Raw genomic sequence first — 40,524 nt, 5'->3', positions numbered from 1 at the left:
TATTACTTTTCACTCACTATAATAAGGAAATACTCACAAACAAAAAGAAGCCAGCAAATAAGCTGGCTCCTTTTATTTATGGCGTTCAGTTTATAGCAGTAAGCTATATTAGAACTGTTTTACAAAGGCAACGCCATATACCCAAGGGCTGATATCTACTTCACCAAGTTCATACTTAGTTCCGTCAATATTTAAGCTCGCATCGGTTTTGATGTCCATATAACGCGCATCGATACGCAATGACTCAGTTGGGGCAAATGGGATATCTAGACCGATATGACCTGCAACACCAACGCTATCATCAAGATCTAGGTCCGCGCCGTTAGAAATTTTTTCTTTAAAGAAAGTCGTGTAGTTCACACCAACACCAACGAATGGCTTCACATTCATAGGTAGGTTATAGCCATCGAAGTGGTATTGTAGTGAAAGAGTAGGTGGTAAATGCTGAGTTTTGCCTGTAAGCAATTCGTTACCAGTAGCATCATTTAGAGTGAAATCATGATGAAATGGAATAGCAGCTAATAGCTCCACACCAACGTTATCAGCGATAAAGTACTCGCCACTGATGGTTGGGCGCACATCGCCATCAACATCGACATTCGCAACTAAACTAAGATCAGTGTTTGCTAGAGTACCGTTATCACTTTTGGGGTCAACATAATGGGCGCCAGCAGCGATAGACCAAGTACCCGCAGGTACGGCGAAAGCAGTGGTCATAGTAAGGGCAGTTGCAGCAGCTAAAACTAGGGATTGTAGTTTCATCGTTAATTTCCTCAACATAATAGATAATTATTGGTCAGTTTCTAATGAGGGATGGCATCAGTGACCGTTACATAATGTAAGAGTTAGGGATTAACTCGTAACATTATCTCTCTATTATAATACAAAAACCTTGCTAGAAGTAAGGTTTTGCATAGGAAGTTGTCATAATTGAGCGTTATGTTGCAGTTATAGTGAGTTTAAATAGCTAGTTTAATAGGTTAAATTAGGCTGTATTTTTAAATTGCTTCGCTATGCTAAATTTACATTTTCCGCTATTATTTATTAAAGGAATGGAACTAATAAAAGGATTGATTATCTATTATGCTCGGCTATTGTAGTAACTCCCCCCTTCGCTGTGAAAACGCCCGTTCAATAAAACTGTTAAACCAAATGGACGACTGTTGTCCCAAATGTGGCTTGTTTTTATTACCTGCGCAAAACTTAGGCAGTCAGTTACGAGCCAGTGAGCGATTTCTACGTTTGGTGTTTTTTGTCACTGCGATGATATTGCTCGCAGCAACCTACATTTATTATATAAATTTTGTATAATCATAACGTCTGAAGAAAAATTGGCATACCTTGTTTAAAACAGCTCATCAGTAAATCTGCAAGCGCAACCACCTTTTTATTGATGTCTCCTGCCTGAATTTTATTGCTATAGAACCGGTGTTACACCGCATAGGGACGGCATGCTATTTCAATCTATACGGCGCTTGCGTCTTTTTGTTTATAATATTCTGCAAAACGATGAGCACGACACGCTCTTTAGTCGTTATGTTGACTACTTTCTCATCTTTTTGATCATGGCAAACGTCACGGCGGTCATCGCTGAGTCGGTTGACAATTGGTATTATCCGTATCAAGCCTATTTTACGTGGTTTGAAAACTTCTCTATTGTGGTATTTTCTATCGAGTATTTGCTGAGGTTATGGAGCGTCGCTGAAGCTAAGCCCGACAATACCACGTGGCGTCAGCGCTGGGAATGGCTAAAAAGTCCATCGGCATTGATTGATATCATCGCGATTGCACCGGCGTTTTTAAATTTCTTTGTCAGTATCGATTTGCGTTTCTTACGTATTTTGCGTTTGTTTCGCATTCTTAAGCTCACCCGTTATTTCGCTTCCTTACGTATTTTATTGGTGGTTATTAGTAAGGAGAAAGGCTCATTCCAAGCGGTCATTTTTATCTTAATTATTATGATTGTGACTGCATCAAGCGGTATTTATCTGGTAGAAAATCACGCACAGCCCGAGGAGTTTGAATCGATACCCAAGGCCATGTGGTGGGCCGTGGTCACCCTGACGACGGTCGGCTACGGCGATGTCACGCCTGTTACCAATGCGGGCAGGATTTTGGGCGCGATTATTACGATATTGGGTGTCGGTCTTGCGGCATTGCCCGCTGGTATTTTGGCGACAGGTTTGGCCAATGAGCTGAGCCAGCGCCGCGAAGAGCTTGAACAAGATTTTCGCGAGCAACTGGTCGATAGTGATTTTGATTTGGTGCAAAATCAGATGATGATTGAAAAAATCCGCCGCGAGCTTGGATTGGATAAGGAGCAAGCACAAGAGATTGTGCTGCAAGTGCTGCGCGAAAAAGAGCTTGAGCGCCGCGAAAAAGAAGTACGGCAAAAGAATTTTTGTCCGCACTGCGGCGAGCCGTTAGAGTAAAAGGATGGCAAAAAACTATCCCCGTTCCGCTGTATTTTTTATATTTGTGTCTTTTTATATTTGTGCTTTTTTATATTGAACGGGCGAGGCCTTGGGTGATCGGTAGCACGCGTGCCAATTCATGCGCCACTTGTTGTGCGGCGGTTGCTAAATCTTCTGCAGGCAGTGGTAGATTTTGTAGGGTCAAGTGCCAATCATCTACTTCTCGGCGTAGGTGCGCAGCCCAAAGCGTCACGCAGTCGGGTGGTAGCTGTTTTAAATTCACTTCAAAAACGCGGTTGCCTTCATCATCGCTCAAATGAATCTCGCCTTTTTTTACTCTGATAAAAGGCTGTCCGTGGTAAGAATTGGCGATTAAAGCAATGTGGCGAATGTGGGCAGGAATTTCATCCAAATAAATTCTGATTTGCTCTTGGTCAAGGGGCGCAAGATACATCGCCTGCTCACCGCGGTCTTTACCGTTTAAACTGTCGCCTTGATGTTTGACGGATTCGGCTTTATCACGCAGCTGCTTAAACCAGACAATGTCGCTGATGGTGCAATTATCGTCGTACAATACGCAGGCCAAATCGATATCAATCGCGCTTTCATTTTTTTTAAGGCGCTTTAGTATGCCTTTGTGCTCAATCCTGGTAAATTCGTAGTTTAGCGCAAAAAATAAGGTGCCCGTATCTAAACCCAGCCCTCTTAAACTGTCTGAAAGTAATGGTGATGGGACAGTGGTCGACATAATATTCCTTTTATATTTTTATAATATGAGAGATGTTGCTTAGTTTAAGTATCATTGCCCATGAAGTCGAACGATTCCTTTATTCGTCTGTTACTGCTTTGTCTAAGACAGCCTGATACAGTAGCGCGGGTTTGGCATCTAGCAGCCCACTGCCAAAGCCGCGTAACCACCAGACCAGCTGCGAGGTTAGGTTTACCGTTGCTCGAATGGTTAGGGTTTCATCCTCATTGACGGTGACGGTTTGGTCGTCACTGAGCTTGCTTTCCGTTAAGCTTTTGCCCGCTTGTTTGGTAAATTGTAGCTCAACCGCGGTATGTTTGCCATGATCGGGTAGTTGACTAAATAGGGGGTGGCTAAAGCCCATGCTACCGGCATCCAGATAGTTATCCAAATGGAAATTGTCTGGGGTTTGAGCCGCACTTTCAAGTATCTCAACGCTGACAAAGCGGTGGAGGGCAAAGGTGCGGATAATCGCGTCTGGGTCATCGGTACGCGTTGCTAACAGGTAAATAATCACCCCGCGCTGAATAATAGCGATGGGATTTAAAATATATTCGCTGGCTTGTGACTTACCACTGCGAGTATAACTGGCTTTTATTTGTAATTGATAAAATAACGCGTGATAAATATTGTCTTTGCTTTCTAAGTCGATATGCGGTGCAATCAAGGGCTGAGAGGCAGGCTCGATACGTACTCTGTCAATCCATGAATGGGTGACTTTGCTGTTTTTAAGTTGCCTGCGTGCCAAATCAAACCAAGGAAATAGCTCATCTAAAATAACCGGCGGTAGCAATTGGCTGAGATTGGCTTCAACCATATTAAAGGCAACCGCTTGTGATAAATTCATATGCGGTAAGCTTTGTAGTGGCGCGTCATCCTTCCAGCGCCAACCTTGCGGATTGGCATTGTTTTTTTCGATAGGAAAGCGTTTGGCAAGGGCGTTTAAGTCGCGTTGCACCGTGCGCAAACTGATATCAAAACCTGCCAAGATAAGCTGCTCATAGATATGCGTCGTACCTACCCAGCGATTGCGCTGCAATTGCGACAATACTTGCCATTGCCGCGCCGTCGTTGCGGCGCCATGACGGTTATCCGCTGAGTCGGCAGAAGCTTTATTTTCATTCTCATTCTCTGTTGTCGTCAGCTCTGTAGTTACTAGGGCAGTTGCTGGCTCATCAGCAGCTGCTTGCGCTTGGAGATTATCGGCGTTAGTAGAAGGTACAGTCATTAAGAGATAACCTTTATTCAGTCACAAGTTTGGTGGTTTGCTTTTTATAAGTGCCTTATTCATTAACGTAGCAATCACATAAAGTTAATCATCGCAGAAAAGCATGCCAACGTCTAGGGATGCGCTTCTGTATGTTCATGCCCTGCATCTTTTTCTCTCTGTGCTTTTTTACGCTTATCTTGCTTTTTTTGGCGTTTGGCTTTGCGCTTTTTCTTATCTTCTTTCTTTGATTTTTTATCATCCACGTCGTCAGCAGCGTCTTGATTTTCATCCCAAAGCATCAATCGACTTAACACTTTGCCAAACAAGGTTTCTTTACGGTAGCGACCTTTTTTGTTCATGGTATCGACAGGTAGGCCGGTCATTAAGGTCAAGGCTTCACTGAGCGTCTGCACGCCATAAATGTGAAACTGGCCGGCTTTGACGGCGGCAATGATGTCGTCACGCAGCATCAATTGTTTGACGTTGGCCATGGGGATGACCACGCCTTGTTGTCCGGTCAGCTCTTGCTCGCGGCAAGCGTCAAAAAACCCAGCGATTTTAGAATTGATACCGCCAACCGCTTGGACTTCGCCTAACTGATTCATCGAGCCGGTAATCGCAAAAGATTGATTGATAGGGACATCTGCTAAAGCGGACAGCAGCGCGCAGCCTTCACTGACCGTGGCACTATCGCCATCGATATGGGCGTAGCTTTGTTCAAATGCAAGCGAGGCGCTAAAGTTCAGCGCATGATGCTGACTAAATAAGGCGCGCAAATAGCTGGTCATAATCAGCATGCCTTTGGCGTGTAAGCTACCACCCAAATCGACGTCGCGCTCGATATCTAGGATTTCACCCGCGCCAATATTTGGCTGAATAACCGCTGTCAGACGAGCGGGCATACCAAATTCGCTGTCCGCGTAACTGACGACGGTTAGCGCATTGACTTGGCCGACGGCATTACCTTGGGTCTGAATCAGCTGCTGGCCATTTTTTAACTCATCCCAATACAAGTCGCGCAAATATCCTGAGCGCTCGTCCATATCGTCGATAGCATGGGTAACGTGATTAGCGCTGACGATATTTTGTCCATCAAGGCGCGCATGGCGGTTGGATTCATGCAACAGCTTAATCAATAAATCACTATGTAGGCTTAGACGGTCTTGGTCTTCTGCTTGTAAGCTTAAGTGCTCAAGTAGAGCGGCTTGGGCGCTGCTATCAAAAGGATAAAGGTTGGCATAATCAATGATGTCAGCCATTTTTGCTACCAGTGCCAATTCGTGCTCAGGGCTGCGCGTCACGTCATCGTGAAAATCGGCGCGAACTTTAAATACCGCATCAAACTCCGGCTCAAGCTCTAATAATTCGTAATACAAATCTGCCTCGCCAAGCAAAATTACCTTGATATCAAGGTCAATCGGCGCAGGAGCAAGCGATAGGCTACCTGTTAAGGTCAGCATCTGCTCAAGGCTTGAGAGTTTAATTTTGCGCGATTGCAGGGCACGCTTAAGCCCTTGCCAGGCATAAGGATGCTCAAGCAGGTGACTGGCTTCTAATAGCAAGTAACCGCCATTCGCTCGGTGCAAAGCTCCTGCTCGAATCATACTGACATCGGTTGTGACGGTGCCCAATTGGGTGATTTGCTCGACATGACCCAACAGGTTTAAATGCGTCGGCAAATCTTCAAAGATAACCGGCGCGCCACTATCTGGTGCATGACTGACAATAACATTTACCGCATAGCGGCTCGGCGTTGTGGCAAGTACGGCCGTCACAAACTCTTCATCATCGCCATTGACGATACGCTCGACATGGGTAACCATATCGGCAAACACGGTTTTCAAATACTCGACAACCAATGGATGGGCAGCGAACTGCTCATAAATAGGCGCAAATAAAGGCTGGAGCGCTCGGCGTGCAATACTGCGATGCAATACTTCAATGGCATCATTGGCTTCGTCTTCTAATTGCTCTAAGGCAATGGTTAGCTGACTTAAGCGCTTTTGCATATGGTTTTTTTGCGCAAAATTATTCAGCTCGGCTGCATATTCGCTATTGCTGTATTCGTTATTGTCGTATTCGCTATTCTCTTGTTCATTGTCATCATCTTTTTTACTTTCATCTTTTATGGTCTTGTTTTTCGAATTATGAAAGGTTTTATCGTCTTTAAGCTCACTATCACTAGCATCGCTATCTTCTTTTGGTAGCTGGCTAGGGTGTACAAATACCGCTTTATTATCAAATGCGCGGAATGTGAGCGCCAAATCGTACTGCTTGCCTTCGGTGTTTAGGTCATCGTAGGCTTGACTTTCTTTTTGATGGGTAGCATTTTTAATCGCTTCGATTTTGCTTTGATATTGGTCACTACGAAAGCGTTGGCTAAGCCGTTTTTTGGCCTGCTGCCATAGTTGATTGACCTGCTGCTGCAATATTTGCCCTTGTCCGGCAGGTAAGCGCAGTGCTTGCGGTGTGCGAGGATCGGTAAAATTGTGCACATAAACCCAATCATCAGGCGTTGGGGCATCGGCAGCAATCCGCTGTAGCAAGCGACTGATTACCGTGCGTTTGCCCAAGCCATTTTCACCAGCGGCAAACACATGATAACCGCTGGCATGAATATCCAGTGCTGTTTGCAAGGCTTTAAGGGCGCGCTGCTGTCCAAAGCCGATATCTAGATCGGGAGCAGTGCGGGTATCGGTCGGTAATTTATTTGGATCAGTATAGCGCTTAAGCTGTTCGGTACTGACAAGGCAGCGCTTAGTGACGTCAATGAATGCCGGATGCGGCGTGCTAGGCGCATCTAAGGTGCTATCTGGCTGAGTAATGTCTGACGACTCTTTGCGTGCTGGTAATTTTGCTTCTGCTGCTTTATTGACAGGTGTTACCATAGGATTGGTATCTTTTAAGTCTTGATTCATAGAGGTATTTTGCGGTTCGGTCATAGTTGTATAATAAGTCGTTTTAAGAAGGTAGAAAGACGGTGATGTTTAACTGATTATTAAGCTTTTAGAGTTTAAGCATTAAGTTTAGGAACGCATTTTTAATGATGAGGCATTTATAGTAGGAAATAAGAGCATCTTACAAGATATAGCCGCGTTTTAGACAAGACATTCAGCGCAGTTTTGTATCTTAGACAGATGCCGACAAATGAGGATTTTAGCAAATTAAGGTGAAATGATAGGCATTTTGCTAAGATAAACTGATGACTATTTAGAAAGATAAGCCTTTAATACAGATATGGATAGTATAAGATGGCGGACATTGGCGCAATCTGCAACTATTCAATGGGCAGAGCGCATGATAAAATAGACGGTTCACATGTCAAAACTGGAAATCCCGTATGTCAGCTTCTACTAAAACCTCTTCATCGTCTGCTAGCACGGGTAACAGTCATATTGACCCGACAGGTTTTGTAAAGCTTGGCGCGCAACTGCCCACACTGGCAAATATTTTGGCGCAAGCAATAGATGAGCTGGGTCTTACTTTAAGCGCATCGCAGCAGCGCACGTTATTATTGTATTTAGACCAGCTTTTATTATGGAATAAGGCGTATAATCTGACCGCGATTACTGATCCAATCGAAGCGCTTATCAAACATATCATCGATTGCTTGGCTATTATAACCCATTTACCATCAGGCTCGCTGCTTGATATTGGGACGGGCGCGGGCTTGCCAGCGGTAATTATTGCTATTTGTCAGCCTGAGCGCCAGTGTACCGCCCTTGATAGTAATCAGAAAAAAATTCGGTTTATTAAGCAAATCAGTAGCGAGCTTGGTTTGAGCAATATGCATCCAGTCGCCTCGCGTATTGAGGCGCATGAAGCCAGCTATGAGGTGGTAACGTCGAGAGCGTTTGCCAGCTTGATTGATTTTGTCGATGTTGCTCAGCCGCGTTTGGCAGATAATGGCTATTTATGCGCGATGAAGGGCAAAGCGCCAAGCAATGAAGAGCTCCAAGCGCTAGATGAGAATTGGCAGATTAAGACGATTCCGTTAAAAGTGCCGCGTTTACAAGATAGTCGTCATTTAATTGAATTATCTTATAAAAATGTCTAAGCTATGAACACGCAAATGACGATAGAACAACATTTGTTCTATTGTGAAAATAATTTTTCTATTTATTTGTACGCTCGCGATGAAATAAGCGATAGGTAAAAGTGTGCCGTGTGCGTAAAATAATGAGCACTAATAGCAAAAATGCTTGAGTAAAAATCAGTAACAGATCCTAATTAAATTGAGTGAGTGTATGGAAATCATAGCAATTGCGAATCAAAAAGGCGGCGTGGGTAAAACCACGACGGCAGTGAATTTGACCGCCAGCTTAGCGGCCAAGCGCAAGCATGTACTGCTGATTGACTTAGACCCACAGGGTAACGCCACCAGTGGCACGGGCGTCGATAAGAACGCCTTGGACTTGACCATCGCTGATGTGCTGCTTGATGGGGTGTCATTATCTGAGGCGATTGTGAGGAGTCCGGCTGGGTTTGATGTCATCGGTGCCAATCGTGATTTGGCGGGTATGGACATCACCTTAATGAGCAAAACCAATAGCCATGAGCTGTTTAAAACGGCGATGATAGAGCTGATCAACGATCAAATGGCGGCAAACAAACCAGCTTATGATTATGTGATTATTGACTGTGCCCCAAGCTTAAATTTGCTGACGATTAATGCTTTGGTTGCCACCGACGGCGTGATTATCCCGATGCAGTGCGAGTATTATGCGCTAGAAGGGTTGGCGGATTTGTCGCAAACGATTGAGCGTCTGACCGAACTCAACCCTAAGCTCTATATTCGCGGCGTGGTAAGAACGTTATTTGATACGCGCAATACCTTGGCGCGTGATGTGTCTGCTGAATTAGAAGCGCACTTTGGCGATATCATGTATAACACCCATATACCAAGAAACATTCGCTTGGCAGAAGCGCCGGCGCATGGTTTGCCGGTTATCGCGTACGAGAGATGGTCAAAAGGCTCGCGCGCTTATCAAAAACTGGCGGCTGAAGTGATGAAACAAAGCCGTTAATTGTCAGTGGCTTGTTCAGTGAACATATTAAGAACAGCAAAAAAACAGCAAAGTGTATTTATTAGTAAGCTTGTATTTATCATTATTTGGCTTTTTATTTTAGCGTTAGAGGATAGGTAATCATGGCAAAGAAAAGAGGGTTGGCTGCCAATCGGGGCTTAGATGCCTTACTAGGGTCAATCAAAAAAGAAAAGCAAATTGCCGCCTCTGCCTTACAAGATGACGCGGTGGTGCGCGAGGCTACTGTGTCAGCGGAAATATCAGACGCTAAAAAGCAGGAACAGGATGCCAGCGCGGTAGACAAAGCTGCTGATGCAAAAACTGCTCACAAACCTTCTGCTTTGCCAGTATCTGAGCAAGCTACTGACAATAATAATCGTAAAGCGCGGACGATTAAAAAATCCCCTGCTAATAAAGTTCGTGGTAACGCCACAGAAAACAGCGCCTCTGAAGACCAGATCAGCTTGGTACAAATTGATGTCACGCGCTTGCAGGCAGGTAAATACCAGCCGCGCCGTGATATGAGTGAAACGGCGCTAGCAGAATTGGCCTCTTCTATTGAGCAACATGGCGTGATGCAGCCGATCGTTATTCGTCCTTTACTGGCGAATGAAGACAAAAGTGAAGCCTTGGTGACGCACGAAATTATCGCCGGTGAGCGCCGTTGGCGTGCGGCAAAAATGGCTGGTAAATCGGTTATACCAGCGATTGAGCGTGCGTTATCCGATGAGCTAGCCATTGCACTGGCATTGATTGAGAATATTCAGCGCGAAGATTTATCGGTGATTGAGCAGGCCGCTGCCCTGCAGCGTTTTCATACAGAGTTCGGTATGAGTCATGCGATGATTGCCGAGGTGGTGGGTAAAGCGCGTACTACGGTTTCAAACCTTTTGCGCTTGAATCAGCTGCATGACACGGTCAAAGACCATTTGGCAAACAGCGCGTTAGATATGGGGCATGCGCGTACATTGTTGGCATTATCCTCAGAACAGCAGCCCATCATTGCGCAAAAGATTATCGATGGGGGCATGACGGTGCGCGAAGCTGAAAAGCTGGTCAAATCCATCTTGCAACCTGCGCCGAAAGTCAATCGCCCTGGGCAAACCCAATCGCGTGATGCTGAGCGCTTAACCCAGCGTTTAACTGACATGCTAGGCGCAGAAGTAAAGCTTAAGCATAAAAAAGACGGGCAGGGTAGTGTCGAGATATTCTTCCACAGTCATGAGCAACTAGCGGCTTTGATTAAACATATGGAAGCGCAGGCTTAAAATGAGGACACGCCCTAGTATTTTTTGCTGACTATATAAACGTAAAACCATCTTTTAATAACTTTATAAAAATATAGAAGAGAATGCGTATGTGGGAGCTGGTAAAAGCAGGTGGTTGGCTGATGACGCCTATTGTGTTGTGCTCAATATTGGCGTTGGTGATTATTATCGAGCGTAGCCATACGTTGCAATTTAATAAAATTGTACCTAATAGATTGCGCGAGCAGCTGATAACGCGCCTACGTGAGAACGGTGATATTGGTCGTACGCAGCTGATGAATGTGAAAGAAAAAACCCCGTTGGGTGACATTCTCGCGACCGGTCTGCTTTATCGCCAATACGGCTTAGATTCGATGACCATGCATATGCAAAACCGTGCCAGCGTACAAGTGCATCAGTTAGAAAAAAATATCAATATGCTCGGTACCATTGGTGCGATTGCACCCTTGCTTGGTTTGCTAGGTACGGTATTAGGTATTATCTCGTCTTTTCTAGCGATTACTGATGGCGCGATGCAAGATCCAACGATGCTTGCTGCGGGCGTATCACAAGCCTTGATTACCACTGCTGCTGGTATGATTGTCGCTATCCCAGCTCTGGTTGCTTATCGCTATTTTCAGCGCCGTATTATCGATATCAATGCGCAGTTTGAAACGCAAGCGGGACTGATGATTCAAGAGTTGTATGATTATCAATTGCTAGAGAATATGCACGCCTCTACCATGTCTCTCCCTGCTAGTAGTGTAGAAGTGAATAAGCGTATGGATTATGAGCTTTCAATGAACACCTCAGATTTAGAAACATTAGAAGCAACGACGGCGGCGACTTAATGCTAGTGTTGGTATTATCCTAATGGATTATAAAGATAATAGTATGAGCCACTGTTTATTGAATCTATATATTTAAGCCCATTAAAGAGAGCGATATGCGCTTTAGAAAACCGACCGTTGAGCCGCTTGAAATCAATCTGACGCCAATGATTGATTGCTTATTATTTTTAATTGTATTTTTACTCCTTGCTACCTCGTTTAACCACTTTAGCCGTCTAAATATCATTCTTCCTGAAGCGGAAGGGGTGGCAATGACAGAAGAGAAAAACAGTATCGAAGTGGCCGTGCAAGAAGATGGCAGTTATCTGGTCAACGGTATTACGCTTGCCAGTAGCGATGAAGCGGAACTAACCAATATGTTACAGCAAGAGGCGGGAAGTAATCGTGATATGCTATTCGTTATTGCCGCTGACGCCAATGCCACGCATCAATCGGTGGTTCGCGTTATGGATATCGCTGGTAAATTGGGTTTTTTAAATCTAAATATCAGCACAGTTGTGCCACTTGGGCAGCCTTTACCAGAATCTGTGCCACAGTAAATTTTAGGGCTTTAATAAAGCGAGAAAGGTTATTAAGCACTATTATCATTACCCTTAACGCTCTTACTGCTCTACTTTATGCTCACACGCCACTGCTATATTTGTGTCATTTATTCCTTTTTTATACCTAAACTGAGGCTTTTATGAGCCAAGCTTATCAACCTGACTCTAAAAAAAATCCTGCTAAAAAGTTATCAGCAGTGCCATCAAATACGCCCAAACATAGGACTTTATTACGTCTATTAAGCTACCTTAAACCTTATTGGTGGGCGCTAATTTTGGTCATAATAGGATTTGCGATTAATGCGGCGACAGAGATTTGGATTGCCAAATTGTTGCAATATATCACTGACGCCATCAATCAAAACGATCAAAGTAAGCAGGACTTGTTTCCCTTTATTATTGTCGTGCTGTTTTTTGTCCGCGGTGTGGGCAGTTTTTTAGGCAATTACTATACGGCATTGGTCTCGCGTAATCTTGTTTATGAATTACGCGTTCAAGTGTTTAATAAGCTTTTGCGCTTGCCAAGCTCGTTCTATCTGGCGAATCCAGCAGGGACCATTTCCTCCAAGCTTATTTTTGATGTTGAGCAGGTGACTGCCGCTAGCACCGATTCGATGAAAACTTTGTTGCGCGATGGTTTGACGGTGGTGGCCTTGATAGGATTTTTACTTTATAGCAACTGGCGCTTAACCTTGATTTTATTCGTCGTGCTGCCACCAATTTTATGGCTGATACGTGTGGCCTCAAAGCGCTACCTAAAGCTGTCGAAAGGTATTCAAGAAACCATGGGCAATGTCAGCCATATCACCAATGAGGTCATCGGTGGCTATCAGGTGGTGAAAAATTACGGCGGGCAAGCGTATGAAGCCGAACGTTTTGATATGACGTCGAAGAAAAACTTGCGCCAAGGGATGAAGGTCGTTGTCACCAATAGTATTAATACTCCAGCGGTGCAGTTATTGATGGCGACGGCAATGGCTGTCGTCGTATGGCTCGCGCTGCGGCCAGCGGTGATAGATAATATTTCGGCGGGTGAGTTTATTTCCTACATCGCTGCCGCAGGCTTATTAAGTAAGCCGGTGCGCTCGCTCACTGATGTCAATCAAAAATTACAAAAAGGCATTGCCGCAGGCGAGTCGATTTTTACTTTACTGGATGAGCCAGAAGAAGAAGATACAGGGGTGCTTAGCCCAACTCTAGTAGGTGACATTAAGTTAGATAACGTCAGTTTGGTTTATCCTGATTCAACCGTGGCGCTGCAAGACTTTACTTTAGACGTGCGCGCAGGTGAAACAGTCGCATTGGTCGGGCGTAGCGGCGCTGGTAAATCCTCTTTAGTCAATTTACTCACGCGTACCTTATCGACCTCTTCTGGGCAAATTACCCTCGATGGTATGCCAATTGAAGATATTAAGCTTGAAAGCTTGCGCGCGCAGATTGCCATGGTCAATCAGCAGGTGGTGCTCTTTAACACCACGGTGTTTAATAATATTGCCTATGGTAGTTTGGCAGATAAAACCCAAGCTGAAGTTGAGCAAGCGGCAAAAGACGCTTTTGCCCATGATTTTATTATGAAAATGCCAAATGGCTATCAAAGTGAGATTGGCGCTGAAGGCTTGCAGCTATCAGGCGGTCAACGTCAGCGTATCTCGATTGCGCGTGCGCTGTTAAAGGACGCGCCGATTTTAATCTTAGATGAAGCCACCAGTGCCTTAGATAATGAGTCAGAATACTACATTCAAAAGGCGCTCGATAATGTCATGAAAGATCGCACGACGCTGGTGATCGCCCATCGTTTAACGACAATTGAATCCGCTGACCGTATTGCTGTTATGGATAGCGGCCGAATTGTCGAGCTAGGTACCCATGAAGAGCTGATGCAATTGCAGGGGCATTATGCGCAAATGTACGCCCGCGATTTTGAGTAAAGGTACTGTTTGAGTAAAGCTGCTGTTTAAGTAAAGCTAATGGAAGCAGTGATTATACTTTGTAGTATAAATATGGCTGAATATATAGGATAAGTAATAAACCATCATGAGTATTGAGACGACAATGACGCGTGCATGGCAACGTCAGGCCGCATGGCTCTGGCTGCTATTGCCTGTCAGCTGGTTGTACGGTCTCATTACCGTGCTGCGCCGTCAAGCTTATAAAGCGGGATTGTTTTCAAGTTATCGCGCGCCTATTGCTGTGATGGTTATTGGTAATATTACGGTCGGCGGCAGCGGTAAAACACCGTTAATTATTGCCTTGGTCAACCACTTACAAAGGCAAGGCATCAAGGTAGGCGTTATCAGCCGCGGTTATGGCGGGGATAGCAGTCAGATGCCCGCTTTGGTGCATGCTGATAGTTTGCCAAGTATCGTAGGGGATGAGCCCTGCTTAATTGTCAATACGACGGGCGCGGCTATGGCAGTTTGTCCCAATCGCAAGCAGGCGATTACTACCTTGCTAAGCGCTCATCCCGACTTACAACTGATTATTGCTGATGATGGTTTGCAGCATTATGCGCTACAACGCGATATTGAGTGGATTGTGGTCGACGCGGCTCGCGGTTTTGGTAATCAGCAATTGCTGCCAACCGGTTTTTTACGCGAACCGATGTCGCGCCTACAGGGCGCAAACGTGGTTTACCATGAAAAATCCGATAGGACGACCACGGATAATAATGAAGAACAATCTAATCGGTTAACCATGCATCTACAAGCGGATACATTGCAGCTTTTATGGCCTGCTAATGATTTATCCGCAGCAGCAAAAACGGCTATGTCACTTATGCCGCCCACGCCAAGTAGCCGGGTACATGCGGTAAGCGGTATCGGCTATCCGCAGCGTTTTTTTGATACTTTACTATCGCTTGGCTTTGATGTCGTTGGACATGCTTATCCCGATCATTATGATTTTAGCTTGGATGAGCTGCTACAGTATGGCGAGCTGCCTATTGTTGTGACCAGTAAAGACGCGGTGAAAATAAGAGCCTTGCTATTGGCGGCAACTCGCCAGCAAACACTGAGCGAGCAGTATCAAGAAATCGTTAGCCGATTATGGGTATTGCCAGTGACTGCGGTGTTGTCGGATAGTTGTTATGACAGTTTACAGCAGCAATTAAAAGCTTTAAATGTCGATATTACTAATGGCTAAATGCCTAAAAATGTAGATGATTTTTATAGGAATAAACCATGTCGTCAGACCTTACGCTCGCCAAAACTCACATCGTTATCCCTGCGCGCTTTAAAAGCACGCGCTTACCGGGTAAGCCATTATTAAAAATTCATGATAAGCCAATGATACTTTGGGTGGCTGAAAAAGCGCAATTGGCTGATTTTGCGGATGATATGTGTATTGCGACAGATGACGAAGCGATTGCCAAAGTTTGCACAGACGCAGGTTTTGATGTAGTAATGACCAGTAGCGAGCATGCGTCAGGAACTGACCGCTTGGCTGAAGTTGCGGCCATTAAAGGCTGGGCTGAGCATGATATTGTGGTCAATATGCAAGGGGATGAGCCGCTAGTACCGCCGTTATTATTGGAGCAAGTTAAAGCACTGTTGGTGCAAGACAGCAAGAGCGTGATGGCGACCTTATGTGAGCCTATCGAAGACTACGAGACTTTTATACGTCCATCGGTGGTTAAAGTCGTCAGTCAGACTTCTAACGATTTACAGCGCGCATTGTATTTTAGCCGGGCACCGATACCGTGCGATCGTGATGTGGCGTTAGCAAATGATAGTGAGACACCTAAACAATCGCCGAAAAATGCTTATCGCCACTTGGGGTTATATGCTTATCGCGTCAGCTTATTGCAGCAGTTTGTACACTGGCCGCAAACGCCACTTGAAACTCTAGAAAGCCTAGAGCAGTTACGCGTACTAGAAAATGGCGGGCATATTGCTATTGCCACGGCAAGCTGTCATCTACCAGCAGGCGTCGATACCCAAGAAGATTTGGATCGCCTAAATGCCATGAGTCTTGTAGATTTTCAAGACTACTAATATCAAGTTATTTAAAATAGCCTAAGCAGGCTTTTATAAAACACTTGATCAAACACAGTAGCATTAATCGCTATTCAAAGGTTTTAAGCACATTAATGTGCCAAACGTATTAACGTATTAAAGGTATTGAGCGCTGACCATGAGTGAGGTAACTGAAATGACAAGCACACTGCCTTTGACGGATGATATGTATTTTGCGCCGCTGTTACCGTGGCAAAGTGAGCTATGGTCACAGCTGACCAAGCGGGTATTAACGCCGCAGCAATCCTTACCGCATGCGCTTTTAGCAGCGGGTATGCAAGGCATGGGCAAGCGTGCCTTTGTCTGGCGTTTGATCGCATGGCTGTTATGCCGAGAGCGCGAGAGTCAACCGCTCGGCGCTTGCGGGATGTGCGAGAGTTGTCAATGGCTCAGAGCAGGAACGCATCCAAGTTTACAAGTTTTGCCACTTATTAGTATGCCGGTCAGTACCGATAATGCTGATAATAAAGAAGCGGCAAGTAGCACGGCAAAAGACAAAAAAGCTGCCAAAACTGCCAGTAATACTGCGTTAAAAATAAAGGTCGATGATATCCGTGCCTTGCAGCCATTTATTTATCAAGGCGGTCAGGGCATGCGGATATGTGTGCTCGATTATGCCGAGCAAATGACGCTTGCTGCTGCCAATGCGCTACTAAAAACCTTGGAAGAGCCGCAAGCGCAAGTGCATTTATTTCTCATCAGTGACAGCCCTGCGCAGCTATTACCAACCATTAAAAGCCGCGTTCAGCAGTTGGCATTACAGACCATTGACCCTGCCGTTGCAGTCGATTATGTCTCACAAGCACTTGGCGGTACGGTCAATCGTGAAGCGGTCGGCACGGCTGCTATTGAGCAGCTGATACAATTAGCAAATGGCGCGCCTCTAGCAGCGATCGCCCTTGCGCAAGCGTCTTGGTATAGCAAACGCGCGCTGTGGCTGACGACGTGGCAAGCGCTGCGTAGCGGCAAACGTAGTAGCGTAGCGGCAAGCGATTATTGGCAAACTCAATTAAATATTAGCGAATTTATTCAACTATCTGAGCTAATGCTCGTTGATATACGCCGTGTTTGTTTGGGTCTTGATGCTCTGCAAAAAGACATTGATTTAGCAGCGTCTTTAAACAATTATCAACCTGATGAAGATGGACTAGAGGCGTTTGTAAATAGCCTGCAAGAAACAAAAATTGCTCTACAACAAAATGTGCAAGAAAAATTCGCTTATGATAAGCTGATGCAAGAATTGGCTTATTTATAAATTGGATTAAAAAAGTAACTCTCACTCATAAAGGAAGCGGACTATGGCAATGCCAGGACGTGGCGGGATTTTAACCTGTCATATTGAAGATTTGGAAACGTTATACGCAAGCTATTTATCCTTTGTGACCAATGGCGCATTATTTGTGCCGTCCGACAAAACGCAAAAATTGGGCGATGAGGTATTTATTGCCGTGACTTTGCCCAATTCTAGCGAACGCCTGCCTATGAATGGTAAAGTCGTTTGGATCAATTCAAAAAGTCAAAGCGGCCGTCCAGCAGGATTTGCCGTACAGATAGGCACAGATATTGCTGGCCTGCGCATTAAAAATGAGGTCGAGCGTTTACTAGCCGGTAAAATTGATAGTTTACAGTCGACTTATACTATGTAGTCCTTTGCAGGGTAACATTTGCAGGGTAACATTTGCAGAGTAATAGTTGCAGAGAAACAACTGTGTTTGTTGTCACTACAATACATTTTAGCGACCTCATAAAAGAGCAGCTTTATAAAATACATAAGGCTGCTTTTTTGTCAGTGCAATTTGTTAAATGATACGTAAATGAATTTGGTTAGTAACGCGGCGGCACATACATATCGTCAGGAATTGGCTCGCGGTAATACTCATCATCGCGTTTACGTTCAGGCAGCTCGATTTCTTCGCGCGGTACTTCTTTATAAGGAATTTGCTCAAGTAAGTGGGCGATACAGTTGAGTCGTGCGCGTTTTTTATCATTACCTTCGACCACCCACCACGGCGCTTCAGGAATGTGCGTGCGCTCAAACATGGTTTCTTTGGCTTTGGTATAATCTTCCCAGCGCCGGCGTGATTGTAAGTCCATCGCCGATAGCTTCCACTGCTTGAGCGGGTCATGAATCCGGCTCATAAAGCGCGAATGCTGCTCGTCATCGGTAATCGAAAACCAATATTTAACCAGTCGAATGCCTGAACGTACCAGCATACGCTCAAATTCAGGTACCGATTGGAAAAACTCTTCATACTGCGCATCGGTACAAAACCCCATCACGCGCTCAACACCCACGCGGTTGTACCAGCTACGATCAAATAAGACAATCTCGCCAGCGGCAGGCAGATGCGCGACATAACGCTGAAAATACCACTGTGATTGTTCGCGTTCGGTTGGGGCAGGTAGGGCAGCAACGCGGCAAACACGGGGGTTTAAGCGCTGAGTAATACGTTTGATAGCGCCGCCTTTACCCGCAGAATCACGCCCTTCAAATATCACCACAATGCGCTCGCCGTATTCGACCACCCAGTCTTGCAGCTTGATAAGCTCTCGTTGCAGGCGTAATAACTCTTCAAAATAGGTACGGCGATCAAGCCGTTCTTGCTCGCTCATCTCGCGCCCATCAAAACGGAAATCGCGCACGTAGTCGTCTATCTCATTTTCAAGCTCTTCATCATAGCTATCTATCAGATCTTGATGCATTTTGCGGCGCAGCTCATCGCTAAACACTTCTTTATCCATACGTTTAATAAAGCTGCCCTGTTCAGGCGAGGTTAGATCGCGACGTTTTGATGTGGGTAAGGGTTGCCGATCTATCGATGAGGGACCTTTGCTCATAGTAAGCTCCTAATAATTCTTTTTATAACAGTTCTATATTATGACTGTCCTTTATATGGCTATTACTTTAGCACACTTAGGGTTACGGCTATGAATGCCCAGTGTTTGATTACTGCACACATTTTTGAGCGTTAAAGTTATCCCAGCAGTAACGCTGCATTTTTAAGGAATTTTGATTATGTAAACGTGAGGTTTTTATTCAGAAAAAAAGCGCCCTCTAATCATCGGATTAAAGGGCGCTTTAGAGTTGACTGTTATTTATTGGCTAATTAACCAAACTGGTAAATTATTTCTCTAGGATACAGGTCACACCTTGACCACCAGCGGCGCAGATAGAAATAAGCGCGCGACCTGAACCTTTTTGATCCAATAATTTGGCAGCAGTGGCTAAGATACGACCGCCTGTTGCAGCAAATGGATGACCTGCGGCAAGTGATGAGCCATTAACGTTGAGCTTGCTACGATCGATAGAACCTAGAGGCGCATCAAGGCCTAGGCGTTCTTGACAGAATTTCTCATCTTCCCAAGCAGCCAATGTAGATAGCACTTGTGAGGCAAAGGCTTCATGGATTTCATAGAAGTCAAAATCTTGCAGCGTTAGACCAGCGCGCTCAAGCATACGCGGCACGGCGTAGGTTGGCGCCATGAGTAAGCCTTCTTTATTGCCAGATTTACCGATAAAGTCAACCGCAGCCGTTTCTTGATGGACGATATAGGCTAATGGTTTAAGTCCGCGCTCTTGAGCCCATTCGTCATTGGCCAATAGTACACAAGAGGCGCCATCGGTTAGCGGCGTAGAGTTGGCAGCGGTCATGGTTGGATTGGCGTTCTTTTTACCAAAGACAGGTTTTAATTTAGCAAGCTTGTCTAACGTAGTATCTGGACGCAAGTTGTTGTCGCGCGTCAGACCTTTATATGGGGTGATTAGGTCATCAAAGAAACCTTCGTCATAAGCGCGCGCTAGGTTTTTATGGCTATTAAAAGCAAGCTCGTCTTGGTCTTCACGGCTGATGTTCCACTCAAGGGTGGTAATCGCCTGATGCTCACCCATAGATAGACCTGTACGTGGCTCGCCATTTTGTGGTGAGTCGATCAAGTCTTTTGGATTTAGTCCCATCAAAGCTTTTAGACGTTGTTTGTTGTCTTTAGCGGCGCCCAATTTAATCAGCACTTTACGCAGGCCATCACCAACTGCGATAGGCGCGTCAGAGGTGGTATCAACCCCGCCAGTAATCGCTGAATCGATGATACCAAGGGCGATTTTATTAGCAGAAGCAAAGGTTGCTTGTAAGCCAGTACCGCAAGCTTGTGAGATATCATAAGTTGGGGTGTGAGGGTTTAATGCTGTGCTTAGTGTCGCTTCACGCGTTAGATTGATGTCACGGCTCAGCTTCATAACGGCGCCTGTAACCACTTCACCCATTTTTTCGCCTTGTAAGTTAAAGCGCTCAACCAGACCATCTAGCGCCGCCGTTAGCATATCAGTATTGCTGACATCGGCGTATGCACCGTTTGAGCGGGCAAACGGAATACGGTTACCACCTAAAATAGCCACGCGATGCTGACCTGAGCTAAGCCCAGTTTTGCGCGATTTTTTAGCCATAGTGTTGGTATCTTTTGTATCAGTAGCGCTAGTGTTTTTATCAGCACTCTTTGCTGCGCTATCATCTTCATTGACTTTAGTGTTGGCGTTGTCATCTTTATTAGCCGTAGTGCTAGCGCTGTCTTTTGCATTGCTGTCAGATGCGCTGTCTTTTTTAGCCTCAGTTTTGTTTGTATCTGTGGTTTTTTCGTCGTTGGCCTTGTTGGTCTTAGCGTCAGCTGTTTTATTAGTGTCCGCTGCTTTATCAGTGTCAGCCGTGTCGGCGTCCGTATCTTTTGGCTCAGCGGTTTTTGAGTTTGCCATTGTGTCAAACACATTTGGCTGATTGGCGTCTGTAGTCGCTGTTTCTTTTGTTGCTGCCGCTTCAGTAGCGGTGTCAGTGTTTTTTGTATCGTTAGCTTTTACTACAGTGGTTTCAACGACAGGGCTATCAGGGTGATTATTTTTATTACTCATAATATTATCCTTAAAAAATATGGGTAGAAGAAAAAAGGGTAAAACGCATTACAGAAGAATACCTTAAAAAAGGCATTTAACAGCAAGATGCTTAAAACATTTTAAAAAAGTGTATACCAGAACGATTGTCAGCCATAGCATGACTTAAGCAGGATTTGGTTGCCGCATTTGTTACGCCACATAGTACACGACAAGAAGGTTTAGCATAAGACGTTTTTTACCGCCTTACTGTATCTCTTTAGCAAACGATGTGACGCTACTTTTAAGCCAACACCACCCTTACCAACCAACAACACTAGCGGATTATACTGGCTAGTATGAATGAATGGCATTGCATAACGGGCTTTATGATAATATATTGTTATCTATAAATGCGTTTGCCATAACTTATAAGTTAGATTTTAGCATAAGTTGGGTATTTTTAACGCGAGAAAAAGTTGCTATCTTGTATACTGGCTTGTCTACAGATTATGATAGACAGCAGCGGCTTTTGGACTTGTTTTGCAGGGAAGTGTATAGTTAGGGCAGTTCTTGCCCCGTTTACTAAATACTCATAATTTTTATCAGTGCTAAGGTTGCGACGTCTTTATAATAGGCTTATCGCATTTTTGTTTACTATTATTTGCCCGCTAATTTCATTTTATTCGTGGATTTTTGTTTTACTCATTAACTATAGGATTATATTATGTCAGACCGTTATGGTGATTTTGTGCAGTCTACTATTGGCAGAAAAGTAGCAAAAAATCTAGGCTTGCCTATGCCAGTAGAGCTTGATCGTTTTGATAGTGGACAGCCGTCAGTACGCGGTAGTGTGTTGGTTGGCCGCGCTAATGGTGATAATACCGCCATCAGCGAGTCAGTCGCGCGTATTTTGTCAGACCTGCATGCTGATGTGTTTGTAAATAGCAGCGATGATGTAAAAGATGCGCTGGCCGATGCCGGCGTGAAAGCAAAAGCCAATACGGGCGGCGATGATAAATTTAAAGTCTTATTGTTTGATGCCAGCAATATCAGTAATGCTGATGAGCTCAAGCAAGTCTATGAGTTCTTTCATGCGGTGGCGCGCCGCGTCGAAAAATCAGGTCGCGTTATCGTGATCGGTCGTCCACCAGAAGATTCAACAGATATTGAGGCGGCACTGGCGCAGCGCTCGCTTGAAGGTTTCGTAAAATCTGTTGGTAAAGAGTTTAAGCGCGGTATCACCGCCCAGCTTATCTATGTAGCAGAAGGCGCAGAGCAAAATCTAGATTCAACGTTACGCTTCTTTGCTTCAGCGCGCTCAGCGTATGTATCAGGACAAGTTGTACGTGTCACTAATGGCGCGAACGTTGAGGTTGATTGGACACAGCCTTTGGGCGGTAAAACCATGCTGGTGACTGGCGCAAGTCGCGGTATCGGTGAAGCAATCGCTCGCGTTTTGGCACGCGAAGGCGCTCACGTTATCTGTCTTGATGTGCCGCAGCAGCAAGCGGACTTACAAAAAGTGGCAAGCGAAATCAGTGGCTCTGTATTAACTGTTGATATTACCAGTGCCGATGCCGGCAAAGAGATTGCAGAAGCGGCGCAAAAGCGTGGCGGCTTGGATGCCATTATTCATAATGCTGGAGTGACCCGTGATAAGACACTGGCAAAAATGGACGAGAAAAAGTGGGATATGGTCATCAATATCAACTTGGGCAGTATTGCTAAGTTAAACCGTTACCTGCTGGACAATGACGTGCTAAAAGACAATGCTCGTATCGTCTGCGTATCATCTATCTCAGGTATCGCTGGTAACTTGGGACAAAGTAACTATGCCACTTCGAAAGCTGGCGTCATTGGTTTGGTAAATGCAACCGCTAAGCAGCTAGAAGACAGCTACAAAGACAAAGGCATGACCATCAACGCTGTGGCGCCAGGGTTTATCGAAACGCAAATGACAGAAGCGATTCCGTTTGCCATTCGTGAAGCCGGTCGCCGTATGAACTCAATGAGCCAAGGCGGCTTGCCAATAGACGTGGCTGAAACCATTGCATGGCTTGCTTCACCAGCTTCTGGCGGTCTAAACGGTAATATCGTACGTGTTTGTGGTCAAAGCTTGTTGGGTGCATAGCTTGTTAGATGTATAGTCGGTAAAATACAGGCAAAATATCGCTCGATAAATAACTATCTTGATAAATAACGATATAGTATCGAGCGCGCCTGTATTAAGTAGGCGATATTGACGAGGTTTTTAAATTGTCCTCACATATGCTTACGAAAAAATTGCTGATAAATTGTAATAAAGCTGCCCGAGGGTGGCTTTTTTATGATAAAAACAGGTATGAATCAAAGCTTGTGTTAACAAACGCTCAAACAGTCAGACGACTGCGTAGCAGTTTAAATGTAGCCAAAAAGTTTGCTTAAGCCCCATTTAGCTCAACCTCCATTTAGGATTTATTATGTCAGACAAACATTATGATGCGTTGCCAAAAGCGCACACCACCTATGCCAATATCGTCAAGAGTTTATTGCCTATTGGTAATAGTGATAAGGTCAGCCGCGAGCAGTTGCCACAAGCGACGTATTATGTAGACGAATTGCACATCGACCAAAGCAATCTTGAGGATTATCGTCAGATTTGCGGTTTCGCTGACAACGGCAAAGTGCCCATTACCTATTTTTCTGTGTTATCGCAGACCTTGCAGATGAATATGATGGTCAAAGAGCCATTTCCCTTTGCTATGTTAGGCTTGGTACACGTGGATAATAGCGTGACGCAGTATCGTCCTATCGGTGAGCGCGAAACGGTTGCCATGGCGGTGAAGTTTGATAATTTACGTGACCATGCCCAAGGTCAACAGTTTGACTTTGTCACCACCGTCAAAGCAAACGATGAGGTCATTTGGGAAGGTACGTCTACCTACTTATCACGTAGCAAAAAACCTGCCAGCAGTAAAAATAAAAAAAGTACACCGCGTCCAGTGACCGTTAAGCCTTTAGTTAATGAAGAAGGCGTGCACAGTATTTTTGAAGTACCAGAAGATATCGGCCGTCGTTATGCGTTTGTTTCAGGAGATTTTAACCTTATCCATCTGCATCCGCTATCGGCACGTGCATTTGGTTTTCCAAAAGCCATCGCTCATGGCATGTGGTCAAAAGCCAAGTGCCTAGCATTGATGGACGAGCTGCCAGATGCTTGTACGGTTGACGTATCGTTTAAATTGCCTATCTTTTTGCCAGCCGAAGTAGAGCTTATCGCTGAGCCGGTAGCACAGTTAACAAGCCCAGCAGATACTTGCGAGTTTGGCCTATTTAGCGCGAAAAATGACAAGCCGCATTTAGCTGGGGTGATTAAGCTGCAAGGCGAAAATCAATAGATTGCGTTTCATTTTTAACGCTGTTTTTAACATTTATATCTTACGAACCAATTACTAATTATGACTTTACATGAAGATGCAACAAGCGTAGCTGAGAGCAATAACTCAGCTACGATAGATGAAGCTACTGCTAAAGATAATGGTGTCAATCTAGAAAGTATTGTTGAGCCGTATTTTCGTCCTGATGACAATACCATCGTATGCGGCGCACTCGATGAAGAAAAAGTAGCGGCGTTAGCGGCGGCTGGGGTTGAGTTGGTGCTGAATTTACAGCCAGATGACGAGCTAAATTTCGATGAACGCGCGGCGGTAGAGCGCGCGGGCATGCATTATGAGCAGCTGCCGATCAGCGGTGCTAATGATTTAAAGCAGCTAAATATATTGGCGTTTGATAATATTTTGCGTCAGTACCATGGTAAAAAAACCGTCATGCACTGTGGTACGGGTAATCGCGCTGGCGCAGCTGTGGCGCTGCGGGCAGGCTGGCTACGCGGACGCAAGATGGATACTGCAATGGAGCGCGGCCGCAGTCATGGTTTGACGAAGCTTGAAGAAGAGGTTCATAATCGTTTATTGGTTCCACGCTAAACTGGTGTCATATATAAACTATGTATGGCAAGCTGTAGCGCTAAATATTAGCGACATTTAACAAAAAGGCGACCAATAGGTTGCCTTTTTTATGAGTAAATTTTATAAGCCATTTTTTGGGTATGAAGACCATTTTGCATAAATAAAGCGAGTAAGTAATGAAAAATAATAATGAAAAAACTGAGAATCAAAACGCCGATACGTCTATCAATCCTGTCATTCAGCAACGATTACAACAGCTATTAACGGATTTACAGCTTGATGACGCGCCAGCAGGTGGCGCTTTGGTGGTTTATCAAGCGGGGCAATGTATCGCTCAAGCAAGTGTCGGGTTGGCACGCGCAGATTTATCATGGAGTCCTGATACCTTATCGCTGAATTTTTCAACGGGGAAAGGGGTGTTAGCGACATTGGTGCATGTATTGGTCTCACGGCAAATGCTCGACTATGACCGACCGATTGCCGATTATTGGCCAGCTTTCGCTGTCAATGGAAAGGCGCAGATTACTTTGCGTAGCGTCATGTCGCATCAGGGCAACTTGTTTTCGATTCAAAGTATCGACGTCGATAACGACACGGTGCTTGACTGGCCTCTTATGTTAGAAAAAGTAGCTGCCATGCCAGTGACAGCTCCTGAAGACAGTAAATTATATGAGAGTGCTTATAGCGCCTTGGTTTATGGATGGGTGTTAGGCGGCGTAATAGAAGCTGTTACTTATACGCCGTTAGCCGATGCATTGCGGCATTATTTGACCGAGCCTCTTGGGATTGCAGACAGCTGTTATTTTGGCGTGCCAGACGATAAGGTAAATGACGTTGCCCATTTGGTTAAATATTTCGCATCAGCAGAGCAGAAAGCAAAGCAAGAGAGCAATCAACAGCAACCGCAAGCGCGCCCTCGCCGTAGCAAACCTGTTTTAAGGGCGGACTCTGAAAATACTCTACGCATTTATTCAACTCTACCAAGCTATGCTTGTTGGCAAAAAAAAGCCGTTGCCGATCAAGTCGCTGTTACCGCAGCGAATGGCGCTGAGGATAAAGCGGTAGATCATATACCGAGTTTAGATACGGCAACAATTAACCGCTTATACTTTAATAACAGTCAGCTGAATCTGAAAAATTATAAATCAGCCCTGGTACTGGCCAATAAACAACCCATCGATTATTACGACACGCGGACGCTACAAGCCATCATTCCTGCTGCCAATGGCGTGGCGTCAGCGCAAGCACTAGCAATTATTTATGCCATGCTAGCCAACGGCGGCACATGGCAGGGACAGACACTGATTAACGACGCAACTTTTAAACAGCTATCAACCCCGCAAGTCAGTGGCATGGATGCGGTGATGCCAGCAAAAATGAGATGGCGCTTGGGCTATCATCGCAGGTTTAGTATGTGTCACAGCGAAGCTGGCGATATGAGCGCGCAAGGTTTTGGGCACATGGGTTATAACGGTTCGGTGGCGTGGTGTGATCCTGCGCGGCAATTGTCGTTTACCTTTATCCATAACTTTGATGTGACGATGCTCAATGACGTCCGTCAGTTTGCGTTGACAGAAGCGGTATTGGGTTTGATTGATGCTGAAATATAATAACCAATTATCCTTGGCGCGGCTTATTGGGCGTCATCTTAAGCAGCCTTGGGGAAATTAAACCATGGATAAAGATAGAGGCCAAAATGACAATTGAGCAGACAATCCAAAGTTTAACGGCGTCTACCTCATCAAAGAAGCCCTGATTGAGCGCATAAGACAGATAATATAAGGTGCCAATACCGCGAATCCCTAAGGCGGAAATCGCATATTTTTCAGTATAGGGCAGTTTTAATCCCGATAGGGCAATAAATCCGCCAATCGGCCGAATTAACAGTAAAAAGGTAAAGCTGACGATATAGACGCGCCATGTCAGCTCAACGCCCGCTTGTAGCCCTTGACCTAAAAACATACCAAAAACCACGAGCACCAATGACATCAATAAGCCTTCTGACTGCTCAGCGAAATCGTGCAGCTTTTGGTGATAGCTGTGTTCACGCTCCGAGCGGCGAAAGGCAAAGGCGGCGACAAATACCGCAATAAAGCCGTAGCTGTGCACGTACTCTGCCAGACCATAGGCGAGCAAGGTGAGGGCGATCACCACATAGCCTTGAGAGATAGTCGTGTTGTGGCTGTATTTTGAAAAGACCAATTTTGCCAGTACTTTACCAACGATAATGCCGACCACCAAGCCTGCACCAATTTTCCACAGCACATCATGGGTAAACCATGACCACAGCATCGCACCTGTGAACTGCTGCCCGCCGCTATAGGCTTCCGCTATCTTAATCGCCAGATAGACGAATGGAAATGCCAAGCCATCATTTAACCCGGCTTCTGACGTTAAGGTAAAGCGCGGGGTATCTTCGCCGCCCGTGTTAGGCGGCCCAACTTGAATACTAGAGGCCAATACAGGGTCGGTCGGGGCGAGTACAGCGCCAAGTAAAATGGCAGCGCCTAGGGTCAAACCAAAAGCATAGTAGCCCAATGCTGCCAGTGCAAAAATGCCAATCGGCATCGTGATAAGTAGCAAGCGGACGGTTGGGCGCCATAATTGCCACGACAGCTCGGTGTCAATCTTAATACCAGCACCGACTAGTGAGACCAATACCACAATCTCGGTCAGCTTTTCGATAATTAAACCGTTATCCATCGGATTTAAAAAAGACAAACTGGTCCATAAGTAGCCCATGAGTAAACCAAAGCTTACTTGCAACATCGGCAGCGAGATGGGCGTACGTTTAAAAATAATAGGAAACAGCGCGCCAAATAAAAAGGCAATACCGCAGACCAATAAGAATAAATTATAGTTTTCAATCATAAGTTTGGTGCACGCTATTTATTGGTTTTAAAAGTCAAAGTTAGAGGAAATTTAATCGCTCTTAATAATGACGGTAAAACCCTTTTAATACCGCAAAAAAACGTTATCAAACGGGCGTCTGCGTTGTTTTTTGGTGAAAAAAAGCCTGCATAGCGCAGGCTTAGTATTACTTTAAGAATGTATCTTTAAAAACTTATGAGCCACATGCTTGGCTTAACGCTCAACTTGGCTCACATCACGTACCGCACCGGTATCGGCGCTGGTGGTCATCGCTGCATAAGCACGTAGGGCAGGAGTGACATGGCGCTCACGGCTAACAGGCTTCCATGCATCACGTCCCCGCGCCTCCATTTCTTCGCGGCGGGCGGCAAGCTCTGCATCGCTGACCTGCATATTAATGGTACGGTTCGGGATATCAATATGAATGGTATCGCCCTCTTGTACTAAACCAATAGCGCCGCCTTCAGCAGCTTCAGGGCTGGCATGACCGATGGACAAGCCTGATGTGCCCCCAGAGAAGCGGCCGTCTGTGAGCAGTGCGCACGCTTTACCCAAGCCTTTTGACTTAAGATAAGTGGTTGGATAAAGCATCTCTTGCATGCCAGGGCCGCCCTTTGGTCCTTCATAGCGGATGATAACCACATCGCCTGCGACAATTTGGTCATCAAGCACAGCGGCCACGGCAGCATCTTGTGATTCAAAAATACGCGCGCGTCCGGTAAAGACTAGGATACTTTCATCGACGCCCGCGGTTTTGACCACGCAGCCGCGCTCAGCAATGTTGCCGTACAGTACCGCAAGGCCACCGTCTTGTGAGTAAGCATGCTTTGCACTACGAATACAGCCTGACTCGCGATTGACGTCAAGGTTTGACCATTCTTTTGATTGCGAGAACGCTTGCGTGGTCCGCACGCCACCAGGCGCTGCGATATAGCGAGCCCGCGCTTCCGTATTATCAGGATTCATTATATCCCATTTATCGATGGCTTCTTTCATGCTCGCGCTATGAATAGTCGGTACATCGGTGCTAAGTAAGTCAGCACGGTCGAGCTCGGCAAGCAGTGCCATCACGCCGCCTGCACGGTGGACGTCTTCCATATGGTATTTCTGTGTAGCTGGAGCAACTTTCGATAGGCAAGGCACGCGGCGGCTTAAGCGGTCAATATCGGCCATTTTAAAATCAACTTCCGCTTCATTAGCTGCAGCCAGTAGATGCAAAATGGTGTTGGTTGAGCCGCCCATCGCAATATCTAAGCTCATTGCATTTTCAAACGCAGCTTTGGTGGCGATGGAGCGGGGTAATACGGAGTCATCATCTTGCTCGTAGCGGCGCTTGGCTAACGAAACAATCGTGCGACCTGCTTCTAAGAACAACTCGCGGCGTAACGAATGGGTTGCTAGTAGCGAGCCGTTACCCGGCAATGATAAGCCAAGAGCTTCAGTCAAACAGTTCATCGAGTTGGCGGTAAACATCCCAGAGCATGAGCCGCAAGTTGGGCAGGCTGAGCTTTCAATGGCTAACACGTCTTCATCGCTAATGCTGTCATCAGCAGCATCCATCATCGCATCGACCAAGTCGAGCTTACGAATGGCATTGCCTTTACTGTCGGTCGCATGGACGTCGCTACCACCATCGTTGTTATGGCTGTGAGCAACGGTGCTAGCGATAACCTTGCCCGCTTCCATAGGGCCGCCTGAGACGAAGACAACGGGGATGTTTAGGCGCATGGCTGCCATGAGCATACCGGGGGTGATTTTATCGCAGTTAGAAATACAAACTAGCGCATCGGCGCAATGCGCATTGACCATGTATTCGACCGAATCCGCAATCAAATCACGGCTTGGCAGGGAATACAACATCCCACTATGACCCATAGCAATACCATCATCGACCGCAATGGTATTAAACTCTTTTGCCACGCCGCCCGCTTTTTCAATCTCACGCGCAACCAATTGCCCCAAATCTTTTAGATGCACATGGCCCGGCACAAACTGCGTAAAGGAGTTGGCAATCGCAATAATCGGTTTGCCAAAGTCGCCATCCGTCATGCCGGTTGCACGCCATAGGGCACGTGCGCCTGCCATATTACGACCGCCAGTAGAAGTTTTTGAGCGATAATCCATGTGATATTCCTTACAAATAAGCGAGATTTATGAACGTGTGCAGCATCCGCTGTCATACTGATAGTGTGCTTTTTATGCCAAGTGAGTACTAGTGAATAATACTAAGTCATTACCATACCATTAGATATGAGTAACTAAAAATCATTAACCAAGAATCATGAAAACTTGAGGGTCAATATTTAAGCAAGACGCTCTAAAATAGCGCTCTCAAACCAAGGCAGCTCGCTTTTATCAGCTTCTAGTTTAGCAATGACCGCCAAAGCATGGGCTGCTGGCAAGCATTGATAGTCAGCGCTAGCAGCAATCGTCAGTATTTGTTTCTCGTTTTCAGCTTGTTCATCAATACTGATAAGTGTTTGTTTGGTATTCTTATAAAGCACATCAATACGGCCAAAAAACTGCCAGTCTTTAAACGCTGCAATGAGCGCATCCGCCTCATCTTTGGTATAAATTTGCTGGGTGTCTTTGCCAGTATTGGTCCAATGCAAACGTACCGCCAATTGCAGCGCTTCGCTAAATACTACCAGTGAGCCAATTACTTTTACATGCCAAGGGTTGGTTATCAGCGCCTTATCAATACCAATAAGTTTTGCTGCCTCATCCGCCGTCATTGGGGTATTAAACTGCGCAAGTAGAGCAGGTGTTAATGGGTAAGTCTCTTTAATGCTGTCATCCAAACTGTCGTAATGATATAAAAATGGCAGCGGCATATCTTGCGTGATGGTTTTTTTACTGATTTTACAATTATGGATACGCCAACTGATCGCCTTATCGGTCAATGCTTCCGCTAAGATAATGGCATTTGGCTCAATGGGTGACGGGACGCTATCTCCGAGCGTTTCATTAACCACAGTGTTATTCATAGCGTCATAAGTTGGCTCTCTATGAGCCTCAGTATTGTTTGATAATTGAGTTGGCAAGGCAGTCAAATCCATAAACCTAGGGTGATTAAAATAGAGGATTAATATAACATTTAAAGCGCATGGCTCGCCAATAAATTAATCGTGACGCTTATAGATTGCTTTATAGTTGAGTTAAGATTACGTAGTTGAAGTAAGACTGCAATTGGCTGGGTAATTTATCGCCACTTGTACTTAGCCAATATTTCGTCCACTATATTTGCTGAGATTGTTACCCTTATCCTTTAATACCGTTAAACCATTACTGATAACCGATTATTAATAACTGATTAAGGAATAAAAATGAGTCAAGACAAACAAACCAAATACGATGACAATAATATTTTTGCCAAAATGCTTAACGGGGACATTCCTTATCATAAGGTTTTTGAAGACGACAAAACCCTTGCCTTTATGGATATCATGCCGCAAGCAAAAGGTCATGTTCTCGTCATTCCTAAACAAAAAACTTGTGATTTAGAAGATTTGGAACCCGAATATGCAGCAGCTGTCCTCATGACTGCCAAAAAAGTCATGCAAGCGCAGCGCCAAGTATTTGAGCGAGAAGGCATTATTCAGATGCAGTTAAATGGCTCAGAAGCAGGACAAACCGTTTTTCATTATCATCTTCATCTCATTCCCTCTAATATCCATGAGCTTGGCAAACATGCTGTCGAAATGGCCGATCAAAAGGAGTTGGCAGAGCAAGCCAAGCAGTTAGCGGCGCTGATTGATGCTTAAAGTAACCATTAAAATTGAGTTTTTTTAATGAAGGAAGAAGTAATAATTCATTTTTCTTATAGTAATAAAAAAGGCAGCTAACAAGTTGCCTTTTTTGTTTTTAGGTAATGGTGGTGTAACAAGCGTTAAAGTAATGTTACGTCTTAAACAAGATTCTAGGGTTTGCGCCATTAATGTGATAAAAATCAGTCATCTTATTATTTACATGCCTTTTATTACGCTATTTTTTATTGGCATGCTTTGAAAACTTGTTGGCATTTTTCTCACTATTATGAGACTCCCTTTATGAAGCACCACTCATCCAAATCCACTATTCTGCTGCCGGTATTTGTACCCGCAGCGGTCATTATGCTGCTGTTGGTTATCGGCACTGCTGTCAATCCTGCCGCTGCTGGCGCATTGTTTAGCACTGTGCTGGCTTTTATTACCGAGACTTTCGGTTGGTTTTATATGTTGGCAGTCGCCATCTTTCTTGTATTTATTGTTGCCTTGGCATTTTCGTCTTACGGCAGTATTAAGCTAGGTCCTGACCATGCAGAAGCTGAGTATAAATTTCTTGAATGGTTTGCGATGCTATTTTCAGCCGGCTATGGAATTGCCCTGCTATTTTACGGGGTCGCTGAGCCAGTCACTCATTTTGCCAGTCCACCATTATCAGAGCCGCAGACGATTGCCGCTGCAAAAGAAGCCATGCAAATTGCTTATTTTCACTGGGGCTTTCATATATGGGCCATCTATGGCGTCGTAGGTTTATCGCTGGCGTATTTTTCCTTTCGCCACGGTTTGCCGCTGTCGGTACGCTCGACGCTATATCCAATCATCGGTGACAAAATCCATGGCCCCATCGGCCATACCGTTGATGTGTTTGCCATTGTGGGCACAATGTTTGGTATCGCCACCAGTTTGGGCCTATCGGTGGCGCAGATTAACGCGGGTTTAAATTATTTATTGCCCGAGATGATACCGGTTAGTACGACGGTTCAAGTGATTGTCATTGCCTTGGTCACCGCGGCGGCGTTGGTGTCAGTGCTGGCGGGTATGGATAAAGGCGTAAAACGGCTGTCTATTTTAAATATGGTTTTAGCCACGGCCTTGATGCTTTTTGTGTTCGTGGTAGGGCCGACGATATTTATCTTAAATGCTTTTATGGAAAATACCGGCAGCTATCTGGGCAATATCGTTGAGCGTACCTTTAGCTTACAGGCTTATCAATCGAGTGATTGGATTGGCAGCTGGACGCTGTTTATCTTTGCATGGACGATTGCATGGGCGCCTTTCGTTGGTTTGTTTATTGCCAAAATCAGCCGCGGTCGTACCATTCGTGAGTTTGTACTGGGCGTGATGCTCGTACCAACCATATTTACCTTCTTTTGGTTTTCGGTATTTGGCGATACCGCGCTGCATATGATTATGGTCGAGGGTTATGAGGCGCTGATTACTGAGGTGCAAAATGACCAAGCGATTGCTTTATTTAAATTATTAGAGCGCTTGCCATTTACCCAAATCGTCTCCTCATTGACCGTATTATTGATTATTACCTTTTTTGTGACCTCATCGGATTCAGGCTCGCTGGTTATTGATTCGCTTGCCGCGGGCGGCCGAAGCGATACGCCTTGGTGGCAGCGCACGTTTTGGGTAGTGACCGAAGGGGCGGTTGCGGCAGCCTTGCTTATCGCAGGTGGTCTGACTGCCTTGCAAACAGCGGCCATTGTCAGTGCCTTACCGTTTGCCATTATTATTTTAGCTTCGATATTTGGTATGTGGCGTGCGCTGCGGATTGAGGGCCATCGCAATGAGAGTTTGGCCAATGACAATCACCTGCCGCCGCACCTGTTAAAACTGGACGCTTGGCGTGACCGTATTGATTATATGACTCAGCAGCCAACGCGCGAAAAAGTACTGGGTTATATCAAAGGCACCGTTTTATCGTCTATGCAAGAAGTGGCAGAAAAGTTTAGTGAGACGGGCTGGTTGCCAGAAGTAAACTATGATGAGCTAAATGAGCGCGTCGTGCTTGAGTTAAGAAGTGGCGGCGACAATGTTGAATTTTGGTACGAAGTGCGCTTATCAGAAAACGAGCTACCTGACTACTATACCGAAGATATGGCGGAAAAACTGCCGCAAGAACACCATTACCGTGCTGAGGTTTACTTACGCCGCGGCGGTCAAACCTATGATTTATATGGTTATCAGTCGGCTTCGGTCATCAATGACATTATCGATCAGTTTGAAAAATACCTGCACTTTGTCAATGTCTCGCCCGATATCCTGCCATGGCGTATGCAAGCACACGATGACGATATTACGTTGGAGCAGGGCAGTGTGTTTGATAAATAAACCAATCAGCATTTAATAGAAAGTAGAAAAAGGCAGCTAAGACGTTGCCTTTTTTTGACAATAAGCGTTTTTGGCAGTAATCGAAGTTGTTTGTGTATCGGTGTTGTTTGTTTAGCGGTGACGTTTTTATCAGTGTAGATAAATCTGCGTCTTGCCGATGTTTGTGTTATTTAAAAAATTCGTTTGAAAAAATAAATGCTATATAGCAATGTGATATATCTATCTAAAGTTATGATTTTATTGAGAAATTTTTATGAGTAAATTATCGCGTTCCACCATTTTACTACCAGTATTTATACCAACTGCGGTCATCATGTTACTGCTGGTGGTTGGAACCTCTATCAACCCAGAGGCGGCTGGCGCGTTATTTGGCGAAGTATTGAGCTTTACCACTCAAAAGTTTGGCTGGTTTTATATGCTGGCGACCGCATCGTTTTTGTTGTTTGTGGTGGCTATTGCCTTCTCGCCTTATGGCAATATTAAGCTAGGTCCTGACCATGCGGAGCCTGAATATAAGTTTTTAGAATGGTTTGCCATGCTGTTTTCGGCAGGCTATGGCATTGCTCTGCTATTTTACGGCGTCGCTGAGCCAGTTATACACTTTGCCACCCCGCCGTTATCCGAGCCGCAAACGATTGCAGCGGCAAAAGAGGCGATGCAGATTGCTTATTTTCACTGGGGTTTTCATATTTGGGCCATTAATGCGGTGGTCGCTTTAACATTGGCTTACTTTGCTTTTCGTCACGGTTTGCCGCTGTCCATGCGCTCGACGTTATATCCGCTAATCGGCGACAAAATCTATGGCCCCATCGGTCATGCCGTCGATGTATTTGCTATTTTGGGGACTTTGTTTGGTTTGGCTACCAGCTTAGGTATTTCTGTATCGCAAATCAATGCCGGATTGAATTATTTATTACCCAATATCATTCCCGTAAATAGTAACGTTCAAGTGATTGCGATTGTATTGATAACGGGCGCTGCATTGATATCAGTACTGGCTGGCATGGACAAAGGCGTAAAGCGGTTATCTATTTTAAATATGGGCATCGCCACAGCGCTGATGTTGTTCGTATTTATCGTTGGCCCGACGGTGTTTATTCTCAATGCTTTTATGGAAAATACGGGCAGTTATCTCGGTAATATCATTGAACGCACCTTTAGCTTACAAGCGTATCAAGCAAGCGATTGGATTGGTAACTGGACCTTGTTTATCTTTGCGTGGACGATTTCTTGGGCGCCTTTTGTGGGACTGTTTATTGCTAAAATCAGCCGTGGCCGCACCATTCGTGAATTCATCATGGGGGTGATGCTCGTACCGACGATTTTTACTTTTTTCTGGTTTGCGGTCTTTGGCGACACCGCTCTGCACATGATTATGGTTGATGGTTATCAATCATTGATTGGCGATGTGCAAGACAACCAAGCGATTGCTTTATTTAAATTATTGGAAAACCTACCTTTGACGCAAATCGTGTCGTCGCTGGCGGTATTGCTGATTATTACTTTTTTTGTGACGTCATCGGATTCCGGCTCACTGGTTATTGACTCGCTCGCCGCGGGTGGCCGTAGCGATACGCCATGGTGGCAGCGCTCGTTTTGGGTAGTGACAGAAGGGGCGGTCGCATCGGCACTATTATTGGCAGGGGGGCTGACCGCCTTGCAAACAGCAGCTATTGTCAGTGCCTTACCATTTGCGATTATCATGATGCTAGCCATGTTTGGTATGTGGCGGGCGCTGCGTATTGAGGGTCATCGCAATGAAAGTTTGGCCAATGACAATCATTTGCCGCCGCATCTGCTAAAACTAGACGCTTGGCGTGACCGTATTGATTATATGACCCAGCAGCCAACGCGCGAGAAAGTGCTTGGTTATATCAAAGGTACGGTCTTAGCGTCCATGCATGAAGTGGCCGAAAAGTTTAGTGAGACGGGCTGGTTGCCTGAAGTGAACTATGATGAAGTGAATGAGCGCGTGGTGTTTGAATTGCGCGGCGGTGAGAATGTTGAGTTTTGGTACGAAGTGCGCTTATCAGCGTACGAGCTTCCTGAGTATTATACTGAAGAGATGGCAAATCAACTGCCACAAGCGCACCACTATCGGGCGGAGGTTTACTTGCGCCGCGGCGGTCAAACTTATGATTTATATGGCTATCAGCCAGAGTCCGTCATTAACGACATTGTTGATCAGTTTGAAAGATATCTGCACTTTATCAATGTCTCGCCCAATATTTTACCGTGGCGTATGCAAGCTCACGATGACGATATCACCTTAGAGCAGGGCAGTGTATTTGATAAATAATTGCTTTACTATTGGCGATTGCTGCGTAAATGATTAACTGAATAACTTGCAATATGCGTACGAATCCTTAGAATAACGGCTTGTTTTCCTTGACTTATTGCAATTAACAACAAGCCGTCATTTATGTCTATTGATTCTCCAGTGTTACCTTCGTCGTCGCAAGTATCTGACCATCCTTTATTGCAGCCCTTGGTGATTGGCGGCTTGACGATTGAAAACCGTCTGATGGTCGCACCAATGGCAGGCGTCACCGACAATCCTTTTCGCCGATTGTGTAAGTCGTTTGGCGCAGGGCACGCGGTCAGTGAGATGATCATCGCTGACACCGCCCTTTATGCACGCAAAAAATCGCTCTACCGTGCCAATTTTGATAACGAAATAGCGCCTATTTCTGCCCAAATAGCAGGTGCAGAGCCTGATAAGTTGGCAGAAGCCGCCCGCTATCAGATTGATAATGGCGCACAAATCATTGATATCAACATGGGCTGCCCTGCCAAAAAAGTCTGCCGTAAGCTGGCAGGGTCTGCGCTGCTGCAAGATGAAGATTTGGTGGCGCGTCTCCTCGATGCCGCGGTGGGAGCCGTCGATGCGCCTGTGACGTTAAAAACGCGCTTGGGGTTTGAGAATGGCCGTGAGAATATTTTGCGCGTGGCCAAGCGCGCTGAGCAGGCGGGTATTGCGGCGATTGCCATTCACGGCCGAACGCGCGAGGATATGTATACCGGCGAGGCGCGTTACGAGCTAATCCGTGAGGTAAAAGAAAGCATCAGTATTCCCGTGATTGCCAATGGTGATATCGATAGTGCGCAAAAAGCCCAGCGTGTCTATGAGCTAACGGGCTGTGATGCGGTGATGATAGGGCGGGCGGCGCAAGGGCAGCCGTGGATATTTCGTGATATTGAGAATTTTTTGCGTTCAGGAGACATGCTTGCGCCGCCAAGCGTTGGTGAGATAAAAGAGATTGTGTTGGCGCACTTGCAAGAGCTGTATGAATTTTATGGCGAATATTCAGGCTGCCGAATCGCGCGCAAGCACATTGCTTGGTATACCACGGGCATTCCCAATTCCAACGCCTTTCGCCAAGCGATGTATGGTGAAGAGAGCACCGCTGGGCAGTTTCGTGTGGTTGAAGACTTTTTGCACGCTCATGAATAACGCCCAAAAACTGCCAGTCTAAGCACTAAGTTTGCTAATAAACCTTTGACTGCCAATATTCACCAAATTAAAGGCATATTACGGCTTATTTGTTGACTTTAATCCACCGATATTTGCTATGCTTTAAGCAATTATTAGTGGGAATAACATTTATAAAAAGGATTCTTTATGGCCAATCCCTCAAAGAAAGCGATCAGCAAAGTGGTCAAAGATAAGCACATTGTTATCACGGGCGCATCAAGCGGTATTGGCGAGCGTACGGCGTTTCTACTCAGCGAATGCGGCGCTCATGTTATCTTATTAGCGCGTACCGAAGACAAACTAAAAGCCGTTAAAGAGAGTATCGAGGCACTTGGCGGCAAGGCCAGTTATTATCCATGTGATTTGACCAATATGGATGCTATTGAAAGTGTCAGCACGCAAATTTTGGCAGATTTTGGTCATGTTGATGTCTTGGTCAATAACGCGGGTCGCTCGATTCGTCGCTCGGTTCACGAGTCGATCGACCGCTTCCATGATTTTGAGCGTACCATGGATATCAATTACTTTGGCGCCGTGAAAATCGTTCTTGGCTTTTTACCCACGATGATTGAACGCCAGTCTGGTCAAATTGTGAATATCTCATCGATTGGCGTACTGGCGAACAGTCCACGTTTTGCCGCCTATGTCGCCTCAAAATCGGCATTGGACGCTTTTAGCCGTTGCCTCGCCGCTGAAGTAAAAGGTGACAATATTACAATCACCAATATTTTTATGCCATTGGTACGCACGCCGATGATTGAGCCAACCAAGCTGTATCGTTACATGCCTGCGCTGATGCCGGATGAGGCGGCGATGATGGTTGCTAAAGCAATTGTCCATAAACCGAACAGTATTGCCAGTAATATGGGTAAATTTGCCTCAGCGACTTATTCGCTAGCACCAGCTATTAACGTTGGTATTCAATCAATGGGTTACCGTATTTTCCCAAGCACCCGCGCTGGCCTGACGAGTGATAAAAAACCAAACATTGCTCAGCGTGCCTTTGCTAGAATTCTACCGGGTGAGCATCATTAGGATAGAGTTTTAATTGATTAGATAGAGGAAAAGGGTACTTAGTATCCTTTTTTTCGTTATAGGTCTGTTTATAGCAATGATAATGGTTCCCTAGTGAGGACTCGAATATTAAGCTATAGGTTAATGGGATCAGGGGTTTTGGTTACTTTGTTCATTGTGGTGTACTTCACAGTGTACATATTGAGATGCTTAATGTGATTTGATCATCTCACTCTAGAGTAGAGAGTAGGTAATTGATTAACCAAAATAGCGAAAGGCTTAAAATATGAAAAAATTTATACCTCATTTAAATGCTGATATTATCCCATTAAAAAGTGCCGCAGGCATTGATATTGGATTAAGCTTTGATGAGTTTCTTAAACATGCACCACATAAGCTGGTTGATAATAAGGAATATAACAAGCCATCAAATACTAAAGGCTTATGGTATGTCATACATCACAAAGGTACTAATAGCTTAGGAAAAGAGTTTGATGCTTATGCCTGTCGCTGGAATAATGATGTTGTTTTACAGTTTGATGGAAAACCTACAAAAATTCTTTACGGAATCATAGTTTCAGACAATTATAAAGGTTCGCTATTCAATGAATTGAGAATTAATGACAGATTAGACAAATTATCTAGTCAGTACGATTTAGGATTTTATGCGGATGGTCATTTTTTAATAGATAAAGAAGATGCAGATATTTATGTACCAATTGAAATTGGTACAGATTATTTAGCCAGCTATGAAGATGTGCCTAATCAAATTATTCGATTATTTTATGTGACAATGCCATTAGAAGAACAAGAAAGACACGGTATAACTTGGAATTAATTACACACCTTAATCGGACGGGCAATTTCAATGCCTAAAACTTTCTGACGATTGAACTGATTTTGTAATAACTCTAGTTCGGTGCGCTATACAAGCATCGAGCATCTTCTAACAATTATGAAGGTAGTAAAATGAATTCTGAAAACCGAAATATCGATGTTAATGCTACTCTTCGTTTGCTTAGCTCACTTAAGTCTTCTGTGTATGACAGAGACCGAGATAAAGCATTAGCTATGATTAATAATATTACCAATCAATTAACTGATGAACCTCATAGTGAGCGTTGTGAGCGTTGTAATTCAGTACTTGAACACCCTCATACTGGGTGGTGTATATATTGTTGGGAGAAACTTACAAGGATTAAGTAATAATTGATGCTGATTCCTCAGCTAGTTCCAATAATGTATGCTTTTCCATGTCATTACAAAGGTAAGTGTGCCACCAATAATGATTACTATACTGAAAATGATACATATTTTTTAAGAAGCTTAGGCATTGAACTATCTGTACTAGATGCAAAGCAGGTATTCTGAGCTTATTTTTTCGATAATAGCAGTCTTGTTCTTCAAGGTTTTTTCTGTACAAATAACACAAAAGAGTAGATCAGGACATAAGACAAACACAAGCACTGAACCTAGAGATTTAATGATAAATTTCCTATTAACACAACCTGCGATACAAAAAAACAGCTCCTAATTAGGAGCTGTTTTTTGTCAGATAACACGATTAAAATTACGTCAACTAACGGCGGTTTTGAACATACACCACTTTAGATGCATGCTTATGGTTTTGAGCCACGAATTTCTTATTTGCAACTTTCTTAACGACCACTTTCTGAGGGGCCTTATGTTGCTGTCCATGGGAGACTTTATGTTTTACAAAATGCGGTGCAGGTGCGGCACTTGCTTGACCAATCATCGCAAAACAAGCAGTAGCAGCTAGAATAGAACTCATCATTATTTTTTTCATTATCATTTCCTTCCAAATGCTTATCAAGCATGAATTATTAATTAAGATGTATCGCTTACCATCAGACAAAATGTCTTGATGTAGCCTTACTCTGTCGACAAAGGAAATGATAACGGATTATGGCTTTGCGAAGCTTTATGAAACTTGACGAAAGGTTACAACTGTTACTAACTGCTCTAATCTTCTTTAGAAGTAGGATGTTCTTGTATTTTGGCTAGTACTGGTAACGCTCACTAGAGGGTATAAAACTCTATCAATACCAATTTTTTTGGAAAAGCATAGCCTTGAGCCATGCTGTCGATTTTATAGTTATTAAGTTCATATCTAAAACAAGTAGTGCGATGCGCTATACAGGCATCGAACTATAGTCAATCCCATCTAAAAGTGTTATAAAGTAAT

General features: G+C 44.8%; 31 protein-coding genes. 21 read left to right on the top strand and 10 right to left on the bottom strand.

The window, feature by feature from the left end:
- Nucleotides 1–108: 108 nt before the first annotated feature.
- Nucleotides 109–762 carry an OmpW/AlkL family protein gene (locus B4240_RS03245; RefSeq protein WP_296236805.1) on the bottom strand — a complete coding sequence of 218 codons (654 nt, stop codon included), beginning with the start codon at nt 760–762 and terminating at the stop codon, nt 109–111.
- Between the two features lie 689 nt (nt 763–1,451).
- Between B4240_RS03245 and B4240_RS03240 the strand changes: the two genes are divergently transcribed.
- On the top strand, nt 1,452–2,432 hold the full coding sequence (locus B4240_RS03240) for an ion transporter (protein ID WP_296236804.1): 981 nt from the start codon (nt 1,452–1,454) through the stop codon (nt 2,430–2,432).
- Nucleotides 2,433–2,502: 70 nt separating this feature from the next.
- Here B4240_RS03240 and B4240_RS03235 read toward each other — a convergent pair whose 3' ends face one another.
- From B4240_RS03235 to B4240_RS03225, 3 genes are all read right to left on the bottom strand, one after another.
- Nucleotides 2,503–3,162, bottom strand: coding sequence for a TerD family protein (locus B4240_RS03235; protein WP_296236803.1), 660 nt, complete (start codon nt 3,160–3,162; stop codon nt 2,503–2,505).
- 79 nt (nt 3,163–3,241) lie between these two features.
- On the bottom strand, nt 3,242–4,390 hold the full coding sequence (locus B4240_RS03230; RefSeq protein WP_296236802.1) for a helix-turn-helix transcriptional regulator: 1,149 nt from the start codon (nt 4,388–4,390) through the stop codon (nt 3,242–3,244).
- A gap of 113 nt (nt 4,391–4,503) precedes the next feature.
- Nucleotides 4,504–7,314 carry an ATP-binding protein gene (locus tag B4240_RS03225; protein ID WP_296236801.1) on the bottom strand — a complete coding sequence of 937 codons (2,811 nt, stop codon included), beginning with the start codon at nt 7,312–7,314 and terminating at the stop codon, nt 4,504–4,506.
- Between the two features lie 398 nt (nt 7,315–7,712).
- Between B4240_RS03225 and rsmG the strand changes: the two genes are divergently transcribed.
- The 10 genes from rsmG to B4240_RS03175 all read left to right on the top strand — a co-directional run bounded on the left by rsmG (nt 7,713) and on the right by B4240_RS03175 (nt 17,698).
- The gene (rsmG, locus tag B4240_RS03220; protein WP_296236800.1) at nt 7,713–8,429 is read left to right on the top strand and encodes a 16S rRNA (guanine(527)-N(7))-methyltransferase RsmG; all 717 of its coding nucleotides are present in this window, start codon (nt 7,713–7,715) and stop codon (nt 8,427–8,429) included.
- 190 nt (nt 8,430–8,619) lie between these two features.
- Nucleotides 8,620–9,399: a ParA family protein gene (locus B4240_RS03215; RefSeq protein ID WP_296236799.1), complete on the top strand. Its 780-nt coding sequence runs from the start codon at nt 8,620–8,622 to the stop codon at nt 9,397–9,399.
- 122 nt (nt 9,400–9,521) lie between these two features.
- Nucleotides 9,522–10,667 carry a ParB/RepB/Spo0J family partition protein gene (locus tag B4240_RS03210; protein ID WP_296236798.1) on the top strand — a complete coding sequence of 382 codons (1,146 nt, stop codon included), beginning with the start codon at nt 9,522–9,524 and terminating at the stop codon, nt 10,665–10,667.
- 89 nt (nt 10,668–10,756) lie between these two features.
- Entirely contained in the window at nt 10,757–11,497 is a 741-nt protein-coding gene (locus B4240_RS03205; protein WP_296236797.1) for a MotA/TolQ/ExbB proton channel family protein, read from the top strand.
- Nucleotides 11,498–11,592: 95 nt separating this feature from the next.
- Nucleotides 11,593–12,036: an ExbD/TolR family protein gene (locus B4240_RS03200; protein ID WP_296236796.1), complete on the top strand. Its 444-nt coding sequence runs from the start codon at nt 11,593–11,595 to the stop codon at nt 12,034–12,036.
- A 143-nt stretch (nt 12,037–12,179) separates the two neighbouring features.
- On the top strand, nt 12,180–13,967 hold the full coding sequence (gene msbA, locus B4240_RS03195; RefSeq protein ID WP_296236795.1) for a lipid A export permease/ATP-binding protein MsbA: 1,788 nt from the start codon (nt 12,180–12,182) through the stop codon (nt 13,965–13,967).
- A 106-nt stretch (nt 13,968–14,073) separates the two neighbouring features.
- Nucleotides 14,074–15,180, top strand: coding sequence for a tetraacyldisaccharide 4'-kinase (gene lpxK, locus B4240_RS03190; RefSeq protein ID WP_296236794.1), 1,107 nt, complete (start codon nt 14,074–14,076; stop codon nt 15,178–15,180).
- A gap of 38 nt (nt 15,181–15,218) precedes the next feature.
- Nucleotides 15,219–16,031, top strand: a complete 813-nt coding sequence (gene kdsB, locus B4240_RS03185; protein WP_296236793.1) for a 3-deoxy-manno-octulosonate cytidylyltransferase — start codon at nt 15,219–15,221, stop codon at nt 16,029–16,031.
- 157 nt (nt 16,032–16,188) lie between these two features.
- A complete protein-coding gene (locus B4240_RS03180; protein ID WP_414707083.1) occupies nt 16,189–17,307 on the top strand; it encodes a DNA polymerase III subunit delta' in 1,119 nt (372 codons plus the stop codon).
- Nucleotides 17,308–17,350: 43 nt separating this feature from the next.
- A complete protein-coding gene (locus B4240_RS03175) occupies nt 17,351–17,698 on the top strand; it encodes a PilZ domain-containing protein (RefSeq protein ID WP_296236791.1) in 348 nt (115 codons plus the stop codon).
- A 178-nt stretch (nt 17,699–17,876) separates the two neighbouring features.
- On the opposite strand, the gene ppk2 is transcribed toward B4240_RS03175, so the two are convergent.
- Entirely contained in the window at nt 17,877–18,890 is a 1,014-nt protein-coding gene (gene ppk2, locus B4240_RS03170) for a polyphosphate kinase 2 (RefSeq protein WP_296236790.1), read from the bottom strand.
- Nucleotides 18,891–19,176: 286 nt separating this feature from the next.
- Nucleotides 19,177–20,949, bottom strand: a complete 1,773-nt coding sequence (locus B4240_RS03165) for an acetyl-CoA C-acetyltransferase (protein ID WP_296236789.1) — start codon at nt 20,947–20,949, stop codon at nt 19,177–19,179.
- Between the two features lie 685 nt (nt 20,950–21,634).
- Between B4240_RS03165 and B4240_RS03160 the strand changes: the two genes are divergently transcribed.
- The 4 genes from B4240_RS03160 (at nt 21,635) to B4240_RS03145 (ending at nt 26,467) form a co-directional block, all read left to right on the top strand.
- The gene (locus B4240_RS03160; RefSeq protein ID WP_296236788.1) at nt 21,635–23,041 is read left to right on the top strand and encodes a 3-oxoacyl-ACP reductase; all 1,407 of its coding nucleotides are present in this window, start codon (nt 21,635–21,637) and stop codon (nt 23,039–23,041) included.
- 328 nt (nt 23,042–23,369) lie between these two features.
- The gene (locus B4240_RS03155; protein ID WP_296236787.1) at nt 23,370–24,287 is read left to right on the top strand and encodes a MaoC family dehydratase; all 918 of its coding nucleotides are present in this window, start codon (nt 23,370–23,372) and stop codon (nt 24,285–24,287) included.
- Nucleotides 24,288–24,347: 60 nt separating this feature from the next.
- A complete protein-coding gene (locus B4240_RS03150) occupies nt 24,348–24,875 on the top strand; it encodes a beta-lactamase hydrolase domain-containing protein (RefSeq protein WP_296236786.1) in 528 nt (175 codons plus the stop codon).
- Between the two features lie 158 nt (nt 24,876–25,033).
- Nucleotides 25,034–26,467 (top strand): serine hydrolase domain-containing protein, encoded by a 1,434-nt coding sequence (locus B4240_RS03145; protein ID WP_296236785.1) that lies wholly within the window; start codon nt 25,034–25,036, stop codon nt 26,465–26,467.
- 7 nt (nt 26,468–26,474) lie between these two features.
- On the opposite strand, the gene B4240_RS03140 is transcribed toward B4240_RS03145, so the two are convergent.
- From B4240_RS03140 to B4240_RS03130, 3 genes are all read right to left on the bottom strand, one after another.
- On the bottom strand, nt 26,475–27,728 hold the full coding sequence (locus B4240_RS03140; RefSeq protein ID WP_296236784.1) for a cation:proton antiporter: 1,254 nt from the start codon (nt 27,726–27,728) through the stop codon (nt 26,475–26,477).
- Nucleotides 27,729–27,941: 213 nt separating this feature from the next.
- A complete protein-coding gene (gene ilvD / locus B4240_RS03135) occupies nt 27,942–29,852 on the bottom strand; it encodes a dihydroxy-acid dehydratase (RefSeq protein WP_296236783.1) in 1,911 nt (636 codons plus the stop codon).
- A 179-nt stretch (nt 29,853–30,031) separates the two neighbouring features.
- A complete protein-coding gene (locus tag B4240_RS03130; protein WP_296236782.1) occupies nt 30,032–30,787 on the bottom strand; it encodes a hypothetical protein in 756 nt (251 codons plus the stop codon).
- A 267-nt stretch (nt 30,788–31,054) separates the two neighbouring features.
- On the opposite strand from B4240_RS03130, the gene B4240_RS03125 reads away from it, so the two are divergent.
- The 6 genes from B4240_RS03125 (at nt 31,055) to B4240_RS03100 (ending at nt 39,156) form a co-directional block, all read left to right on the top strand.
- A complete protein-coding gene (locus B4240_RS03125) occupies nt 31,055–31,492 on the top strand; it encodes an HIT family protein (RefSeq protein WP_296236781.1) in 438 nt (145 codons plus the stop codon).
- A gap of 285 nt (nt 31,493–31,777) precedes the next feature.
- Nucleotides 31,778–33,829, top strand: a complete 2,052-nt coding sequence (locus B4240_RS03120; RefSeq protein WP_296236780.1) for a BCCT family transporter — start codon at nt 31,778–31,780, stop codon at nt 33,827–33,829.
- A 253-nt stretch (nt 33,830–34,082) separates the two neighbouring features.
- Nucleotides 34,083–36,128 carry a BCCT family transporter gene (locus B4240_RS03115; protein WP_296236779.1) on the top strand — a complete coding sequence of 682 codons (2,046 nt, stop codon included), beginning with the start codon at nt 34,083–34,085 and terminating at the stop codon, nt 36,126–36,128.
- A 123-nt stretch (nt 36,129–36,251) separates the two neighbouring features.
- Nucleotides 36,252–37,283: a tRNA dihydrouridine synthase DusB gene (gene dusB / locus B4240_RS03110; protein ID WP_296236778.1), complete on the top strand. Its 1,032-nt coding sequence runs from the start codon at nt 36,252–36,254 to the stop codon at nt 37,281–37,283.
- Nucleotides 37,284–37,451: 168 nt separating this feature from the next.
- Nucleotides 37,452–38,339: an SDR family NAD(P)-dependent oxidoreductase gene (locus B4240_RS03105; RefSeq protein ID WP_296236777.1), complete on the top strand. Its 888-nt coding sequence runs from the start codon at nt 37,452–37,454 to the stop codon at nt 38,337–38,339.
- Between the two features lie 265 nt (nt 38,340–38,604).
- The gene (locus tag B4240_RS03100) at nt 38,605–39,156 is read left to right on the top strand and encodes a hypothetical protein (RefSeq protein WP_296236776.1); all 552 of its coding nucleotides are present in this window, start codon (nt 38,605–38,607) and stop codon (nt 39,154–39,156) included.
- A 741-nt stretch (nt 39,157–39,897) separates the two neighbouring features.
- Here the strand turns inward: B4240_RS03100 and B4240_RS03095 are convergent.
- Complete coding sequence (locus tag B4240_RS03095; protein ID WP_296236775.1) at nt 39,898–40,125, bottom strand: hypothetical protein; 228 nt, start codon at nt 40,123–40,125, stop codon at nt 39,898–39,900.
- Between the last annotated feature and the right edge of the window lie 399 nt (nt 40,126–40,524).

Source organism: Psychrobacter sp. UBA5136 (assembly GCF_002414005.1).
GTDB lineage: Bacteria > Pseudomonadota > Gammaproteobacteria > Pseudomonadales > Moraxellaceae > Psychrobacter.
Note: the sequence above shows the minus strand (reverse complement) of the source record. Positions and strands in the feature narration are given on the sequence as shown.

Bases quoted from the DNA above. Each gene is read 5' to 3' on its own strand.
- B4240_RS03240 (WP_296236804.1), top strand. From the start codon at position 1,452: ATGCTATTTCAATCTATACGGCGCTTGCGTCTTTTTGTTTATAATATT.
- B4240_RS03115 (WP_296236779.1), top strand. From the start codon at position 34,083: ATGAGTAAATTATCGCGTTCCACCATTTTACTACCAGTATTTATACCA.
- B4240_RS03100 (WP_296236776.1), top strand. From the start codon at position 38,605: ATGAAAAAATTTATACCTCATTTAAATGCTGATATTATCCCATTAAAA.
- B4240_RS03235 (WP_296236803.1), bottom strand. From the start codon at position 3,162: ATGTCGACCACTGTCCCATCACCATTACTTTCAGACAGTTTAAGAGGG.
- B4240_RS03145 (WP_296236785.1), top strand. From the start codon at position 25,034: ATGAAAAATAATAATGAAAAAACTGAGAATCAAAACGCCGATACGTCT.
- B4240_RS03140 (WP_296236784.1), bottom strand. From the start codon at position 27,728: ATGATTGAAAACTATAATTTATTCTTATTGGTCTGCGGTATTGCCTTT.
- B4240_RS03230 (WP_296236802.1), bottom strand. From the start codon at position 4,390: ATGACTGTACCTTCTACTAACGCCGATAATCTCCAAGCGCAAGCAGCT.
- B4240_RS03125 (WP_296236781.1), top strand. From the start codon at position 31,055: ATGAGTCAAGACAAACAAACCAAATACGATGACAATAATATTTTTGCC.
- lpxK (WP_296236794.1), top strand. From the start codon at position 14,074: ATGAGTATTGAGACGACAATGACGCGTGCATGGCAACGTCAGGCCGCA.
- B4240_RS03150 (WP_296236786.1), top strand. From the start codon at position 24,348: ATGACTTTACATGAAGATGCAACAAGCGTAGCTGAGAGCAATAACTCA.
- B4240_RS03210 (WP_296236798.1), top strand. From the start codon at position 9,522: ATGGCAAAGAAAAGAGGGTTGGCTGCCAATCGGGGCTTAGATGCCTTA.
- B4240_RS03215 (WP_296236799.1), top strand. From the start codon at position 8,620: ATGGAAATCATAGCAATTGCGAATCAAAAAGGCGGCGTGGGTAAAACC.
- rsmG (WP_296236800.1), top strand. From the start codon at position 7,713: ATGTCAGCTTCTACTAAAACCTCTTCATCGTCTGCTAGCACGGGTAAC.
- B4240_RS03160 (WP_296236788.1), top strand. From the start codon at position 21,635: ATGTCAGACCGTTATGGTGATTTTGTGCAGTCTACTATTGGCAGAAAA.
- ppk2 (WP_296236790.1), bottom strand. From the start codon at position 18,890: ATGAGCAAAGGTCCCTCATCGATAGATCGGCAACCCTTACCCACATCA.
- B4240_RS03120 (WP_296236780.1), top strand. From the start codon at position 31,778: ATGAAGCACCACTCATCCAAATCCACTATTCTGCTGCCGGTATTTGTA.
- ilvD (WP_296236783.1), bottom strand. From the start codon at position 29,852: ATGGATTATCGCTCAAAAACTTCTACTGGCGGTCGTAATATGGCAGGC.
- B4240_RS03155 (WP_296236787.1), top strand. From the start codon at position 23,370: ATGTCAGACAAACATTATGATGCGTTGCCAAAAGCGCACACCACCTAT.
- B4240_RS03225 (WP_296236801.1), bottom strand. From the start codon at position 7,314: ATGACCGAACCGCAAAATACCTCTATGAATCAAGACTTAAAAGATACC.
- B4240_RS03130 (WP_296236782.1), bottom strand. From the start codon at position 30,787: ATGGATTTGACTGCCTTGCCAACTCAATTATCAAACAATACTGAGGCT.
- B4240_RS03180 (WP_414707083.1), top strand. From the start codon at position 16,189: ATGACAAGCACACTGCCTTTGACGGATGATATGTATTTTGCGCCGCTG.
- B4240_RS03205 (WP_296236797.1), top strand. From the start codon at position 10,757: ATGTGGGAGCTGGTAAAAGCAGGTGGTTGGCTGATGACGCCTATTGTG.
- B4240_RS03095 (WP_296236775.1), bottom strand. From the start codon at position 40,125: ATGAAAAAAATAATGATGAGTTCTATTCTAGCTGCTACTGCTTGTTTT.
- msbA (WP_296236795.1), top strand. From the start codon at position 12,180: ATGAGCCAAGCTTATCAACCTGACTCTAAAAAAAATCCTGCTAAAAAG.
- dusB (WP_296236778.1), top strand. From the start codon at position 36,252: ATGTCTATTGATTCTCCAGTGTTACCTTCGTCGTCGCAAGTATCTGAC.
- B4240_RS03175 (WP_296236791.1), top strand. From the start codon at position 17,351: ATGGCAATGCCAGGACGTGGCGGGATTTTAACCTGTCATATTGAAGAT.
- B4240_RS03245 (WP_296236805.1), bottom strand. From the start codon at position 762: ATGAAACTACAATCCCTAGTTTTAGCTGCTGCAACTGCCCTTACTATG.
- kdsB (WP_296236793.1), top strand. From the start codon at position 15,219: ATGTCGTCAGACCTTACGCTCGCCAAAACTCACATCGTTATCCCTGCG.
- B4240_RS03200 (WP_296236796.1), top strand. From the start codon at position 11,593: ATGCGCTTTAGAAAACCGACCGTTGAGCCGCTTGAAATCAATCTGACG.
- B4240_RS03105 (WP_296236777.1), top strand. From the start codon at position 37,452: ATGGCCAATCCCTCAAAGAAAGCGATCAGCAAAGTGGTCAAAGATAAG.
- B4240_RS03165 (WP_296236789.1), bottom strand. From the start codon at position 20,949: ATGAGTAATAAAAATAATCACCCTGATAGCCCTGTCGTTGAAACCACT.